The sequence below is a fragment of the Mycoplasma sp. 327 genome (assembly GCF_053851655.1).
In genome coordinates, this window is the sequence record NZ_JBSQBA010000001.1 from 1 (window position 1) to 57,671 (window position 57,671).

Consider the following 57,671-nt stretch of genomic DNA (forward strand, 5'->3'; position numbering starts at 1 on the left):
AATGTTAATAAAATTTTGTTAGATTTTTTCATAAATTTCCCCTTAAAATGTTTATCAATTTACTAAATTACACCATAGTTTTTTTTTTTTTTTTGTGAAATTTATTAACAAAATATCAAAAAATTCTGTTTTTATAAATAAAAGTTATCCTTAGTTTTATCAATTGAGTCTACTGGTTTAAGTCATTAATATAAAAAATAAGATGACTCTAAAATCGAAACTGTAGAAAATTTTGTGTAAATTAATTTCTGGCTTATTTTTTTATAAGTAATTTGAGAATAGCAATTACACAAAACAAAATTTATTATACAAAACAAGCCCACAATTAGGAACAACTTTATTTCATTTTTCCAACTGATTTTGAATTGCAAAATAAACTATTTTTATTAATATGTAAACTGACTTTTCAACAAGTTTATTTTCTTCTTTAACTTAAATCTTATTTCATCAATAAAAACTATGGCATATGTTTTTTTCTAAAGGTCTATTTCTTCTACTCTGTAATTTGAGCTATTATCTTATTAGTTACTCTACTTACAAAACTTGGATCAACATCTATAGCATACATATCTTTTAATGTATTTGATATGTCCCTAGTTGATACACCTCTTGAATATAAGCTAATAATTTGGCTTTCAATTTTGGAAATATCGTATTGAAATTTAGAAACTACTTTTGGTACAAATCTTGAATTTCTATCTCTTGGAATTTAGTTCAATTTCTCAAAAATTAGATCTTACATTTTGGAATAACTACCATTTCGATAGTTGTCTTTTATAGCTCTTTCGTGTTCATATTTATCTCATTCAAGAAAGTTTTTTAATTTTTTTCTTGCATCATAATTTCTATAAGATCTTTTATATTTTTTTTAATAATTTCATAAACATCTTCTTTGGTTGTTGGTTTATATTTATCATGTAATTCTCTTGAACTTAGCATTTTAATATCTTTTTTGGCATATTAAAAAATCTCCTGTGTAAATATTTTAAATTTAAATATTTGCCATTGGGAGATTTTTAAACAAAATTATCTATGGTACCTAATTTCTAATTTAGGGTTTTTATATTCTTTGAATATTTTTAACTATTGCTTTATATTTGCAACAAAAGAATAAAAATCGTCAAAAAAAGAATCGATTTATTTTTTTTCTTTATTTTTTCAACTAAGGTAAAGAGTTTGCCCAGCCCTATTGTCAATTGTTATTTCAAACCCGTCTTTTTCTTTATTATCAAAATAAAATCTTCTTAATGTCTTAATTTTTCCGCTTTCTACAACGACTAAATATTCAACAAAATATAGTTCTGTTTTGTAAAATCTTTCTTTTTTATTATTTCTTTCAAATAATCGAGTTAGTACATTTACTTTATCAGTTTTATATGTAGCATAAAATGCTTCATTAAGTTTTTCAAATAATTCCTTATTATTTCTACCTTGAGAATTTATTGCATCTATAACTTGCGATTTTGTATATTTAGAAGAATCAAGTTTTGAAGTATCATGCATCAAAAGGTTTTGTGGTTGCCCTATTTTTAATTCATCAAGTGCATAAAACAATTGAGTTAAAGCGATATTGTAATTTTGCATACGATGAATATCCTTATTTGTTTGAAGGACATAGAAACCATCATTTAAATTTTCTAATCAATTTTTATATATGATTTTTTCTTCTAATTTTTTAATTGATTCTTTACGATATGTTTTTAATTTTTCAAAATCTCCAGTTTTGATAGCGTTATTTTTCTTTTTAATATCTTCCTTAGTAATAATTCTTGAATTTGAACCGAATAATACAAATTTATCTCCAAATTCTTTTAAATCTACATACCCGCCCAACAAAGGTTTTAGCATATTGAAATATCTATCAACATCTGCTTTGTCTTGCAATAGTTGTTTAATAGTTCTCTTTGTAGGATCAGCTGCTTTGTAATATTCACTTATGCTGTTTTTAAAACTTTCAACACTAAGATTATTAGAAGTAAATAATGTTTCATCATAAACAAAAGATTTTGTTATATCATTTCATTTATTTTTAATATGTTCTTCAAAGGTATTTAAAATTTCTTTTTGTTGTTCTTTTTCAAATAAAGATAATGTTATACTATTATTATTACCATTTAAAGAGGCTTGTGTGTTATTTTTTAAATCAGAAACAATGATTTTGGATAATTGTTTTAAATATTCTTGTTGTTTTTGCTTTTGTTTTTTACCATCGATAATGATGTCTTTATTAAAAATAATCTTATCAGTATTTAATGGATTTTTATTTTCTTCTTCTAATGAAAAAGAAAATCTAATTCCTTCTCCCTCTTTTGAGGGGTCGTATTTTTGATATAGATATTGATTATAATAATTATTAACTATCTTTTGAATTTGTTCATTTGAAGGCTCATTATAATCAAAAATAATATCTGGAGCAATGTTTTTGAAAGCATTCTCGTCTAACTTTATAGATGGTTTATGAGGTTTTTTATCATGATCTTGTTCTTTGCCTTCTTCTTTCTTTTTAGGATCTTCTGGTTTCTTTTCTTGTTCTTTGCCTTCTTCTTTCTTTTTAGGATCTTCTGGTTTCTTTTCTTGTTCTTCTTTCTTTTTAGGATCTTGTGGTTTCTTTTGATCATCTATTTTAGGATTACTAGGTTTATTATCATTATTTGAACTGCAAGAAATAACAGTTGCAGCCGTTATAAAAGGTATTGAGATACTTGCTAATGTTAATAAAATTTTGTTAGATTTTTTCATAAATTTCCCCTTAAAATGTTTATTAATTTACTAAATTACACCATAGTTTTTTTTTTTTTTTTTGTGAAATTTATTAACAAAATATCAAAAAATTCTGTTTTTTATAAATAAAAGTTATTCTTTGCTTTATCAATTGAGTATGCTGGTTTAAGCCATTAATATAAAAAATAAGATGACTACAAAATCATCTTATTAAATTTTTTTGTGCTACCTACAAATTTAGTTCAAGTTCTATTTCCTTTTGAAATACCTTTGCAATTAAATCTTCAATTTCTTCACTTAATTTATTTAAAGTTTTCATTTTATTATTTAATTGTGTTTTTAACTCTTCATCTTCAGGATCTTTATCAGTAGATTTTTCTAATTCCCCTATTTCCTTTTTGATATCTTCTGCTATGACATTAGCTATTGAAAGACGTTTATATATATTAATTCTTTTATCAATTTCTTGTTTATTTTTTTCAAAGACTTTGATTAAATCATTAATATTTTTACTATTGAAATCATTATCATTTAAATATTCCATAAGTTGCTTAATTTGAGTGTCCGCATCAGTCTTTTCTTGCTCTAATTCTGCTATTTGGATAGCAAACTCAGATTTATCTACCTTGTAGTTTAATAATTCTTCAACTTTTTGCTTTCTCTGTTGACTCTTTGTTTTTAAATCTTCATATTCTTTTTTTAATTCTTCGTAATCCTGAGCATTATCAGCATCGTCAACCTTGCTTTGAGTTAGATTATCAATTTGTTCATCTGCATTCTCAATAGCTGCTTTTAAATCATTCAATTCTGATTTAGAAATAGTTTCAAGAATAGTTTCAAGTTCAACGGTTTTTTTATCGATTTCATCTTCGTTAACCTTAATTTCATTTTGTATTTCTTGTGCTTTTAGACTAATTTTTGGTGTTATACCATCTTTTTCATCTGAGCCATTTTCCTTATTTTGATCATCTTTTTTATTGTCATCGCCAGGTTTATTTTTACCATCAATTTCTGGTTTCTTTTCTTGTTCTTCTTTCTTCCCTGATTCTGGTTTCTTTTCTTGTTCTTTGCCTTCTTCTTTCTTTTTAGGATCTTGTGGTTTCTTTTCTTGTTCTTCCTTCTTTTTGGGATCTTCTGGTTTCTTTTCTTGTTCTTTGCCTTCTTCCTTCTTTTTGGGATCCTCTGGTTTCTTTTGATCATCTATTTTAGGATTGCTAGGTTTATTATCATTATTTGAACTGCAAGAAATAACAGTTGCAGCTGTTATAAAAGGTATTGAAATGCTTGCTAATGTTAATAAAATTTTGTTAGATTTTTTCATAAATTTCTCCTTAAAATGTTTATCAATTTACTAAATTACACCATAGTTTTTTTTTTTTTTTTTGTGAAATTTATCAACAAAATATCAAAAAATTCTATTTTTATAAATAAAAGTTATTCTTTGCTTTATCAATTGAGTCTGCTGGTTTAAGCCATCAATATAAAAAATGGGATGACTCCAAAATCATCCTAATTCCTTTATTAATAATTCACATTTGCTATTACCTTTTTGTGGCACTCTTTTTTAGTTAAATTGCAATTTTATCTTACACATCTTCAATAATTTTAATTTAAAGTATTCGATTCAGGTTTAGAAAAGGTTTAAAGCTAATTGCTTTTTTGCATAATCATTTTTCATTTTCTTTGATTTTTTTTATTTTCGCAGCACATAAGTCAATACTCGATGTTGGGAGATCTTGCTTTTGTGATACGCTTTTTAATTCCGCTTAACTTTGTTATAAGTCCTGTCTACCATTACCTTTTTTGTGTTTTATCATCACCAACATTTTTATTTTTTAACCAATCATACTAGATTGAATATCCTTAAAATCGCCTTTTTCATTGCTATCATCAATAATTAAGTTATCTAAATCATTGCCTTTATTTTCAGGTTTTGAAGATTCTTTGCCGTGAGATTCTGTGAAATTTTGCGTATTATTAATTTCTCTTTCTTTTTTAATTAAATCATCTTCCTGCATTATTTGGCCTTCTTGGAATTTATTATTTGCTTTTTTTCTGGTTTTTAGAATTATGAGCAAATTTAGCATTTTAAACAAATTAAAACAGTTTTATTAACTTTTTTATAGTTCTATTTTTAATGGGCGAAACTATTTAAGGATTTTAATAATTTACTAGCTTAATTTCTATATTTGCTATAATTAATCTTAAAAATCATGATTAAGGGGGTATGTGCTTTCTTTATAAATTGAGTTCAAGATATACATAGAAATATCAAAACTAAAACCTATCGGTTTTCAATTTTTGAAATAGCACTTTTTGGTCTATTATTATCATTATATATGGTGTCCGCAGCCATAGAAAAATTTGTATTTATTGGTGCTTTTAACATTTCAATAACATATGCAGTTTTTATTATTTTTGGTCTTGCGCTTGGGCCTTGAAAAGGGGCAATTATTGGTTTATTATGTGATACGATTAATCAACTGATCTTTGGAATATCAACATGGATGCCTGAGTATGCGATTGTCCCTATTTTAATAGCTTTTCTTGCTGGATATTTTATGAGGGGATTAAATAAAAAAAACGAAACTGCAACATGAGCAATGGGTTTTATTTTTCTAACCATTATTACAACAATTTTTATTTTAATCCTACTAAAAGAATATAATTCCCTACCAATTAGTGAGGGGTCTCTAAAAAGAAAAAGAAAACTATCAATCAACGCTGTTATAGGCATATCTACATTTGGAATAGCATCTATATGAATAATATCGGAAGCATTCTTAATAACATATTTAGTAACAAGAAATGTCCACGTTAAATATGCAATGTTTCTATTATTCAATATTTTATTAACTGTATTTGGAATACTAATAATAACTAGATGATTATGAGGTCCGTATGCATACATTAACTATCATAACCGTTTCCGAAGTGGGACATGAAAACATAGTGAATATTATTTCTTCTTTATGGTACCTATCATATTTAAGAGTTTAGTTGAAATACCAATTTATACATTTGCTATATTTGCAGTTTATCCAATTATTAGAATAATTAGAAACAAAATCAATTATGTATCTAAAAAAATAAGTGTATTTTAACATATTGCAAAAAATAATTTCTAGTCTCTAATAAAATCAACACGGCTCAAAATTAAGACTTTTTTTACTTTTGTGTTTATAAACTATAAATAAAAATCTAGGTAGTAAAAACCTAGAATTTTATTTATATAAATTTTTAAATTACTTATTTCCAATAAAATTTATGCTAATTAACTTCAAATACAGTAACAAAAGCAAAGGATTCAATATTATTTTTTTTATATCGAACAATTACAGAAATTTTTGTCTTAGACTTTTTGGTCTTAACCTCGAATTTTGTAGGTTTAATTATTTCAAATCCTTCAGGTACATTTATTTCGTAAACTAAATTGTCAAGGTTAAAATTTTCCTCGGTAAAACTACCATTATATTTAAGTTTTTTATCAAAACCTCTTGCTTTTATTTCTTCAGTTAATTGAAGTCTCTTTATATCCTCTTCTGCTGTTTTTTCATCGTTAATTTTAACTCTTGTTGAGCTTATTCTTGCATAATCTTTATTCAGAACATCGGTTAAGCTACCCAAACTTACTTTTATTGATTTAATTTTTTTGTTTTCAATAATTGGTTTTGAGAATATTAGAACATTTTGTGTATCAATAAAGGTTTGGGTGTAATTGTAAAAGAATAATTCTGAATCAATTTGATAAGTATTTTTGTTAAATTCAAAATGTTGGGCTGCTATAAATTTTTCACCATCTTTTAAAATTTTTTCTTTAATTTCATTATTTATTAAAACTAATTCTTTTGATTTAAGATTCTTCAAAGCCTTATCATGAATTCTTTTAAAACCATTATCACTAGTTAGATATTCATCAGAAGGTGTTTCCTTAAAATCGGCTAATTTTATTTGTTTATATTGTTTATTTTCAATGGTATTAGTTGGAGCTTGAATATCTTCAAGGGGTTCTTGGCCTTTTTGCTTTCTTATATTATTTAATTCTTCAATGCCTAATTTATTCAAATCAAATTGCACGTCATATGAAATCATAGGGCTTTTGCTTCAATCAGCAAAGGAAACTTCGATAGTTATTTTTTTAATGCCTTTTTCTTCTTTTATATCTTTAAAAACATATTGTAATTGATGATTCTTTGTTGTTAATCAATAAGATTTATTAGTTAATTTTGCATAATCGCCCTTTTCGATAAATGTTTTATCTTTTGAATAATAAGGATAAACAAGAACATCCTTAAGTTGTGCAACTAAAAATTCTTTTTGCTTTTCTTGCGTTAAATTATGAGGATTAATAGAAGAAGGATGCGCATATCTTTCTTTATCAATTGTTTTGGTTATTTTTTTACTTATTTTTTTGTCTGTATTTGAATATAATAGAATATCAATTTTATATTCATTATCAGACACCTTAACTAGATTAGAAAGTTCAAAATTATACAAATTTTTATCATATTCCGAAACAACAAAGTTAGGCTTATTTTCAAAATTATTAATTGATACATTCGTAAGTACGTTTTGATAAGCCTTTTCATTATTAAATCTTATCTTTAACTTTGTAAGGTTCTCATCTAATTTTGTTTTTTCTTCTAATTCTTTGTTTATTTGATTCATACCTTTTTTTCATCCAGTTAGAATGAAAAATTTATTTTTTTCATGTCTTATATTGGTATTTTTCTTTTGTAGTCGATATATAAAGGTAATGTCATTAGTTTCTTCGTTTTTAACAGCCTTGTATTGACTAAATTCAAAAGTCTTAGGCAAAATCTTAATAATTTTGCTCAAATCAGCTTGTGCTAATGTAGTATTTTCTATACTTGGATAACTAAATCTTGTATACGATTCCGCTAATTTAAGCAACTCTTGATCAGATTTTTTTGACAAATTAGCAATTTTAGATTCCATTTCATTTTTTGCTATTTCCATATGATTAGTAGTAGATTCTATCATAATTAAATCACTACTGTTTTTTAGGATATCCATAGCTTTATCTATAGCCTTTTGATAAACTTCCTCTTCTTCGAAGCTAAAAGCTAGCGATGCCTTATTTGCACTAAAGATTGCGTTTGTTTCCTCAACAGAAGTTTTTAATAAATTCTTAATTTTTTTTAAATCTTTTTTTGCATCCTGACTGCATGAAATTGATATCACAGGAATGGTAATTAATGGTGAAATTAACCCTATTGATAATAAAATTCTCCTATTTTTAGACATAAAGTTCCTCCGTAAATTTAAAAGAAAAGGCCACAAAAAAGTGGCCTTTTTATCCCTTAGATTTTATTGATTTTAATTCTTAATCTGATTGATTTATTCATTTTATAGTGAAATTATAGCATAATTAACATAGGCATTATAAAAGCACTAAAAAAGTAATAAAAAAGTCCTAAAATGGACCTTTACTTGCAACTATGCGTATTTAATATATAACAACAAAAGATTTATTTTGTGCTTGGTTTAAATACATCTAATATTTTATAATATTTTGACTAACTAATTTAATATTAGATTTTTTATTTAAACAATTTTTATTCATTATTATTGGTCTTTTCTTCATTTTGAATATCAAGATCAACATCACTGGTAATATCTTTTAATTCAGTATCAGTCAATTGACGTGTTTCATTTTCCTCGCCTGTTTCGTTAATTACTTTTGCCACTGCAACAATAGAAGAATTTCTCTTCTTTAGATCGATTAATTTAACTCCTTTTGCATTTCTTCCAGTAATACTTACGGCTTTTAGTGAAAATCTAATTGTAACACCCTCGTCGGTTATAACAATTATATCCTCAGTTCCTTTTACAGTTGCTGAGTAAGCAAGTTCGCCAGCTTTTCCTTCATTTAAAGCTAAAACACCCTTTGAATTTCTTTTTGTTTTTCTAAATGAATCAACAAGGCTTAATTTTCCATATCCACTTGCACCAAGACTAAAAATATAATTCCCCTCGCTCGAGGTCGAAACAGAAACTACCTTTTCATTTTCTCCTATTTTTATTCCCACAACGCCAGCTGCTAATCTACCTTTTGAATTAATATCAGCCACCTCAAAACGTGATAATTTTGAATTATTGGCTGCTATAAAGATGTCCTCATTATCAGTCGCAACTAGTGCCTCAACAAGACTATCTCCATCCCGCAATCCAAATGCTAGTTTTCCGTTTCGATTAATTAATTTATATAATGATAAATGTGATTTTTTAATAATTCCCTTCTTAGTTACAGTTACTAAGAATTTATTTTTATCATAGTCGCTATCATCAACACTTAATATTTTTATAACACGTTCATCACTACTTAAAGCACCAATGATATTAATAATTGGTGTACCTTTTGATTGCTTAGTCCCCACTGGGATTTCATATCCTCTTACACGATAAACCTTAGCTCCAGTAGTAAATATCAATAAATCAGTATGTGTATTAGCTACCAGAATGTCTTGAATATCATCGTCTTGATAGGTTTTAGCAGTTGAAACACCAACGCCACCGCGGTTTTGTTCTTTGTACTCATCTAAATCTAAACGTTTTAAATAGCCATTTGTAGTAACAGTAATGACAACGTCCTTTCTAGGAATCAAATCCTCATTATTAATATCAGAGGCTTCGTCTCAATTAATTTGTGTTTTACGGCTATCTCCATATGCTTCTTTGATTTCGTTTAACTCTTTTATTATTAGATCAATTAAAGCAGTTTTATCGCCCAATATTCTTTGATATTCGCCAATTCTTTCGTGAACTAATGCCAGCTCTTCATTCATCTTAGTAATAGCTAATCCAGTTAGTCTGCCGAGTCTCATATCAACAATGGCCTTGGTTTGAATTTCACTTAAATTAAACTTATTACTTAATTCTGTTTGTGCTTCTACATCAGTTTTTGATTTCTTTATAATTTCAATTACACGGTCGATATTTTCAACGCAAATTTTAAGGCCTTCCAAAATATGAGCTCTTGCTAAATCTTTTTCTAAATCAAATTGCAATCTTCTTGTAAGAACATTAATTTGGTGTTTTAAATATACTTCTAAAGCAGTTTTTAAATTAAGTTTTTGCGGTTCATTATTAACTAGAGCTACCATATTAAATGAAAATCTAGTTTGAAATTCTGTTAATTTAAATAATTTATTCAAAATAACTTCTGGGACATATGCCTTCCTAATTTCGATTACAATTCTTATACCATCGCGGTTTGATTCATCACGAAAATCAGAAATTCCTTCAATTTTTTTATCCTTAATTAAATGATTTATACTTTCAATTAAGTTTGCTTTATTTTTACCGTATGGAATTTCTGTAATAATAATTTTAGATTTGCCGTTACTCAATTCCTGAATAGTTGCCTTTGAACGTATAGTAACACGGCCAACTCCTGTTTCATAGGCGCGTATTAAACCTTCTTTGTCAAAAATTATCCCCCCAGTTGGAAAATCTGGCCCTTGAATATATTCCATTAATTCACTTATTGTAATATCAGGGTTTTTTGCCAATGCACAAACACCATCAATAACCTCATTTAAATTATGAGGTGGGATACTTGTTGCCATACCAACAGCAATACCATATGAACCAGAAACTAATAAATTAGGAAATCTAGAAGGCAATACTACTGGTTCTTTTTCTGTCCCATCATAGTTATCAATAAAATCAACAGTATTCTTCTTAATACCATCAACCATAGCGCCTGCAATCCTTGACATCCTTGCTTCTGTATAACGCATAGCAGCAGCAGAATCGCCATCAATAGAACCAAAATTACCATGGCCATCAATTAAAGGATATCTCAAAGAAAAATCTTGAGCCATTCTAACCATTGCTTCATAAACTGAACTATCACCATGAGGGTGATATTTACCCAACACATCCCCAACAATACGAGCAGATTTTTTATGTTGCACATTATGAAACATCCCTAATTCGCTCATACCATATAATATTCTACGATGAACTGGCTTTAGTCCATCCCTTGCATCAGGTAAAGCCCTTGCAACAATAACACTCATTGCATATTCAAGAAACGAACTCTTCATAACCGTTGCAAGATCAGCTGGTCTTAGCCCGTTTACTTCACTATCTAGAATTTGACTTTGGACAACATAGCTTTCATTATTTTGGGGAATATATTCCTCTTCATCATCTATTGTTTCTTTTGGCTCGTCATCAAAAACTCTTTTAATTTCATCGCTAACCGCATAAAAATCATCTATTGTTTCCTCTTTGCTTTTTTCCTGGCTCATTTTTAGTTCATCTAGTTTTTTTTCTTCATCATTAAGCATATTTACTCCTATAATATATTACAAAGTAATATATTAATTATATCAAAAAAGATATAAAAATTAAAGGCATAAAAAAACCATAAACTTTTTATGGTTTAAAATTTAAAAGCAATAAAATAAATTTTTTTGCCTTCATTTCTGAATTTTTCTTCATAATCAGTCAATTTATTTTCAATTTGATAATTACAATTATGTAAATCCGACGTATGATAAATTATATCAGCGTTAAATTCCTTTAATTGTTCCAATGCAAATTCATATAACCCGTTATTATCAGTCTTAAAATAAACTTTGCCTTCCTTATCAAGAACAGATTTATATTGTTCTAAAAAAGTTTTATAAACTAGTCTCCTCTTAAAATGCCTTTTTTTAGGCCATGGATCAGAAAAAGTTAGCCAAATTGTTTTTACCTTATCGGCAATAATTTCATTAAGTTTAGCAGCATCGCCCACAATTATCTTCATATTTTTTAAAGACTTTTGTTCAATCTTCTTGAGCGCCGATAATGCTGGGGTCGAGTATTTCTCTATACCTATATATTCATTTTCCGGATGACATAGTGCTAATTCTGAAAGCATCTTACCCTTTCCCATACCAATCTCAACAACGGCATCCTTTTTAGGTGTATAAGGGAATTGGTTAATATAAAATTCGCTATTTTCGAGAGTGCTTAATGCGTTTTTATTATGTCTTAATCTCATAGATAAAATTGTATAAAACCTTCTTGCATATTTTTTAAAAAAGATGGTTTTTAGTAACTTTTGTTTATAATTTTTATGATAACTAACTAAGTAAAATTAGTTTCTTATACATATATTAATTATTTAAAAATGAGGATACATGAGCTCTAATAATGAGATTAAGAGTTTTCATGATTTAGCAAAACAAGAAAATATATCAAAATTAGAATCAAGAAAACCTAAGAAACTATATCAAATGGGCCAACTAGTTTCTGTTCAAGCTTTTAAGTATGATGGCACATTATATCGACAATATGAAGGGTGTAAAATCATAGCTAATCTTGATGATTTTGTTGTTGTTTTATTAATGAAAACAAAAGTGCAAGAATCAAATATCAACTGGCTAGTTTCAAAACCTATTTTGTTTTTCTTTGCAAAAAATAAATTTTATAATGCTTCGATAACTCTTAATGATGATAGACCAAACAATATTTATGTTAATTTAGCTAGCCCCTTTTTTATTGAGGATAATATCATTAAATACATTGACTTTGACCTTGATATTAAATGTTACAACGATGATGAGTTTAACGTTATTGACTGAATTGACTTTAAAGAATCGATAACTAAGTTAAATTATCCTTTAAAATTGATTTATCGCATCTATAATGAACTTGATTTTTTAGAAGAACAAAGTAGATTAAAAAGGGGTATTTTTTCTAAAAAACTTATTAACGATATTAAAAAACAATTAATAAATTCCGGCGATATTTAGAATATTTAAGACTAATAAAAATAGAGGAAATTCCCTCTATTTTCTTTTTATTTTAAGCAATTTCTATTTCGGAAGAAACAACTTCATTGCCAATAATAGGAACACCATTTTTAACAAATTCAGCACCTTTATATTTAATTATTAAAATAAATTTGCCGTCTTTTTCATTAACTTCGTAATCAAGCTTGCTACTGATTTTTGTTTTATTTTTACTAATGTATGTTGGATTAGAAGGGTTTGCAAGTTGATAGTTCTTTCCGTCTTTATTTCACTCAATACCACTTGATAATAAAACCTGGTCCAATTCAGTCAAATCTTTTCAATTAGGGTGTTGATTTCTTTCGGTCCAAACAATGGCATGCGAGGTGTATGAATATCATAGATCAATCTTCTTTTGTTTTAAATCTTCTTTTAAAGAATCTTTTTTAGAATATTTATCATTTAGTTTAAACTTACCTTGTGTAGTTTTAATAAAGGCATCAACATCGCTAATTTTTTCATTAGTTTTTGGTACCTTAATTGAAAATTCTAATTTAGAAGTATTAGAAATATCGGAAATTATGTGATTTCCATCTTTACTGTATGATGCACTTTTATATTCAACAATTACTCCAAAATCAACAGTCTTATTTTTTCCATCAGAATCATCTTTCTCACTCTTTTTGACTATTTTATAGTTAAGCTGCGATTGCAATTCTATTGAATTTCTTTTCTTATTTTCATAGGTTGATTTTTCAGAATTAACAAGTTGTGTATCTTCCAATAAACTAGTATTTTTTATTGTAAATATTACATCAACACTTTTTTTTCAATTAGGATTCTTACCTTGTTGTGTTACAACTATATTTTTATCTTTTCTGCCATATCATAATCAAACTTCTTTATTTAATAATTTGGCACCATATTTAGTTTTATTTTCTTCACTAACCTCAAAGATATCTTTTAATTTCTTAATTACTTTATTTTCTTTTTTTGTTTCATCAATAGGAGCACTTGGATTATCGCCTTGTTTGTCATCTGGTTTAGGTGTTGGTTGTTGTTTGTTTTTTAATTTAATCTCATTAATTTCATTAATAAATGCATCCTTTATTCGTTTAATTTCTGCATCTGACTTCGCTTGAGCTAATAATTTTCTTGTCTTTGTAACACTTTGCGCTAATAAAACTTTTGTTTCGGCAGTTAAACTTTTATCCTCTTTGATAGTTTTATTAACATTTTCAATTTCTTTTTCTAATAATTGTTTTTCAGAATTAGAACATGAAACTGCTAAAACAGGAACAATTCCGATACTTGTTAAGGGCAATAATATTTTTAATAAACTCTTCTTCATAATCTTTTCTTCCTTTGCGTGTTTAATTTACATTATCTATACAGTAATTTATAATTAACTAAATTATAATATATAACAATTACATAAACAAATTAAAGCTAAAAAAGACACTTAATATAACACATATGACAAATTATTAAATTAAAATCCCAAAAGACACCATGTTATTGTCTATTGGGATTTTAAATAAAAAGTTATTCAATTTTAATTATTATCATCATTTTCATCATTACCAGACAAATTATCATCCAATGGAACATCATGTTTTGCAAGTTCCTTTGCTAAGTCGTTTTTATATTTATCCTCAGTTATTTTTTTAGCTCCTGAAACTTCATTAAATAAATTATTAAAATCAACTTCTGAATAATCTACTTTTAATTGTTCTTTTGTTTTGCTTAGCCCTTCTGGTAATTTCATATTTTCAGCAATATATTCAATTTCCTCAGCAACGATTGTTTCTTTAATAATAAGAGCATCTTTAATTAACTCTAATAAATCGCGATTCTCTGAAATAATTTTATGTGCTTCGCGTTCTGCTGTAAGAATAATTTTGCGAATTTGTTCATCAATTTCTTGGCCGACCTTGTTTGAAAAGGAAGCGTTTTTCATATAATCACGCCCTAAAAATGGATTTGATGTATCTTCCTCATACTTAATAGGTCCTAAATCAGATAAACCTCATTCAGTAACCATTCTACGTGCAATAGATGTTGCCTTAGCAATATCATCACTAGCACCAGTTGACACATTTTCCTTTCCATAAATAATTGCCTCGGCGACACGGCCACCCATAAATGAAGTAATAATAGCAATTAACTCTGATTTTGAACGATTGTATTTTTCTTCCTCAGGCATCATTAAATTATATCCACCTGCCTGACCACGAGGGATAATGGTAATCTTTTGTACCTTATTGCCGCCTTTCATTTTAATTCCAACAACGGCATGTCCCGCTTCATGATACGCAACTGCTATATTTTCTTTTTCAGAAATTGTTCTTGATTTCTTAGCAGGACCCGACATAACTCTATCAATAGCTTCATCAATTTGTTCTAAAGTAATAAATAGAGTTCTTTCTCTAACACTCAATAATGAAGCCTCATTAATTACATTTTCGAGTTGGGCACCCGAAAATCCAGGAGTTCTTCTAGCCAATTGTGAGAAACTAATTTTAGGATCAACTCTTTTTCCTCTCGCATGTAATATTAGGATTTGTTCTCTTTCTTTAATATCAGGGAGTCCGACAGTAATAGTTCTATCAAAACGACCAGGTCTTAATAAGGCAGGATCAAGAACATCGGTTCTATTAGTTGCTGCCATAATTAAAATTCCACTATTTTCCTTAATGCCGTCCATTTCTACTAGCAATTGGTTAAGAGTTTGTTCTCTCTCATCATTTCCGCCACCAATTCCAGCGCCCCGCGATCTACCTACAGCATCTAATTCATCGATAAATATAATTGCAGGTGCATGTTTTCTTGCTTCTTCAAACATATCTCTAACACGTTTGGCTCCAAGACCAACAAACATTTCCACAAAATTCGAAGCAGAAATAAAGAAGAAAGGCACATTAGCTTCCCCTGCTGTAGCTTTTGCAATTAAGGTTTTGCCAGTTCCTGGAGGCCCTCCAAGTAAAATACCTTTAGGGATTCTAGCACCCGCAGCATCATATTTATTAGGATTTTTTAAATAATCAACTAATTCTTTAACTTCTTCCTTAACTTCCTCATTTCCTGCTATATCTGAGAATTTTTTATTTGAATATACTCTTTGTGCTAATGATTTATTACCTATACCAAAATCACCGCCCAATCCTCTTCTTGACATTGATTTTAAGCTAAATACAATAGCAATAATAATAATTCCAAAGAAGATTACATTAATCGCTGGACTTATGTATTTTTCGAAGATGCCGGCCTGTGGAATTGGTGCTGAACTAAATGAGCCAGAAATACCACCACTTGTTGAAGTTATGGCACTAAGAGCTTCATAATATGTTTTAGTATTTGTTCATGAAATTAATGAAGATGGTAATTCCCTTTCTAATAATCCACTTAAGTTAATCGTAAATGAATAAGATGAAAAGGGATAAAATTTTCGACCAAGCAAAAATTGCAATTCATTCTGGGTTCCATTAACTGTAATATTTAAAGTATCAGAATAAGTATTTTCTAATCATTGCGAAACATAAAGACCATCAGTTTTACTTTTTGCTGTTTCTCTTACGACTTTTTCTAAAAAACCTAGATTCTCGTATTTGATTGAAGCAGCACGAATTTGATCAACTGCAATTAAAACAAGAACTATAAAGGCAACAATAGCAATAAAAATCCCAACTATTCCAAATAATCCAATTTTTTTCTTTTCTTTCGGTTGTGGAGAGTTATTTTTATTTCCCATATAAAACTCCTTTCTATAGTAATTTAATATAATTTATTAGCAAAATTATAAAATAAAAATTAATTTTTACAAATTTTTAGAGACGCTTGCTTCTTATAGATAATTACTTCATCATTAATTTTAAAACCTTTAAAATTTTTTTGAGACATAATAAACTTTTTAAATGAATTTAATTTATTTAATGAAATTTTAATATCCTTAACATTAGCGTGCAAATATTCAAATAAAATTTCATTAATATAACAATGATCAAAATTTAGAATTTTATAATTGTAATTAGATTCCCTAAACTTTTTAAATTCATTATTTACAAGATTTTGTTTTTTCTCTAATTCTTTATTCAAGAATTTTAATTTTAAAAATAATTCATCTTTTTGTAAGGAAGAACATTTTTTTAGTCCAATTCTAATTTTATTTCTAGTATATATAGGCAAATTATTTGTATAATCAATAGCATATGGTATCGCAAATTGATTACAGAATGCTAAAATTTCATCTTTATATCACAAATTAATCATCGGTCTAAAAATATTCATGTTATTAATTTTATTTAATGGCATTATTCCATATTGTTTGGGGTGCCTAAAGGTTTGCTTCTGAAATAAGAATGTTTCAAGACAATCATCCTTGTGATGCGCAAGAACTAAATAATTAGCCTTATATTTATCATAAATTTTTTTATAAAATGTATATCTTTGATCACGTGCTATTTTTTGAAAATTACCAACATGATCATTTGATTTTTCTATTGAAAAAATTTCGCATACGATGTTATTTTTATAGCAAAAATCTCGAACTATTTTTTCATCTTTTCACGAGTCCTCACGCTTATTATAATTAACACAAGCAACAATAATTTTTTGATTTTTCATAAGATTGAGCAGTCACATTGAATCAGGACCACCACTAATGCCAAGGATAAAGGTTTCATCCAATGAAACAAGGTTATTAATAAATTCATTAAAAAATTTTTGTCTTAATTCAATTAACTTATTTTCCATAAATTTTACCTGAATAGTTATTCATAACATAACGAATATCATTACTAATAAATTGAATTAAGGCATCAGATGCTGCATCAATAACTTTTTCAATTACCAATGAATCACTATAACTAAATTTTCCTAAAACAAAGTTAATAGCGTTTTCCTTTCTACCAATCCCCACTTTTAAACGTTTAAAATCTTGGGTGCCTAGATGGTTTATAATGCTCTTAATGCCATTATGGCCTCCTGAAGAGCCTGATTGTCTAATAGTAACTTTACCAAGTTCGGTATCCATATCATCATAAACGACAATGATATCATCGATCATTATTTCAAAATAATCGCAAATTGCTTTAATAAATTCGCCACTATTATTCATATATGTCAAGGGTTTAGCTAAAATTATTTCACTATCCTTATAAAAAATTCCATTAAACTTTTTTTCCTTTAGGGGACATTCTAATTTCTCGGCAAGTTTGTCAATAACCATGAAACCTACATTATGTCTTGTTCTCTCGTACTCAACACCTGGGTTTCCCAATCCAACAATTAATTTCATAATTTCTCCTTAAATAATTAAAAATTAAAACAAAATATTTGTTATTTATGATTTTTCATTCATAGATATTGAATATTAGTAATTCTTTTGGAATCATCATCATTTGCAATACCAAATTCTAGCGCACTTTTTTCACCTATAATAACACTATATTGCTTTGCTCTTGTTATTGCTGTATATATTAATTTTTTACTTAATAATTTTTTGGCTTCTGAGAATAAAATTACAATTACAGCCTTGCACTCACTACCTTGATATTTGTGAACACTTGTACAATAGGCTGAATAGGTATTTTCAAAGAAATAGGCTCTTGGTAAGGTAACCACTTTGTCATCACTATCAAATTCAATGGAAATGTGTGATAAAATAGGTTCCTTTTTTGTTGTTGATTTAGCATATATAAATTTCGAAATATAACCTATTTCACCATTAAAAACTTTCAATTTAGAATCATTAACTAGGTTGATAATTTTATCATTAATTGCTAATGTTCTTTCACGATATTTAGCGACTTCAGGTTTTTCTTTATTTCTAAAATAACTAATAAGAGCCTCATTAACTTCATCAATACCAGTTTCATAACGATATATTGGGCTAAGAATAGCTATGTCTTTTTTTGTATAGCCTTGAGCTAATAATTCTTCAATCTTCTTAATTAATTTATTTTTAAGTTCAAGGCGATTTGTTGGATAAAATTCAGAATTTTTTGATTCAAAATCCGGAAATACCCCTTCATTTATTTTTAAAGCATCTTTAACAATATCAAAGTTTCCAGATTGACGATATATATTAGTTAAAATAATAGTTTTAAAAATATTATTCTCAATAAAATCCTTAATTAAGTAGCCACTGCCAATGGCCGGCAATTGATCCTTGTCGCCAACCAAGATAATTTTAGCTAATGTATATTTTGATATACCTTTTAAAAGATTATAAAATAAATCCAATGACACCATTGAAAACTCATCAATAATTAAAATACTAATATCAGAGGTTGAATCTTCATTAGTAAAAAATCTGTTACTTTCTTGATCTCAACGCAAAAAACTATGAATAGTTTGGGCCTTCATATTTTCTTGCTTTATATTAATATTAATTGTTGCTCGACCAGTCGGAGTTAAAATTGCTATATCGTTATGATCATATTTTTTAGCTAATTGGTCAATAATTTCATTAGTTATTAATGTTTTACCAGTCCCGGGATTGCCAGTAATTAATACTAAATTCTCAGTTAAAGCCGATTTAATAGCTGTGACTTGTTGTGCATCAAAAATCGATGGAATATTTAAAATATTAGGCTCTTCGTAATTTGATTTCTTTAATATATATGAAAGACGCTTTACAACATATTCTTCTTTATAGATTGTATCGCGAGTAGTATAGTACTCACCATCAATGTATTTTAAAGAAATAAGCAATCTTTTTTCTAATAATTGGGCAACTGTCTCATCAAAATGTTTCTTAATACTATTAAAAATTTCATTATTAAAAATATTACATAGGGTTTTATAAAATTTATCTACTTTAATTCGCGTATTACCAGAATTAAAAAAATATTCTTCCACAAATGCATATAAATAAGTTGCGTTTTTTTGAACTAGCGATGTAGGATTAAATTCAATTGCAATCTTATCAATATCAGATATCTTAATATTTTCATATTCTTCAAGGTCAAAATAAAAATCGTATAAATTATCAAAATACTCATCTAAAAAACTTTTAAGGCTACTAAATTTCTTTAAAATTAACCTGCTTGTTGCCTTTGAAACATTAATCTTAAAAAGGTGTGATATATCAATTAAATATTGAAAGTTATTTTTTATTATTTCCACAAGTCTTTTTCAATCTTCCGCAGTGATACCAAATGTTTGTCCATAAAGCTTTTTATCGTCATAAATTTTTTGAAAAACATCTTCTCCTAAATCTCTTATTAATGTATTAAACTTAACATTTTTTAATTCATTAAATAGCTCTAATTTAAAAACTTGACTTAAATATTCATTTTTTTCCTCAATTAGAAGCTCAGATGTAACTTTTTTAAAAGGGATTTGGGAATCGATCAAATAACTATCATTATATTTTGAAAGGTTATTTTTAATTACGCTTATTTCATATTTTTTTTCGTGAATTTCAATTTTTAATTCGTCAAATAAATGATCATAAAAAGTTATGGTTATTGAATTATAGGAATTTAAGATTATTGGATTTTTTTTATCATTTTCTAAAACTTTAAAAGCCACAATTGCTGTACGCTGATCTCTTGATCTCCATAACACTTTTTCAAATGTTCCAGTTACTATAAAATTCTGTTTAAGCATATCTTTTTAATTGTAGCACAATCATACTTTTTTATGACCTATTTAAGGATATGCAAATTAAAGTTAATAACAACCATACTTTATTAAAAAAGTATAAAATTATTGATAGTTTAATTCAGGGAGTTTAAAATATGATTGATCTAAAATATCTTTTAAAAAATAAGGAAGAAGTAATTAAAAAACTTGCTAACAGAAATTTTGACCATTTAGCACTTGATAAAATTTATGAACTTGGTGACAAAAGAAATTCATTGATTCATAATTTAGAAGGTCTTCAGGCCAAAAGAAATAAACTAAGCGAAGAAATAGGAATCAAAAAAAGAAATAACCAAGATTATAACTTGCTAATGCTAGAAGTAAATGAAGCCAAAAAACAAATTGAATCAATCGAATCTGAAACAAATCAAATTGTCAAAGAAGTAAATGAGTTATTATTACAAATACCTAATATCCCGTATGATGACGTGCCAATAGGTTTAAGCGATGAGGATAATGTTTGCATTGGCGAATATGCTAACCTTGGACGTGGATTAGTTAAAAATGTCTTGCCGCATTATGAAATCGCAACTAAGCTTGATATTGTGGATTTCCAAAGAGCCGTTAAACTTTCAAAATCACGCTTTGCACTTTATAAAAACGATGGGGCTAGATTAATTAGGGCGCTTGAAAATTTCATGTTAGATACACATATAAAAAATGGATATAAAGAAATTATGCCAATGCACCTAGTTAATTCAAATATGCTTTATGGCACAGGACAACTCCCAAAATTTGGCGAAGATCTTTTTAAGGTCGAAAATAGTGACTTATGGCTGATACCAACTGCTGAAGTTCCAGTCACCAATTTGCATTACGATGAAATATTAAATCTTGAAAATCCTATCAAATATGTCGCATATACTAAATGCTTTAGATCTGAAGCTGGGAGTGGTGGTAAAGATACAAAAGGCTTAATTAGACAACACGAATTTCACAAAGTTGAACTAGTTAAATTTGTTAAACAAGAAGACGGTTTATTGGAATGACAAAAAACGGTCAATGATGCAAAAAGCATTTTAGAATTACTAGAAATACCTTTTAGAGAGCTTATATTATCAACAGGTGATACGGGATTTGGGTCAGCTAAAACAATTGACCTTGAGTTGTGAATTCCTTCTGAGCAGAGATATCGCGAAACTAGTTCAATTTCAATTTATAAGGATTTTCAAGCGATTAGAGCAAAAATTAGATATAGAACTAAAGAGGGAAAAACTAAATATGCATACACAATAAACGGTTCTGGTTTAGCCATTGATAGAGTTGTTGCTGCTATCTTAGAGAATTATCAAAATGAAGACGGTTCGATAACTGTTCCAAAAGTTTTAGTTCCATATATGAATAAAGAAATAATAAGATAAATAACGTTTAATATTTTAAACAACTAAATGTTATTAAGAAATCAAATTATAAATTCTTTATTATCCTAAAAATGGGGAAGAATAAATATGCAACCAGAGAAAAACGAAAATATTCAAAATGAAAATGTGTTATATGAGGAATCAAAAAATTTGTTAAAAAAACTTAATGAGCCGTTAAATTCCTATGAAGATTTCACTAAAATTTTCTCGATTGAGGAAATAAGTAAGAAACAACATGATGATTTTTGCAAACTATATGACGGGGAAGAAGAATATAACCAAGAATGAGGCCACACATTTTTCTGTTATTACTACTATCTTAGTAAACATAAAATTATTGACTCAATAAAAAGAGATTTCTTCCTAACAAAGTCAGAATCAGAAGAAAAATTATATAGTTTAACTACCTTAGAAATTCTTGACAAATTGCCAAATATGATTCTTTTTTTGGATAGAAAAATTCTTGCTAATAAATATATTTGGCTAGACAGCAAAATAGGTGAAATTCTATACTCAATGTATGGTGAAACAACATTTGGTTTTTTAGATAAATATTTTGAAACAAATGAAAGAATTACATTTAACCCTTTTTCATACATCATAAATCAAAAAATTTCTAAGCAACTAAAAAAGTTGAGAAATACATATAAACTCGACAAAAAAATATGATCTAAATAAATAAATTAAAATTGTTTAAATTAAAACCGCATGCCTAACGCTGCGGTTTTTTATTAATAAAAATAACTTTTAGAACTCATGTGAAGTAATATTTAAACTATCCACAACAATAAATTTATCACCTTTTTTAGCACCATATTCCTCTAAAACTTGACGTCCAGCATCGTGATTATATTTTATTAAAGATCTTACAGCTTCTGAATGCTTTTCACAAAATACGCCCGCAGTTACTCCATAACTCCATACAAGTTTGTCGTCACTTACAACACCAATAATATGAGCATTAGGACGATACTTAGCTACCTCTTTTAATAATTTACCACTATGTGATAAAACAATAGCAAACTTATAATCGCCAGGTTGCAATATTGATGCTACTTCATAAGCAATTAGCATTCTTGAATTTTGATCATTAGCAACCTTTTGAATTTGTTTCTCATAGAATAATTCAGTAAAATATTCTTTTTCAGCTCTCTTCGCTATTTTGGCCATTGTTTTAACAGCTTCAACTGGATATTTTCCAGATGCGGATTCACCAGAAAGCATAGTTGCATCAGCACCTAATTCAACAGCGTAATAAACATCAGTAACTTCTGCTCTTGTTGGTAAAGGATTATTTTCCATTGAGTCAAGCATTTGTGTTGCAACGATAACATTCTTTCCTTGAATTCTTGCTGCACGAATAATTTTCTTTTCTCAATATGGAACGTCATAATAAGGTATTTCTAAACCTAAATCACCTCTAGCAATCATAATTCCATCAGATGCTCTAATTATTTCGTCAATATTGTTAATTGCCATTTGAGATTCAATCTTTGAAATTATTTGAATATGTTGTCCGTTATGCTCATCAAGAATTTTTCTTATTTGATTAACCTGCGCTGCATTATTAACAAATGATGCTGCTATATAGTCAACTTTATATTGAGTTCCTCAAATAATATCATTAATATCTTTTTCTGATAAAAATGGTAGAGAGAAATTAACGCCCGGAATATTAACTCTTTTATTTGTTTTTAATTTATGAGAATTTATAGTTTCAACAATAACTTCATTAGGTTTTACTTCTTTAACAATAGTTACCAATTTACCATCATCAATCAATACCTTATTACCTTCATTAACATCTAGGTCCATACGATATGAAACGGTAATAGTATTCTCATCTCCAATTAAATTTTCATATGATTTTTTATCTGTTCTAATAGTTAATTTATGTTTAGCAGGAATTAAGCAAACGCCATCTTGCATCTTACCAATTCTGATTTCTGGCCCTTTTGTATCCAACATCAATGAAATTGGTCTATCTATTTCTTTTGATATTTGTCTAGCAATGTCAAACTTTCTTTTATGATCGTCAATTGTACCATGTGAAAAATTTGCTCTAATGGTTGTAACACCAGCTTCAATTAAAGCTTTCATTGTTTCATAACTTTCACTTGAAGGTCCGACTGTAGCGACTATCTTAGTTCTTAGTTCATTAAATTTCATGTTATGCCTTTCGAAATTTTTTATATAATAAAATTTTACTCTTTATTTAAAACTTGTTTTTTTAAATAATGATAAAAATACCAAAATTACTTTCCTTTAAAGATTTTTTAATTTTACATTAGTTAAGATTTGACTGCAATAATAAATTAGCAAGATAAAAAATTATTTTTCTACTAATTTTAAGGGGCAAAATATATAAGGTAGATAAAAATCTACACAAGGATGGGAACAAACAAATAAGATTCAATTATTAACTTTTTGAAACACCAAAAAACTTATATTCTAAAATCAATTTTGTTTCTATATCTAAAGAATCTTTCTTTGCCAAAAACATATTTTTACAATAAAAATTGCACTAAAAAAACAATATATTTTAATTCTATAAATACAACTATAGTTTGAAAAAATATTTAAAAAACGAAATTTAAAAAATTAGTAATAACATATTAGGTTCTTTTTACTTCATATTATTTAAAAATTAAAATAAATAAATCTTTCTTTAAGAAGCATCAAAAAATTTTTTGCACTATAAATAGTAACGTCTATCATTTGATCTTAGTAGTTTCACTGATGATGTAGCATTCTTTAAAAGTTTATTTACTACCTAAAAATCAAAAATGTATGAGGATTTATAGTCTTCGCGCCTTTGATAATGCAATTAAAAATAAGCATTCAACACGGTTAATTGAAAAATAAAAATCGTTTTTATATAACAAAGTTCAATGTAAAGAGAAGCAATTTAATTGTCAAAATTCCCCTTTATTAATTTTTTGTAATCATAATTTTTAAAAACTCATCTAAACTTTAAAAACTAATTATCATTATATAGTTTATGAAGCGTTGCGTTGTTTTCCTTTTAAAAGATGACTATTTGTAATTTCTTAATATCATAATATTAAATTGTTATAAAATTATTTAAGAATTAAAATAAATTTATATTTTAGGAAAAATTTATGGAAATTGGTTTTGATAATAACAAATATATTAATCTTCAATCTGATGAAATTAGGAAGAGAATTGATAAGTTTGGCAATAAATTATATGTTGAATTTGGTGGAAAACTATTCAATGACTTTCATGCCACAAGAGTTTTGCCTGGATTTAAACATGATGCAAAATTACAAATGCTGTTAAAACTTAAAGACGAAGTTGAAATAATGTTAGTAATTGCTGCCCAGGATATAAAAAACAGAAAAATAAGGTCTGACATTAATATTACATATGAAGAGGATATTTTTAGAATTATTAATAAATTTAAAAAATATGACCTTGATGTTAAAAATGTTGTAATAACACAATATGAAGATTCTATTCAAATCAAGTCCTTTATTCATAGGCTAACTAAACGAAGGATTAATGTTGTTAAGCAATATCATATAAAAAACTATCCCCACGACATTGAACATATTGTATCTGAAAGCGGTTTTGGCAAAAATGATTACGCTATTACTAAAAAAAGAATCATTGTCGTAACGGCGCCAGGACCAGGATCTGGAAAATTAAGTGCAATACTTTCACAACTATATCACGACAATAAGAATAATATAAAATCTGGCTATGCTAAGTTTGAAACTTTTCCCATTTGAAATCTGCAAGTAAATCATCCTACCAACCTAGCATATGAAGCAGCTACAGTTGATTTAAATGATATAAATATGATCGACTCATTTCATTGGAACGCATATAAAATCAAGGCAACAAATTACAATCGAGATCTTGAAGCATTCCCAATATTAAATAATTTATTAACAAAAATATACAATACATCACTGTACAAATCGCCAACAGATATGGGTGTTAATATGGCAGGATTTTGTATTACCAACGATCAAGCAGTTACCATAGCCTCTCAAAAAGAAATAGTATGTAGGTATTATCAAACCAAAGTAAATTACCAACAAGATAAATGTCCAAAAGTCTATCTAAATAGATTAAATAAAATAATTAAAAATAACAATATTGACCCTAATATTATAGGATCAATAAAATTTGCAAATGAATACACCAACAAAAATAATTTAGTTTGCTCAGCTATTGAAATAAATTCTGGTCATGTTTTGTTAGGAAAAGAATCTAAGTTATTAAATTCTAATAGTGCTGTAGTTCTAAATGCCTTAAAGTATTTTGCAAAAATTGATTCAACAATTGACGTTCTAAATCCTGATGTCATAGAATTAGTTAAGGATTTAAAACAAAACTTACATTACAATCATCTATCACTTGATGTTAAAGAAACACTTATGGCCCTTTCAATTAGTGCGCTAACATCTAAAATAGCTAAAAAAGCATATGATCAAATTAATAAACTTGCTGGTTTATATTTACATAGGACCACAATATCAAGCGAATCTGATAAAGAAATTTTAAAAAGTATGGATATATATTTAACCGAACAAGTTGAAGTAATAAAACATTAAGGAGAAATTATGAAATTTAATCGTATATTTTTTATTGTAACAGATGGTTTAGGAATTGGACCTGAGCCTCGTCAAGAAGAATTTGGTGACAAAGGTGCAAATAGCTTATTGCATGCCTCTGAAGCCTTACCACTAGAAATTCCAACATGAAAATCATTAGGTGTTACCGAAGTAGCCAAAATTGCAGGACATAATCAAAAAGTAAAAAAACCGCTTGCATATGTTGCAAAAATACATGAAATATCAAATGGAAAAGATACTCTAACCGGGCACTGAGAAATGATGGGAATTTATACAGAAGTTCCAAACCCTCAATTTACTCAAAAAGGCTTCCCTGATGATTTGGTAGCTGAACTATCAAAAGCATTTGATGGAAGAAAAATTATTGGTAATAGAAACGCTTCTGGTACAGTTATTTTAGCTGAACTTGGTCATCAACATATGGAAAAAGGAGATATGATTATTTATACTTCTCCTGACTCGACTTTGCAAATCATTGGCGATGAAAAAACATTAGGTGTTGAAAAACTCACTGAATATGCAAAAAGAGCAAGAAAAATTTGTTCCTCAAAACCAGAATGGAATGTAGCAAGAGTTATATCGAGACCCTTCGTTTATGAAAACGGAAAATTTACAAGAACATTCAACAGACACGACTTTGCAAACAAACCAACAGGACACATTATTCTTGAGGACTTACAAAAAAAGGGTATTGAGGTTATTGCAATCGGAAAAATTAACGACATTTTTAGTGGTGTTGGTATTGATAAAGTGTACGGCCCTGCTTCTGATGATGAAAATATGGACATTGCTATCAATATCGCTGCATCTTCATCAAAGAATCAATTTATATTTGTGAACTTAGTCCAATTTGATAGCCACTATGGGCACCGAGAAGATCCAATTGGATATAGTCAAAATGTTTCAAGATTAGATATTAAACTAGCAAAACTAATTAATGCTATGAAAAAAGATGACTTATTAATTATGACTTCTGATCATGGCAATGACCCAACCTTTGGACCAGACCATACTAGAGAAGCTCTACCTTTAACAGTTTATTCAAAATCATTCATGCATCCGAAAGTTTTAGGGTCGCTAAGAGGATTAGGAACAGCTGGTAATATTGTTGCTAGAAATTTTGATATTCCTACCGTAGCAACCGGCGATGATATTTTTGATGATTTAATATAACGGCCTATCTGGCTGTTTTTATTTATAAATAAAAATACAAAAACAAAAAAAACTATAAAATTATAAATTGTGAAAAAACTAGAAAAAATTACAACTCAAAAAGAGAATTTTGCAAAGTGGTATACCGATGTCATACAAAATGGTGACTTAATGACCTATGGCTCTTCGAAAGGTTCGATTATATTCAAACCATTATCATTTGGAATTTGAGATAATATTCGCCTTATCCTTGACAAAAAATTTAAGACCTTGGGTGTTCAAAATGTCAATCTACCTCTTTTGATTCCAGAAAGTTTATTAGCGAAGGAAAAAAATCATATTGCAGGTTTCAATCCAGAATTAGCAACAATCACTGAAGTCGGTGGAAAGAAACTTAATGAAAAATTCTATATAAGACCAACAAGTGAAGTTTTATTCGGCGATTTCTTTAAAAACGAGGTTGAATCATACAATGATTTACCTTTAATTTACAATCAATGAGTCAATGTCCTTAGATGGGAAAAAACAACAAATCCTTTTTTGAGAACAAGAGAATTTTTATGACAGGAAGGTCATACACTACACTCTAATTCACAAGAAGCACAGGAACTAACTAAGAAAATGTTAGATGTATACACCAACTTTATTGAAGAATATCTAGCAATACCTGTTGTTAAGGGACAAAAAACCGAACATGAAAAATTTGCCGGCGCCAATTATACTTTTACTGTTGAAGCAATGATGAAGGATGGCAAAGCATTGCAAGCTGGAACAAGTCATTATTTGGGCCAAAATTTCACAAAAGCATTTGATATCACATTCAAAAATAAGGAAAACAAACTCGAAAATGCTTATGGAACATCATGAGGTGTTTCGACAAGATTGCTAGGCGCGTTAATAATGACTCATGGCGATGATAGAGGAATTATTATTCCACCTAAAATTGCTCAAATAAAAGTCGACATTCTTGAATTATTTGCCTCGAAAGATCCAAGAGTGGCACGTGTTGCTGAACAAATTCATGAAAAACTAAATGAATTAAATATAGAATCAAAAATAGATAAAACTAATAAAAGTGCAGGGTATAAGGCTGCCAATTCCGAAATTCATGGTACACCTTTAAGAATTGAAATAGGTCCTCGAGATCTAAACGAAAATAAGGTTACACTTGTCAGAAGAGATACACTCGAAAAGATTAGTGTCTTTATTGATGAGGCAATAAATAAAACTCAAATGTTATTGGTTGATATACAAAATAACCTATTAAGTGAAGCGAAAAAGAGATTAACTAACAATATAAGAGTAGCTTCAAACTATACAGAATTCAAGAAACTGATTGAAGATGGGTATTGAGTTATAACTAAATTTAATGGCAACGGCGATGATGAAGATAAAATCAAGGAAGAAACCGGAGCTTCAACACGTTGCATACCTTTTAATGTCAATATATTGCCAGAGTATGAAAATTGTTTCTATACAAACAAAAAAACTGATAAAGTTGTTATTTTTGCTAGAGCATACTAAATGAACGGAGATTAAATATGTACAAGAAATTACTACAAAACGAATTAAACGACGATCACTTGACAGGCAAAGCGATTTTGGCTTTTAGAGCGGTTTGATGTCCACCATGCCAAATGATAGGCCCAGAAATCCAACGTTTAGGCACAGAAAATGAAGGAATTAATGTTTTTGACTTTGATATTGATCAAAATCGTGATTTTGCACGTGAAATGAACGTATCAAGCATACCTTCATTGTTCTTCTATGTTGATGGAAAATTAATTAATACTTCACAAGGATATATGCCTGCTGAAGAATTAATTAAAAAATTTAACAACTAAATAAAATATGATTAATTTTAAACCAAAAGCCTATTTTACAGACTTAGATGGTACATTATTAGATTTACCTAAAACAAAAGAAGGACTAAGTAAAGAAAATTTTGAAATAGTTAAAAGCAAAAACGACTCAGGAATACCTTTCATCATTGCCACTGGACGTTACGCATCAGATTTTGTTCTTAATTTAGCTAAACAAACAAATTCGCCATATGTAATATGTCAAAATGGTGGTTTGATTGTTGATTCAAATGGTGAAACCATATTAAAAAACGAAATTCAAAAAGACACTGTAATGTCTATTGTTGAAATTCTAAAAGAAAAAAAATTATTTTTCATTTTCAATAGTGGTAACACAATCTACGGTACATCCTCTAAACTAAAGTTATTCAGACCTTGAATTAAAAATTTAATTCAAAAAACTTATGATGATATTCCTCATATTACTAATGCCACAAAAATCATTACCTTTGGCGGAAGCAGGAAATATATAAGAATGTTAGCGGAAGAATTGGCCAAGAAATTCAGAAACCTTTCACTTCATATTGTTTCAAAGGGTTATGCGATTGAAATTAATGACATAAACGCAGGAAAGGGAAAAGCAATAGATTATGTCTGCAGACTTCTTGATATTAATCCAATTGAAACTGTACATTTTGGAGACTCGGGTAATGACACTTCAACAATCCCTTATGTAGGGGCATTTATCGCTATGAATAATGCGTTAAAAAACATTAAAATTCAAGCCAAATGAGTAGCTGGCTCTTATAAAAAATCTGGGGTTGCTAAGGCTGTAAAAAAGATCGAAGGTAATAATAACTAATTTTATATTTATTAATAGAAATAAAAATAAGGCACAACCTTTTTTAATGGGTTGTGCCTTATTTTTTGATTGTTTCTAGCAAACTAATACAATGGTGATATTAAATCCCATAATTTTAAGCAATATTTTTAATAAAATCCTCAAAATCTAAATTGTAATGATTTGTTAAATCTAAAATTTTATCTTCAAAATAAATTTCAAGACTGTTTTGTGATTCAAGAAGAGTTTTATCTGTATCGATATCTTTTATAAATGTTTGAAGATAATAATTTGTTATTTCTTTTGTTTTAGTTTCAATATTTAAATCCTTAAATGCATTAGCCAAATCATTTTTAAAATTATTCACTAATTCATCAATTTTTCCAAGCAAATCAATTCTAGTTTTTACGGTTTGATAATTAGCATCAGTCGAAAGGAATTTATCTAATAAAATATTAACAACATCATGATATGAATTTATTTCGATTGGATATAATAAAAACTTTTCATAATATTCTTTACCAAGGCTACCCTTTTGAACCTTGTCATTATAAACGTCTATTAATTTATTGGCAGATAATAAAAAGTCGATCAATTGTTTGTTAAATGTTTCCTTTTTTTCCCATCACAAATCATGTAAATCATAAAATTTTTGCAATTTAGGCATATCAATATTTAAATTATCATCATATAAACCATATCTTTGTATTCTTAACTCTAGTTGTAAATCTGAAAACGCTTTTTCTAGTTCGCCAAAAAACATTGTTTGAGATGTATAAGGTTTTTGATATTTTTCTTCGATATTTTCTTGAGAAGTTAAAGGATCAGTAAAGTCATAAACATAATTGTTTCTATTAAAATGGGTATATAAAAGTGTTAAAAATCTTTTTAATAAAGGTGTATCAAGATTTTTAACTAATTGTCTATTAATAATAAATTTTTCATAATTTCAATAAAGCCCTTTGTCGTTATAATCCTTTTCTAGAACTTTTTTTAATTTATCATTAAAAACAAAAACATTTTTAAGTTCGTTAGGATAAAGTGGGGATGGGTCATATGGATTATAATAATGCTGGCTGATTTGTTGTCTGACACCTTGCTCATATCTTTCTATAAATGCTTCGGTATTATAATAATGTCTCAATCCTGCTTTTTTAACTTCTTCAACATCTTTTAGATAAATTGGCAGTATTTTATTCTTAAAAATATTATTTAAGTATTCTGCCTTATAATAGCCGTCTGAGATTTTGAATTTTTCATCATTAAATTCTTGATTATCATTAAGAAACTTGCTAAATCTATAGTCACTTTGGTAGTAATCTTTATATTTTTCTTTAAAGTAATTATATTGTTCATTAAGTTCCTTAACATCGTAATTAAGAGCAAAAAATTTTAAGGTTGGTTTATCCTCGCCTTTGTACTTATATTTTAGTAGAATGTATAATTCAGCACTAGGATCGTTAATAATATATTTTTCGTCTTTTAATTGTTTAATGAAATTTTTATCAACAACCTTGATCTCGTTATATTCTAACTCATCCTTATTTGTTATTTTTAAAACCTTAGTATTATCTTTTAAATCTTTAAATAATTCTGGTTGAAATGGAACTTCTTCTTTTAAAACCACACTATTTTGTCTATCCATTGAAGGTTTAGTTTCTTTCGCTGGTAGCACAGTTTCTTTCTTCATTTGATAGGATTGACCTATCCTAATTCCACCTAGCAAAGCGCCAACAACAACACCCGTTCCAAAAATAAGCGGAAGTGCAATAGCTAATGCTTTCCTTTTTCTATTTTTTCTTTCTTCTTGCGAAACATTTCCATCTTGCATATATATTCTCCTTTTCATTTTTATTAGCAATTTATATTAATATTTGATATTCGAAAATAAAATAACGCTTATTTTTTAAACGAATCTACAAACTTATTCTTTTATTTACTAATAGATTTTTCTATCTAGTTTTTACCGATAGATACGCGAAAATTTTAAATTATTTTTTATGCTTTTTGAAAAAAAAAAAAAAGCGAAAATATAAAAAATAAAATTTTTAAACCTTAAAACTATGCTTTTAAACTTTTTTTAAAAATTTAATTCTTGTTTTTTGCATTTTTATAATTTTTCTCTTGTGTAAAATTCTTTTAAATTTTTAAAAAATTCGATTTTTTCATAATTAATTCCTTTTAATAACAAAAATCTAGACATTAATTTGCCTAGATTTTTAAACTTTATATATCAATATAGGTTTATTTTTTATAAAAAAATTAATATCAAAGTTATTGCAAAAAACATTTTTGCTAAAAAAACTATTTAAACCAGCAAGATTTATAATGTCTTGCTAAAAATCCGTGTTCATACTACACATCATTATTTTCTTCTACATTTTTTGCACTAGCATTTTTTTATACCAATATTTCTTTTTATACCAATAGTAATGTTCTATCACAAATAAAAGAATCCTAGCAATTGTAAAAAGCGGTAATATAAATAAAGGTAGCATAAAAGCGTCTCATTAGGTAATCACAACCCAAATATAATATTTTTTTCATTAAAACAATTGTTTATGCCATTTTTTAAAATTATTTTAAGCAATAACAAATTCTTTATTTTGCTCAATATTTATCATTAACCCCCACTAATATATTGATTATCTATAAAGATAAATCAATGATAAGGCTAAAAACTTCTTGATTTTTTAGTTTTTGAATTTGCTTGCACTACTAAAATAACTTACAAACTTATTAATATTTTGAATTATTCTTATTCTTTTTTAAAAAAACATAAATCATTTTTTTATATTTTCCAACCTAAATCGTAATGCGTCAATAAATTACTATTTTTATTTTGCCTACGGAAATAATCGTATGTTGTTGCTCCACCTACAAAAGCGTCTACAAGGTATTCATTTCCTTTAACTTCTTGATGAGTTCTTGCATTATCTAATAAAGCAGCAACGGAAAAAATTCCATCTTTACTTGGATTTTCCTTAAATTTTGCAAAGCCAAATCCTGCAATGGTATCTACAGTTGCATATAAATCCTCTATACTCGTAAGTTTTTTATCTTTTTTAGCTAAACTAATTGCCTGATCAATTAAATTATAGTAATTGTCTAGCGGAAATTGATTTCATTTATGATTTTGAACATAACTGTCATTATATAAATTTGGTTTTCATTGCGTAGCGGCGCTGAATATATCTTTAGTGTCCTGCTGATTAAAATATCCAGTTTGATCGTTGCTAATTTGCACTCACATATGTGCAAATTGCGCTAGTGTTCTATCCGAACTATTTGATTCTGTATATGTATAATTATTTTGATACTTTGTTTCGCCGTTATTTTTAAATCCTTTAATAAAATCCTTTTCTTTAAATTTATTAATTAAATTAATATATTTAGGATTTAAAGATTTTTTTGCTTTACTAATAAGAATTTCGCCTATGAACTCAAGTGAATTGAGCACACTGTAAAGACGCTTTGATTCATAGTATCTGCTAAAAATAAATTCACGTTCAATTTGTTCTTCTTGTTGTACGTTAGAAGCTCTTTCGATCTTTTGTTTAAATTCCTTTATATATTGTTCTTCAGGAGCATTAAGAATTTGCTTCTTATTTTTTTCTGGATCAGAATTGCTTGTTTTTAACTGTTTTAATCTAGTTTCAACCCTTTGTACAATTAATTCTTTTCTAGCATTTGATATAATATTTTCTAATTTAGTTAAGGAATCAGCATCATCTAACATACCGTTATATTTTGATTTTGAATCATTACTTTTTAGTTTACTAATCATTGTTTTTAAATCACTTAGTTTTCTTTGATATGATCTTAGCTCAGGAATAATAACATTTTCAATTGTATTTTTATCAGGAGCTAATTGAACTCTTTGGTTAAAGATATTTAATACTGATTTAGGTATTCCGCTTTTATCAATTATTAAATAATCAATATATCCATGATATAAAGGAATTGTATAATCATTAAATTTCTTTAACTCCGCTGCACTATTAAATGTTCTTGCATCATTAACTAACTCTTCATATCGTTTAATTCCATTAAGAACATTTTTGCTTAGTAAGCTCTTGTTGTCTCTTATATATTTTTCAAGATTCTCAGAACTACTTCAAAATCTCGTCAACTCTCTTTTGTACTCTCGAAGATCATTTCTAATTTCTTCTAGCTGTGCTGCATCGCCTGCAGATGCAATCTTTTTAATATAAGCTTTTTCTACTAATAAATCGGTTTTAAATGAATCTTTTAGCAATCTAACCACTTCATTTGCCTTTTCTACAAATTGATTTAATTTATCAATATCATTTTCTTTTGTTATACCCAACTTATCCTTATAAGATTCACGAAGCTTAGACAATTCTTCATTAACTTGTTGACTATGAACTAATTCATTACCGCTTCCAACATCAGATGATTGTAAATCCGTAATTCTATTAATCTTTTCTAAAACCTGGTCAAATTTATTTATTTTAGCAAGTAATAATCTTAATTTTTCTGATGTATCAGATTTTGAAAATTCTTCATTTCAAACGGATGTTTTGGTTTCTACATCAATATTTTGAATTTTAGTCTTAATATTATTAACCAATTCATTGAGATTATTTAGTTCGCTTTCCAATGCTTGCACTTCTTGATGATTATTAATTTTAGTACTTATTTTTGTAAAACTATTAACCAAAATATTTTTTAAGTTATTCTTTGAATTCAAGGAGTTTGCTTGATTATGGTTATCATTAGGTAAAGCTAATTTATCAATGAAATTATTGTAATTTGCCTTAACTGCTTCAATATAAATTAAAGCAACTTGTTGCATCCTATTTTCGTCTGGAAAGCCATTTATAGCATCGATTCTTTCTATAAACACTTTTTTAGAATCACCTAAATGTTTGAAAGTGTTGATATGATTTTTAGCTAATACTTTCATTGTTAGCAATAATTGTTTTTCCAATTCACTAACCGTATGGTCAGAAGATTTTGGGTGAGTTCTATTAAATCTTGCTGCAAGATTCGTTTTATTTTGTGCTTCAAAATATTTTTCTAACACTTGCTTATAATAAGCAACTTTTTGACTTCAATCATCTGGAAAAGCAGTCTTTACTTGGAGTATAGTTGTTGCTTTATTTAATTCAGTTTTGATTGCTTGTTTTGCAAATGCATTATTTTCACTATATTGCAGTAAATCAACTTGCGGAGCCTTTTTGCTAATCTCATCATTAAGTTCGCTTAATTCAATTGCTTTATTTATAAATTGATCAATTGTATTTAAATTATCAACACCTACACTTAATACATTAATTGAATGTTGCGCCTCACTACTATTCTTATTTGGATAAGGAATATTATTAATAATTAATTTTAATTTACTCTTAAATTCAGATTTAATTTCATTTATCAAAGAGTTAGCTTCATCACCATCTTGGATAGCGTCAAGTTTTTTATTATATTGATCAAACCTTGTAGCATCTTTGTTATTAAGATTTTTATAGGCTTCAACCAACTTCCTAGATTCATCATACTTAATTTTAAAATCATTAATTTGAACTATTATGTTTTGCATTGTTTGGATATCTAAAGCATTTGAAATTGTTTTATTAAATGTCGTTTTGTTACTATCCTTAGCAAATAAAGAAAGAATATCTTTGGCAGTTTTCACTTTTTCATTAAATTGCTTAGCCTCATTTGTTATCCTAGTTATTTCACCATGATAATTTAAATAATTTATTCCTGCTTGTCTAAGTAAGATTATATATTTATTTTGTTGATTGATATTTAGAAAAATCAATTGCTTTACTTGTGCAATTGCTTTTGCTCTTGCAATTTCAACTTCAATTTCATTTGCCAGTTGCGACGAAGTATCTGCTTCTTGCAATTTATCTAATCTCGTTTCAAAATCTCTAAGCTTAATTTCTTCTTTCTCATTTAGTGACTTATATTCGTTAAGTTTTAAAGTAGCATTGCTAAATTGATTTCTAAATTGTTCTATCTTATTCAACACATTTTGAATATTGCTTGCATTATTTGCATTTTCAATTTCCATCATTAATTTAGCTCTATTCCCAACCTTTCCAATTTGGGCTAGTTTATTTCTTGATTCAAGTACTTTTTCATTAAATATTTTAGCATCATTAACTTGGAGCTCAATTTGTTGCTTCGTAGTTGCTTTAAGAATTTCATCCCTATAATACTTATGAGCAGCCTGAGTTAGATTATCTTTGGCAATCAATAAATAATCAATAACACCATGATATAAAGGAACCACCTGTTCAATTATGCTCTGCAACTCATTTGGATTAGTTTGAGTTCTTATATGTTTAATGAATTCATCAAATGTTTTGAATTTTGTGCCGTCAATTATTCTTTCATTATCGGGCTTGACAGCGTTTTCTAAAAGTTTGTCTCTATGATCAAAAATATAAAAACCGATATATGGGGATGTCTTTTTTCAAAATACATCCATTTTATTTTTAACTTCAGTTGCATTATTCATTATGGTCTCAATTGAACCTACGCCAATAGCCTCTTTGATTTGCTTTAAAAACACTGACATCATTAATGTATCTCTTTTTACAAATAACATTTTTAGCTTATCATATGCGGCCTTTACTTCACTAACAATAGATTTTAACTGCATTATTTCAGATTGATTATTAGCGCTAAAGGTGTAGTTTAATAATTTTTCTCTTAAACCTACTATGTTTTGATTTACATCTAAAACATCTTCCGCCTTGCTACCGTAACTAATGTCAAATTCATTTTTTTCGAGATCAATAATGGATAAAATATCCCTTTGTAGTTCAACATACCACTTGATCTTATTTTTAAGTTCCTTTAGTTTTTCTAAGTTATCTGCTCTTGAAAACAAATCATTGTAGAACATTTTTTTAGTAATATCTGTTATCAAATTTATCAGGCTATTTAAGTCATCGACCTGCTCTTTATATTTCTTTAATTTATCATGCAAAATTGTGACTTCTTCATTGACCAAAATAACTTGATTGATCTTAAACGAATCAACTAATTGAGTTTTAATTGTTGCTTTTGATTGGGCGGAATTACTATCTTGTGGATAAGCAAGATTTTGAATAAATTCAATCGCATCATCAGCAATAGCTTTATTAATAATTTGATGCGGTTTTTCAAAAATATCTTGATCTATAGCAAAAATTATACCATCAACTAAGATATCATTAATTTGCTTATGCAATTGTTGTTTTTTACCTTCATCAGCTACTAATAAACTGTCAATTTTAATCTTTGCTTGTTTTTTAAATTCGGTTATTAATAGTTGACAAAATTCTTGCAAACTCAAACCTTCGCTATCACTTGCGTTCTTTTGAGGATATGTATGACTTAATTTATTGGTTACAAAATAAGAATTAATACCAAAGTACTTCTCAGCCAATTTCTTGAGTGTTTTAATATGCTGAGGTCAACTTTTAGGAAGAATTTGTTCTAATTCGGCAACTGAGGTTGCAGAATCAAAACCTTCCAAAATTTTAACTAGTGCATGCGAATTGCTTTCGCTATATTCAATGGTTTTTGCTAATTCTATCAATTCTTTGAGCTTAGTATCAAATATTTGTATCTCTTGCTTCTTTATTGTAACTTCACTATTGTTATTTAAAGCTTGAACTTCATCCTTATTTTTTTTAATTGACTTAGCAACAAAATCATTATTTTTCTTAGGATAAGAAACCCGATCAATTAACTTAAATGTTTCTTCTTTTTTATTTTGCAACTTTGCAGATTCAACTACTAAATTAATGCCAATATCATTAGTTTTTTTATCTATTTCGCTTTTATAGTCTTCTTTTTGTTTGGTAGATAAATCAACTAAATTATCAATTACATCAGCTGCTTTGGCTCTAAGTAATTCTAATCTAATATTCTCAAGATTTTTTATGTCAGTAACACCATTAATTAACTTATTTATTTTATCTTTCCGAAAAGCATCTACAATCAATGAAACCTCATTATTTATTGTGGTTATTTCATTTTTTAATAAATCCAAAATATTGTTAATAGGATACAAGCCCTCTTCGCTCTGAACAGAATCAATTTTTGTATTAAATAAATTTCTTGAATTCTGTGAAGTCACATCATTAATAGGATAAGGTATTTTTTGAATCTTTTGCTTGGAATTTTGTTTTTGAGCTTCAAATATTTTTTCATTAATATCAGTTAACTCTTGTTGTAAATCCAAACTATTTCCAGATATCTTTTGGGTTATTTCTTGTTTTTTATTTTCTTTAACTAGATTATCTAAATCGGTTAATCCATCAATTAATTTATGAGCGGTTTCACGTTTTGCATTATATATATTTAGTTTTAAAAACTCTTCTTCTTGCTCATTGGTTAGAGAACTCAATTCATCAAGTAATTTTGCCTGATTTTCAACTGAAATAGGATACTTAATGCCTTCAATTAATTCCTTATATTTTTCTATCTTGCTTTTTAAATCGTTATTAGCTAATTTATTTATTTGGTCTTTATTAATTGACTCATCTAATTTATCATTTAATTTCTTCTTAGCCAAACTAGGTTCCATTGGATAAGAAAGAGAATTTATTCTATTTTTAGCGTTATTAATGGCTACTTCTAGTTCGCTAAGTTCCTTTAATTTTAAGTAATAACTATTTTCATTTATTATATTGTTTAGTTGTGATTTTAAAATAATTTTAGCTTTGGCGTTACTTAAAGGATAAGGTAATTTGTCAATCTTAGCAATAAGATCAATTTTGTAGGCTTCATTCAAAACCGCAACCATTTCATTGTATGATTTGTTATCTAATTTTTTGATTAATTCAGAAGATTTTGTTGTCTTGTCAAGATTAGATAAAGCTTTGATTTTTTGTATTATTTCTTGTTTATCTTCTTGTAATGCTTGATTAATTTTTTTGTTAAATATTTCAAATTTATTTGATTCATCAGCCTTATTGAATTCTATATTTAAATTATCTAAATGCTTAGGGTTTATTTTTTCCAAAATTCCTTTAGAATTAAAAATATTTTTCTCAATTTCTTCCAGTTCTCGTGCTCATTTATTACTTAATAAATTTGTATCATTAGACATAGTACTAAAATCAACTTCAATCTTCTTAATAATTGAAGTAATTGCTTCAGATTGTTCTGATTTAACTGATGGGTATTCTAATCCTTTAGCTTTTTCAATTAAATTTTGTTTCCGAGATTGACGATATTGAGACTCATTTTCATTTTTTGCTGCATTAATGTTTTTCAACAAAAGATCAAAGTTATTTCCATCAACAGATCTATTTAATTCCTCCTTTAAAGCTTGTTTTCTTTGCGCTATATTATTTTTTAATGGGCTTTTATCTAAACTATCAATTGCTTCCTTTGCCTTTTTAATTTTTTCTGGAATTGATTTAATTAGATTTTCTAGTACTTCAATTTCATTACTATTTTTAGCTAAATCAATCTTCGAATTCAATATGATAGTTGCAGGGGCTGGCTGAGGAGTATCCTTATAATAATCAAGTTCTAAAATTTGTTTTTTTAACTTATATTTAGCAATCTCGACCTCAACTTTTTCAAGATCACTTTTATTAATTATTGTGGTAATTAACTTTTTAAGTTCAAATTTAACATTATTTACATCAATAACATCTTGCAAACTTAAAGAATCAATTAAGTCTCTAGCCTTATGAAGTTCGGCAACAAAATCTTTAGTTTGCTCCTTAATTTGATTATAAGAATTATCATCAATAACTATTTGATCAATAACATTATCGAATTGAGCTTTTGTTGTATTAAAATTATTTTTAATCGATACATCTGAATTACTATCATTAACATAGTCGCTCATTGAAATTAGTTTCTTAATTTCCTCTTTTTTATCTTTTAACCTTGCCTCATTGACTATCTTTTTTATATTTTCATAGTCGTCATTAGCCTCTATTCTAGCATTAAATGCACTAACTAATTCTTGGCTTAAATTGGTTAACTTAGTTATTTCTGCCTTCGCCTCGACCACATCGCTAGCATGTGCATTAGCAATCTTTTTAATTAATTCATTAAATTCTTGATCGGTGTAAGAATCTCTTAATTTGCTCCAAAGTTCTAATTGATTCTTTTTTGATATTTTATTAATAGCTTGTTTACTTGATTCAATGTTAATTGTTATATTAATGATTTTGTTATCTATTTCAGTAATTTTTTCAGAAATTCCAACACCATTCGAATCAGTATAATAACTTTTAATCTTGGAAATAGCTGGGGCATCATTGCTTCCAATGTTAAAAACGCCATCGCTTTTTGGATATGGGAGAGATTCTACCTTATTATCAAGCGCTAATTTATTTGATTGGTTATCAAGTGCATTTTGAACCAAAGTATTTAAATTGTCAAATTCTTCATCTGTATTTGCTTCATCAAATTTTTCTTTTATTTCATTAGAAATTACTAGCAAATTAGATAGTTTTGTATTAACAATAGCAATATTTCTTTTTATTTTTTCGATTATAGATTGGTAATTGATTACTTGTTGCAAATCTTGTAAGGCTTCAATTTGAGAAATTATTTCAAGAACTGCTGGGGCTTTATCCTTATGCGGATATTCAAATTTCTTGACCTCGTTAATTAATTTATTTTTTTGATTTTGCAACTTAGCGTTTATTACTACTTTTTGAATTTCATCATATGTTTTAAAAGTACTATCATTTATTTTTTCTTTAAACTCTTTGGATTGATCAGATGTCAATAAATTAAGTTTTTCTATTTCGGCAATTGCCTCATTTTTATCCTCATTTTTAGCGTCTTGAATTATTCTTTTAAGTTCATCAAATTCATTATTATTTGGAGGTAAAAAATTAGAGTTATCAAGTTTATTGTTTAAACGTGCCTGTTTTTGCGGATTTACTTTTTTAATATCATCCTTATAGCGATTTATTTTATCAGCTAAACTATTAATTATTGAAGCTATATTTTTAATTTTTTCTAATTTTTGATTTTGACCTAATGTAGAATCATTTTCAATATTATTTATCTCATTAATCATTTCTTTTATTGCAGGAGCATCTTTACCAGAAGGATAAGGAAGCCTATTAATCTCAGATTTAATAATTTCAATCTCATCCCCAGCTTCCAAGGCAATAATAAGCTCTGAGTCAACAATAATTTTCTTTATTTCATCCAATGCGATATCTAAGGCTTTATTAATTTTCTTAACTAAATCATTTTGTTTTTCGCGTTGGCCAACATCTTTAATTTTATTGTTAATCAAATATGCTTTGATTTTTTCTAGTATAACATTTAGCTGATAAATATTCGCAGCTTCATTTATTTCATCATTTATCAAATCGCTTAATTGCATACTAAAACTTAATGAGCCAAGTTCATTTATTAGATGCTTTTTCATATCATTAAATAATTTCAATGCTTCAATTTCGATATTTTTATACTCATCCTGCGTAGTATTTTCAGCATTAATTTTCTCTTTAAAAACATGATATTGTGAAGAATTATATGATTTTGAAACATTCATTAATGCTTCATTCTTTGCCTTTTCTAATATAGATTGGGCCTCGGTTATAATGTTATGTAGGTCATTTTCAGTGCTTGATTTATTAGCGATTATGGATTCGAAATTAGACTTTTTGTCACTTTGTGCAAGACGCATAACTATTTCTGAAGCAACTTTTCTCAAATCTTCTGTATTTGCTAATAATGCATCAATATCTTTTTCTATCTTTTTGATTTCATTCTCTGTTTCTGCTTTAATTAATTCACTATTAAACTTATCCCTTGTTGTTGAATTTTCTATTTTATCGGCCTTATGTTGAACACGATCCTTAAAATCCTTAATATAAGTATTTATTTGATTAATAACATCAAAAATTTGTGAAGGATTATGAATTTCGGTATTTAATTTTTGTTCTATAGCAGTCTTGAAATTTGAAATATTTAGTTTTTTAATCAAATCCTTAGCTTCTGCTTGCAAAATAGAAAGAGCTATTGTATCGTTTACTTCAACCATAACTTCATCTAAATTTTTATTATCTAAATTGTTTACCTTATTAACTAATTCTTCGATCATAGGAGATAAAATTGAACTATCATTAATTTTCTGTATCAAGGAACTATTAATTATTTTGATAAAATCAGCTTTATTTTCAAACTCTAAAGCCTGAAAGAATTTATCTTTAATATCAGTTATTTGTTTAAGATCAAAATTATCACTTTTTAACAAGGCTCCATACATTTTTTTTATATATTGATCGGATACTCTTGATAACAAAAATTGAGCTTCATTTTTATTAATTTTCTTTGCTCTATCAAATGTATTAAACACTTTTTCAAAAAATATTTCATTTTCTACGGTCTTAATTAATGCTTCAATTTCATTTTGATTTATTGCCTTATTTTGCTTGTTATAAAAATAGTTTTTCGTTCTTGTGACAATCAATTTTGATACAAGGTCCAAAAGTTTTTTCTTTTTATCATTAAATATTTTTTCAATCTTTTTATTGATATCGTTAAGCTGTTCAATTGTCGTTGAATCCTTTGCTTTTTTAACCAAATTATTTCTTTCTAATCCGTAAGATAGTGCTGAAAGAGTATCCAGTGTGGCTATTTTTTGTTTAATAAGTTCGATGTAATTTAATGATTTTGTATCCTTGATTTTATTAATTAAGTCTGCCTTTTCTTCACTACTAAAATTAGAATTTTTCGTTATTTCTTTAATTAAATCTTCCTTAATTTTTTCAAACGTTCCCCGCTCACCACGTTTAGCAAGATATAACAAAATATTAGATTTTAGTCTAGCTAAATCTTCATTATTTGCTACTTTATCTAATTCTATATAAAATTCTTTAGCTTTATTTTTATCGATTAGAACAACCTTCTTAATTAACAAAATAATTTCATTTTCATATTTTATAAAGTCCACAACTTCTTTCTTTGTGTAGATTTTTTGTTCTAATGAATTAATTTCATCTGCTTTATTTTTTTCAATATTTTTAAGAGATTTTGAAACTATGTTATCAGCAAGATTTTTTATTTCTTCTATATCCTTTTTGTTTTCTGCTATTACCTTATTAATCAGTAAAGCAATCTTTTCTTGATTTTGTTTTGTATACTTATTGAAATAAGCATTTTTTAGAAATGCTTGCACTTCAATTTTAAGAGAGCTATCATTATATAAAGAATCGGATTGTTTTTTTAATATATCCTTTAAGTAAAAATAGTTTTGTTTTAAATCCAATTGATTTTTTAAATGCGAATCCAAAAGAATATATGTTCACGTCCCAGCAGTCATTAATGTTGCCGATCCAGCCATTGTATATAATACATTACGTCTTTTTTTATTCAAATTTTTAGCCATATATCACCTCTATAATATACTAAGTATTATATATATATATATATATATTGCTTAGATAAAAACTTTTTTATGATAAAAATCAGCAAAAACAACAAAAAACATATTTTTTGGTTTTTATTCTTTTTATGAACATTTTATTATTTATATAGCATAGACATCAAAAAAATAAGCACTATATTTTCATTTATAAAAAAATAAAATTTTAGAAATGAAAAACAAAAAACCATCTTAATTAAGAGGTTTTTGTTTACATGCTAAGATTGTTTTGATATATTTACCTTGCTTTTTAATTCTTTTTTTCTTGCTTCGAATCGTTTTTAGATTCTATTGTTTCAAATGAAAATTTCACTAAAAATTTCACCTTATCTATTATTCCGTTTTTATTGATAACATTTATTTTGAAAATAAGGTCTTCATTCTTAATTTCTTTTTTTGCCACAACATTTCTAAAGTATTCGTGTATTTTAGAAAATAATGTCTTTATTTCAAAACCAGTAACATTCTTCTTATTTTCAATAAAAAATGTTTTATTGTTCATAGTAAAATAATATGAAATAGCTAGCTTTAAACTAGTTAATTGTTGAATAAAATATTTAAAATCAATGTCATATTTATTTTTATCTTTAAATTTTTTAAACTCATCTTGCAACTTCACCACTGCAATTTCCTTATCGGAATTTTTATCTAAAGCAAACACAAATTTCTTATTATCAAAATAACTATCTAAATTATAGCCAGTCTTATAAAACGAGTAGTTTGTCAAAAGATGAACTCCATATTCTCCATTTTGATTCGATATTTCAACTTTCTTGTCCAAATCAAACAATTCGCTTGCTGGTATTTCCTTTTCAAGCACAAATGTTGAAATTGTGTTGTTTTCAGATCTTTCGCTCTTTTCGAATTTAACATCACGTTCGCTATCATATAAGTAATTTACACTTCTCGACTGATTTGTTGAATAAAATATCGAAACACCAGAAATTACACCAATTGATGCAATTATTCCAGAATACATAAAAATAGTTGTCAATAGTTTTTTAATATTCTTTTTAGGTTTTGCTGATAAAGAATTATTCATATCACCTTTAGACTCGATTTTTTTGTTATTCTTTCTCATTAACTACTCCTATATATGTTTTAGCTCTTATCTTCAATTAAAATTTCTTTAATTCTATTAGCTATATTTCTAACTAATTTATCATCATTATTTAAAACCTTATTTTGCAAATAATGAACAAATAATGCCATAATACGATATCTATAAAAATCTAGTGGTTTATGTTTATTATATGATCGTCAAAATTGTTCCTCGATATTTTTATTAACTTTTAAATTTTCAAACATAAATGCAATATCTAAATATCTAGAACTGCGATAAGCAATTGATCAGTCAATCACATAAATACCTTGATTATCATCTCATAAAATATTTTCAAAATTAAGATTATTATGACAATTTGCATCAATCTCAATTTCTTTTATTCAATTTACAATTTGAGAGATGAGATCATTACTACCAATTTCAATAACTAAATCTTTTTTATTTACATTATCCAAATATCACTTTATTTTTTCATACAATATGTAGTTAGGGAATTGAACATTTGAATCGTGATAGGTTCTCATAATTTTAGCCAATATCTTAATAGTTCTATGAGTTAATTGAAATTTATCCTTTCTAGTTAGCCATCTTCAAATAATTTTATTCTCATCTTCATAAATAAAAGTTGGAACAAAATAAAAATCTTCAATTGTCTTAATTTTAAGACGGTTATCAAATTGATTGTGGTGCTTATGCACAATAAATTTGTTGTTAATTATTGAGGTTCTAGTTTTATATACATTTAGGGACTCAGGAATTATATCCTTATTAATTGTTAAATAACGATAATCACTCTTATATTCTGCCTCGCGGTATGTATTAACCAAATATATGTAATCATCAAAAACATCCTTGTCTAAATTAAAATAGTCAATAATCATTTTTTTATCAATTCCAATGTTAATGTGCAGTAGTACAAAATCAAAATATGGGGAGTTAAGAGATACGCTATCCATATCCACCAACTTAACAAAGTTATACTTGTTAACTATAATATTATGTTTTTGGATATTATTGTGACTCAAAACTTGTTCTTCATCTTTGTACTTATGAAGCAATTCATGATATTTTTTGTCTTGAATAATAAACTTATTTCAATTAAATTTTTGCACCTCAATATTACACTCATGAAAACTCTTTACACAATTAAATATTGAATAAATAGTGACCTTTTTAAATTTTATATGAAATAAATCTTCGCCCGGAAATCATTTTTTTATATATATTCCGTCTTTAGCAAAAATATAATCCTTAAAATGTTTAATAACAATAAATTCATTCTCACATTCAGCATCAAATTTATGTTTAGGTATTCTTATTTGTACTCAAAGATTATTATACTTAGCAATAAAATATGTCTTATTTAATTCATGACGATAAAAACGGACATGAGAAATTCTCTTTGCAACTTCTTCATCAAAAGTAGTTCTAATCATTTCAAACATTCTTTCAATTTCAAACAAATGCGAGTTATCAATAATATGATTGTTTTTTTCTTCTAAATACATAGATCTTCTTTATAAATTTGCCTTATATTCTTTATCATATTCAACTATTAGCTTATCAACCCTATCTAGATAAAGTTTGTCATCAAATGGTTTTATTGCATGTTTATTTATTCATAAAACAATTAATGCATTAACTATAATTTTATGAGCAAGTAAATATTTATGTTCAAAATCATCTCCATAAGCATCCAAAAATATTTTTTCCTGTTCCTTGCTAAGATTTGATGATTCAATAAAATATGCTAAATCAAAATGTACATCGCCCATTGTTGCATACTCTCAATCTGTTATAAATATCCCTTTTTCATTGTCGATAAAGTTAAATAATCATAAATCATTATGAACAGGAGCTGAATTATCAATATTTTTTAAAAATAAGTTAATTTTTTTGTAATGTTTGTCTAAAATTGGAATTTTACGACCTAACTTAGATATTGTTTCGCGATAAACCTTAAACCTTCTAGCTATTTGATTTTCCTTATAAAACTTTAATTTCGAATTATGAAGAGTAATCAATTTATTACCTATCTCTTTTAATTGTTCATTTGTTAATGTATTTGGATTTAGGATATCTCCTGGAATTCATTCATTAATAACCATGGTTTCATCTTCGGATATTGTTTTAGGAACAAAACTAAAACAATTTAAAATACTATTAGGTGTCTTATGGTTGAAAGAATCAAACTTTTTTATTTTAATGAATTGTTTATTTTCTTCATCAAAATATGTGGTGTTGGTATATCCTTGATTTTTAACTAACTTCATTCTTATTCCTTAAAAATCAATATTAGATACATATTTAGCATTTTCTTCAATAAAGTCATGTCTTGGTTCAACTTCTTCACCCATTAGTGTTGTAAATACGCGGTCGCAAACAGCTACATCATTAATTTGTACCTGAAGCATTTTTCTAGCATCAGGATTCATGGTGGTTTCTCACAACTGTTCAGCGTCCATTTCTCCAAGCCCTTTATAGCGTTGTATAGAGATAGCTTTTCTATCATCAAATTTGCTTAATATTTCTTCTTTTTGAGCATCGTTGTAGGCGTATTCAACTCTCTTTCCTGCAACTATTTTATATAGTGGAGGTAAGGCTATATATACAAAACCATATTCAATCAGCGGTTTTAAATAACGATAAAAGAAGGTTAAAAGCAATGTTGAAATATGAGCACCATCAACGTCAGCGTCAGTCATAATAATAATTTTGTGATATTTTAGTTTATTAATATTAAAATCATGTCCAATACCAGTACCTAAAGCATGAATAATGGTCTGAATTTCTTGATTTGATAAAAATTTAACCTTATCATTTTTTTCAGCATTTATTACCTTTCCTCTTAAAGGCAGTATAGCTTGAATAGATCTATCCCTTCCGCCTTTCGCTGAGCCACCGGCAGAATTCCCTTCGACAATAAATAATTCTCTTATTTCCGCATTCTTAGATGAACAGTCGGCAAGTTTTCCAGGAAGACCGCTAAATTCCAACCCATCTTTTTTTCTTGAAGCTTCCTTGGCAGCATTAGCAGCTAATCTAGCACGTTGTGATTGCAAACATTTGTTAATAATATTTTTAGCAATATTAGGATTTTCAGCTAAATATCTTTCTAAAGACTCTGAAACAACTTTGTTCGTTGCATAACGTGCATTTGCTGAGCCAAATTTTGATTTTGTTTGACCATCAAAAACAGGATCACTATGCTTAATAGAAATAACTGCAATAAGTCCTTCTTTAGAATCCTCTTTGCTTATTTTTTCATTTCCCTTAAACAATCTATTTTCCTCAGCATATTTATTAAAGATTCTTACTATAGAATCATAGAACCCATTCTCATGTGTCCCGCCCTCAGTAGTTTGAATATTATTAGCATATGAAATAACTGTTGATTGATAGGCTTCATTATATTGAAAAGCAACCTCTACTAAAATTTCAACTTGCTTAGGCGGTTTGTTATTAGCAATCTGCTCCTCAGTTGGTTTGTCAACATCACTAAATGTGCCTAAGGCATAAATAACTTCTGGGTTTATAGTCTTTTTACCTTTATTAAGTTCTTTGACGTAGTCAACAATACCCCCATCAAAACAAAAAGTTTTTTTAGTATCTTTTGTTAAATCAATTAGGTTAAACATAAGGCTCTTATTCAAATAAGCCACCTGCTTAATATGATCGCTAATAGTACTAAAATCAAAATCTATTTTATCCATAACTGTATAATCAGGATGGAATTTAATTCTTGTGCCAGTTTCACCGATAGGTACTTCACCAATAACTCTTAAATCATCAATAGGTTTTCCACCATTTTCATATTTTTGATAATGTAATTTACCTGCTCTTTTTACTCAAACTTCAAAAGAATCACTTAAGGCATTAACCACAGAGGCTCCAACACCGTGTAACCCACCACTAACTTTATAGTTGCTTGAGTCAAACTTTCCGCCAGCATGCAAAACTGTTAAGATTGTTTCAACAGCAGATTTTTGTGTTGAAGGATGGATGCCGACAGGCATGCCACGTCCATTATCCTCAATCTCAATAAAATTATCCTTATGCAAGGTAACGCTTATCTCAGTAGCATAACCAGCCATTGCCTCATCAACCGAGTTATCTAAAATTTCTCAAATAAGATGATGAATTCCTCTATAGCCGGTTGAGCCAATATACATTCCTGGTCTAACACGTACAGGATCTAATCCTTCAAGAACTTGAATATCACTAGCAACATATTTTTTTTCCTCAGGCATTTTTTCTCCTTACAATATAATTGCTTTGCAATTATAATAAATAAATTATATCAAAAAGTCATGAAAAAATGGTTTTATGTAAGCATGGTTAATATTAATAAATGTAAAATTTTCTAATTAATATGTTGTTCTGCCTAACAAGTGATATTTTTCTTTTCATTTTAAGGAATAAAATGCAAATAAACACAACTTTATTAATATATTTTTTAGTATTCTAATATACAAAAACATCAGTAACTACAATTTTTAACATATCTCTATCTTTACATAATCAACAAGTGCAAAATTTAAATCCTTTTCTTCTCCTACTTTTCGTAAATTGTTATTATTTTTTAGTTCTTGGCCTTTTTGAAACCAGTTCCTTTTTTAGGACTTTTCCACTTTTTATATTAAATTACCTTTTGCTAAAATATATATTTTTTACATATTTTTTTATATTTTAAAGCTGCTAGCTTCTTTTAAATACCGCTTTTAAATGCGATGGGCGCAATCCCTTATTTGTTTAAAAAGATCTAATCTGTTCTTTTATATTTGGCTATCGCACATGATTAAATTTAATTTTAAAAAATCCGGGCACAAGTGTGTCTGGATTTTTTGACCGTGTTTGATTTGTTTTGATATTTTTATTATTTAAATGCGCCTGCTAAACTGCTAGTATCAACATCTTGTCTTTCTACTTCACTGGCTTGAAATAGTGGTTGGTTATAAATATTGTTCTTATTAGCAACAATGTTTGTTCAAAATTTATAAATCTCAGCATTAAAACTTCTTGCTTGAGCATTATAGTTTCTAATAGTTGCATAAATTTCATCTTCTTGAATAGCAATTTCGGTTTGAAATTGAAGATATGATCTATCAGCTTTTAGATTTGGATATTGTTCAATTTGAATATTAATTGCTCTTTGAACTGAATTTAACGTATCTGATACTTTTGCAACGTCTTTTTCTCCCTCTATGTCAACTAATTGTGAACGTAGTTTAATTATTTCTTTCTGAGTTGATTGTTCATATTCGGCATATCCTTTAACAACATCAAGTTGTTTAATCAATGTTGCTCTTCTTTTCTTTTCAGCCGCTTGAATAAGAGAAGATGCCTCTTGAATTCTATTCATTCTTTCAAGTAGTTCATTTCTTTTGCGAATGGCAACTAATAGTATTATTCCGATTGTTATAATACATAAAATTATAAATAACGTTCTTTCACCTTTAGTTGGTTGTGGAATTTTGATTGAATTATCAACATTAGGCTTAAACCCTTCATTTGATTGAGGTGTTCTTGAATCAAATAGCATATTGCCTCCTTTATGATTAAATAATTATACTATCTAAACATAGCAAAAATTTTATTTATCTCATCTTCACTAATTTTTTCATTTATATAAATATATGTACCGTTGCTATCAATTGATATTTTATAATCTTTATTAGCAATAAGCGATTTTTTTATTCTGTTAACAAACAAAAGGCAATCATCTAGTTCATTACTTCTATTATTATGCAAGCTCTTATTAAAGGCTAAATATTTATCTGTATATTTCGCTGCATCCATAAATGAATTTGAAATTGAATTTTCTCGAAACAAATCACCATATGATACAAAATCATTATCTTCATTTAAGGAAACAGAAGGAATTCAAATAATAAATTTTTCTTCTGTAAATAAATGAAACCTTTCAAATGGCACCTTAATAATAATCCCGCTTTTATATACTTCATCAATAAGTTGCTCTTTTCAATATGAATCAATACTAATCTTTAAAATAAGGGCATTTGAGCGCTTTATTCCAGTATCTTTCTTATATTCTCTATCAATAATTTGTTCTACATATTTAACATATAATTCACGAGCATTATCTTTTGTTTTCATTGAAAACTTATTTCCAGTAATTGCTTTATTAATTACATCAAAATAATTAAAAAAGTCTGTTTTATCCTCACCAACACTAGCATCTTCATAAACATAATCGGATAAATATCTCTCGCCCCGTTTTTCATATTTTTCTGATGCAATATTTGGATTTAAGTATGCCTTAGTTATTGCCTTAAATACAGGTATTAAATTATTTGCAATGATTAAAAGCATTCTTGAATATATGTCGCCAATAGTAATCAAATTATTTAAATCAAATAAGAATCCCATCCAATTATGCAATGAGGAATAACCGATTTTTTCCTCATTATAAACTCTTGAAAGCAATATATTATTTTTATACTTACTAAATAGTGGCCCTGGATAACCAAAATATTGCGCATAGTTAATAAAATTTTCTTGCGTTTTAACCTTAAAATAGTCTATAAAACCAATTTGATTATCATAATTAAAATTGTAATTTTGATAAAATTCCGGTCTTTCGAGTAAAAATTCTCCTTTTCTAAAAAGCTTATTATATTCTTTCTCGTTTAAATATTCTCGAGTTTCAATAAAGCTTAGATCAGAACGATAATTTGTTGGAATATTTAAGACATGCATGGGCACTATAAATGGTGTAGGCTCTGTATGATAGGCATAAACAGCTTCTTCTACTCACGAGTCCTTAGTCCTAACAGTAATATATCCAACGCCTCGTGTTACAACATCTCTTCATTCTTCAATGTTATATAAAACATCATAAAAATAAGAATTTCTAACTTTATATTTTTCTATCGCACTAAAACCGTAAAAGTCATCTCTATTAAAAATTGGACTAAATTCCTTTTCACAAATTCCATATATTTTTTTAATATCCATTAGTGCTAAAACTTTATTTTTTCATTCCAACATTGAATACTTATTAAAAATTGTTGCTAGTATGCTATTATTTTCATTTATTTTCGTTTGAATAATAGATAGCTTTTTACTTTTAAATTCTTTGAAATCTTTAATAGTTTTTTTATTATTAATAAAGATACGGATAAAAAATAAACCTATTATTAAAAAGAAAAGAAAAATTATCAAACCATTAACGAATTTCCTAGAATTAATTTTGTTTTCCTTCTTGTTCTTGATAATTTCTTGCTCTAGTTCTTTTATTTTATTAATATTTTCATCAACAATTTTAACTTCGTTTTCATTATTTTTATAGACTTCTTCCTCAAAAATTTTATCAAGAGCTGGCTTAATATTAAATGCTAATGGTTCGTATAAAGTATTAATCTGGTTGGAAAAAATTTTATTTCAGTCTATTTTCTTGAATTTGTTTTGTTCCAAAGTACTTGCATTCATATCTTAATTATTCCTTAAAATAGATCTTCTTTATCTTTTATCAAAGTAAAGTTTTGTTTTGGCTTTTCATATTGCTTCTTATTATTAATAGCACTATTAATTTTAAAATCTTTCTTTTTTTCAATGCCTAGATCATCCTGATCAAAAATATTTTCTTTTTTATTAACTTCCTCATTTTTTAAAACAACAGATTCTTCTTGTTTATCAATCAATATTTTTTGTTGCTCATCAATTTTTTTTAGGCCCGCCGGATTAATATCCAAATCGCCAGAATTTAGAGTACTAATGTTTTGCTCATCAATTAAGCCATTAGTAATATTTTCTCGATTTTGATCATCATACATTGATGCTTCAAATTCCTGCGTGCTAAAATCAGGTTCATCTGGAATTATACATATACTATCAGCAGTTACCTCTCTCGAATCACTTAAGGCGCTATCATCAAGAATGTATACTTCTTGACTTTGCACTATTGATGTATCATCAATCAGTATTGTCTCCCTGGTGGCATTATCTTCAGAAAAAATATCTTTCTTATCTAAGTTAACATTAAGATTATTTACTTCCATATCTCTTTTTAGCTTTTTATTTCTTAGTGATATTTTCTTCAATTTTAAATCACTAATAAAAAAGAAACATAAGCTAATTACCAAAATAATGATAGGAATGATAAACGATAAAACGATTCCAATCTTATTACCAGGAAAAGCCATCGCCACATATATAAATGAATTAATTAAACCTGCATTTCATTTATTTGGCAATCATAAATTTTGTTCATTCTTAAAATCAGAATACCATTTATCAAATATTGCTAAAAAAGCATTTTTAGAGTTATATGGTGCCGGCTTCAATTTAGCATAATAAATTGATGTGCCCAATAAAATTAGCGCAATAAAAATAAACAAAAGCCGCCATAAGCTAAAATGGAAAACACCAACAGAATATGTGTTTTTCATTTTAAAGATATTCTTAATTGCTAAAAAAAACAAATATAGAAAAAAAATAGGAGAAAATAAACCAAAAAACATTCCAAAAGTGTATGTATGTATTGTCGTCAAACCCTTAACATTTAAAAAAGATACAACAGTAAAAAACACAACTATAAAACATATCATAGTCCAAATAAAAGGTTTGTCTTTGGATCAAAAATATGTCTTTTTTCTTTTTATTTTTTTAGGAATTTGCTCTTGTTTTGTATCATTTTCAATATTTGCTTCTGATGCCATATTATCCTCTAAATTTCATATAAAGTTATAACAATCATTGGTTCTTTTGATAGCACCTTAAATATTTTTCTTTTTATACTTTTCCGTAATTTTTCCTGTATTTCTTTTAAATCAATATCATTAGCCTTTTTATCCTTAAATTCTTTAGAAACCATGTCATTAACAATTAAAGTAATAGTTTCTTTATTGTCTTTAGTGATTATACCATAAGAAGAAATATGAAGTTGGCCAATTGGTTGTTTGGTTTTATAATCAACTAAAGTGCTTATTGCAATAACTCCGTCTCTCGAAAGATTTTCGCGTTCATTAATTACTTCCTGAGAAATATCGCCAACGCCAAAACCGTCGATAATTGTATCCCCAACAGATTTAATAGAATGTTTTTGGGATATAAGCTCATTGTTTAAAAATTCTGCCACTTTACCATTTTGTAAAATTATACAATTGCCAAAATTCATCCCTGCATCACGCGCTACATGAGATGCAACCACTAAATAACGATAAAGTCCTTGTATAGGAATAAAATATTTTGGTTTTAATGTTTTGATTATATTATATATATCTTCTTTAGCAGGATTACATGAATAATATTGATCTGAGCTTAATTCAATTAAATTTGGTGTGTTTCTTGCTATTTCATCTAATGTCAATGCATAATTAACTTCAAGGCCATTTACAGGAGGCGCAATTATTATTACTGCATCATCAGATCTAAGTTTTAAATAAACGTCATTATTTGATGCGATTCTAATGAATCTTAAATATAGCCTTTCAATAGCGCCAGTAACAAGAATTACCGCATTCTTTGTTTCATTAGCAACACGATAATCAATGAATTCTGGTAATTGAAGATCTGGATTAATTTTTGATACTAAATTAATAAATTGTGAATAATTTCTTCCATATGTAACAACAGGACGATTATATCTTTTGGCTAGAACTAAAACTTCGTGTGCTGTTATCATATCTTCATCATACAAACCAACTATTATTCTTTTGTTATTAGGGGTTTCCTTGAATTTATATTCAATTTTTTTTGAAATTCAAAGTTTATCTATACTTCTTCCAGGGTAATTCGAATGCCCGGAATCTAAGATTAGTAACTGTAATTTCTTTCCATTATTGATAATTTGTCTAATTTTAGGAACATCAGTTTTTCCATAAGGACCCAAGTCTCCATCAACAAAATTTGCCATAAAGAGAATATTTCCATCCTTATATTCGAAGTTAAAACCTATTTGTCCAATCAATCCACCAGCTAGATCAAAAGGAGTAACAACTACATCATTAAATTCAATAGGCATGCTAATTGTTTTTACATCATAACTATGATTATTGATATTGTATTTTGAAATTCTATCCATAATAACAATACGATTAAATGGACTTGTATAAATTTTTAGGTTGGAAATTCTCATTAATAATCAAGGAATAGCAGAAAATGATTCATTTTTAACGTCGGTTATAAACACTCCAACAATATCTTTTTCTCTCTTCACAAGGTAATCATAATTGCAAATTAAAGTATCAATCCCGTTATGCGAATTTATTGGCACCTTAGTTCCTGAATTAATAATAAAAAGTTTTTCATTAATCTCCAAAACATAAGAGTTTTTACCATTTTCATCCAATCCACCTAGTGCAAAAAAATTTATTTTGTTCATATTCCCCCATATCAAAATTATTCATTGAAATCTTATAAGAATTTAATTAAAATAATTTTAGCAACTTTTTTTATTTCTATAAGAAATTAAAAAAAATAAAGCGGTCTACGCTTTATTTAATTAGGAACTCAGCCCACACATAAGTATGATCCGAAAGCACAGAACCGTTTCGAATTTTTTCATCTTGACCAATTTCAATTCCCAATTTTGTTAATTCTTCAACAAGTTTGCTATCCTCTTTTGTTTTATAAATATCAAAGATGCCAGATTCTTCAAGTTTATAATCGGTTTTATAAAAAAGTTTATCATATGGTTCTGAGAATCTTTTGCTTGTACCAAGTGATGTGCTGAATTTTTCAGTGTCACCAAACACAGACTTATATTTTCCTTCAAGTGTACTAAAAACGAATGATTGTTTTCCGTGTTTTATATTAGTGTCTCCGCCAAAGAAAATATTGCTTTGAGGTCCATCTATTGAATCAAAATAATCTAATACATTAACTAGTTGTTGGCCCTCTCTATATTCGAATGTTCCAACCCCTTTATTTGTTTTTTCACCGATTGCTCTATTTGACTTAGAAGCTCCTGGAGCGTCAAAATGATCGAATACAAAAGTTAGTTTAACATCTGGTTTTAATTTATATTTAAATTTTATACCATAGGGAGGTCTTGCATATTGAGCCTTTTCACTGCTAGAACTAATAGTAAATTCTTGTGTATAACTATAACCAATTTCACCATTTGAGAATGCTTCTGGTTCCATTTCTTTTGTGTTATATATAACTGCTACATGCTCTGCAACTTTAGCCCCAAATTTATCGCCTTTCAATTTTTTTGAAGCTATGTATGCATACATATTTGAACTTGATAATTTATTCATTTCATCAACAATATTTTTAACACCATCGGCATTATCAACCTCAGTTAGGCCCAAAACATCAAAATTTTCTTGTTTTGCTAGATAAGCAATTCTTTTGGTTTTCTTTTCTTGTTTTGTTAAATCACCTGTGAAATTTAAAATATTTCAATGCCCATATTTAACTTTATTGTCGCCACTTGGATCAGGTTGCAAAGGTTCTTTGTCCTTCTTTTCATCATCTTTATTATGCTCAGTTTCACCAGGATTCTTTGGTAGTGGAGTAGATGAAGAATCACTTGATCCATTATTTTGTTCTTTATTATCGTCGCCCTTATCTTGGCCAGGGTCCTTTGTATCCTTATTTCCTTCTTCTTTTTTTTCTTTTTCAGGATTTTGTTTTAAGTCCTGGTCATTATTTCCATTATCTTTTTCTTGGCTTTCCTTTTCTTCTGGCTTTTTGCTATGATCAACATCATTATTATTTTTATTACCGCAACTTGCAGCAATCAATGGCAACAACACAAGTGGTGATGCACATAGTGATAATAATATTTTCATCTTTTTGCTTTTATTTTTCATAATATAAATTTTACTACTTTATAAAAAATATCATCTAGGAGATATATAGTTTAGGTTTGCCCTCTTTTAAATTTGCAATATTTACTATAAAATTTTAAAAAAATAAAATTATAAATTTTTGTTTTTAATTTAAGCTATTTTTTATCAAAATCATAACCTAATTCAAATAACAAATCCTTTATTTCCTGAGCTTTTGCAAAATCTCATTTCTTTGAAGCTAGCTGCATCTCTCTAATTAATTCATTAATGTATGACTTTTTAGCCTTTAATTTATAATCATTACCAAATTTAGAATTTAAAATAAGATCAACATTAATTTTGGGAATCGGTTTAATAACTGTTTTTGGAATAATATTGTGTTCTTTGTTAAACTTTATTTGAATTTCTCTCTTTTTTAAATTATCATCTATAGTTTCTTTCATTGCTTCAGAAACTTTATCAGCAAAGAAAACTACTTTTCCATGGTCGTTTCTTGCGGCTCTACCAACAATTTGAATAAGTGAGGATGTATCTCTTGAAAATCCGTTTAAATCGGCATCCAAAACAATAATTAAACTAACTTCAGGTAAATCAATGCCCTCTTTCAATAAATTAATTCCTATTACAACGTCGAACTTTCCCATGCGAAGACCCGCTAGAATAGCATTTCTTTCAAAAATTTCTAATTCATGATGAATGTAAGCTGATTTAAATTTTTTTTCTTTTAAAAAATCCGAAAATTCTTCTGCGCTTTCTTTTGTCAAGGTTAATATTAATGTTCTTTCGTTTCTTTGAATCTGTGATTTTAGTAAATCATATATTTTGGCTTGTTGATTCTCTTTAAGCATAATCTCAATTTCTGGATCCAACAGCCCAGTTGGCCTAATAATCTGTGTAATAACCTCACCATTAGCATATTCAATTTCTCTTTTTTTGCTTGGTGTTGCAGACATATAAATGCGAGGAAAATCATACTCAAAAAATTCTTCATATTTTAATGGCCTATTATCAAGAGCAGATGGTAAACGGTAACCATATTCAACAAGAGTATCTTTTCTCGATTTATCACCGAGATACATTCCTTCCAATTGCGGTAATAATAAGTGACTTTCATCGATGTAAATCACAGCATCCTTTGGCAAATAATCAAACATTGTATAAGGTTTTTGGCCCGGCAGTCTACGATCAAGATATCTTGCATAATTTTCCATGCCTTTTGTATAACCAAAATCTTCAATAGAAGCAATGTCAGCATTAATACGCTCATTTAGCCTTTCATACTCAAGGAGTTTATTATTCGATTTGAAAAAATCTAGCTGGCTAGATAATTCATCTTTAATCTCTGCAGATATCATTTGAATTCAATCTTTATTCATGATATAAGTGGTACATGGAAAAATGGTAGTACTGCTAATAATTTCAATAACATCCTTAGTTATAGAATTAATTATTTTAATACTCTCAATTATATTATTTTCATTAACTTCTATTCTTATTTGGCCATTATGCTTATAACCAGGGCATATTGTTAAGACAGAACCATATGCAGAAAATTCACCAAATTCAATAT

Annotated in this window: 34 protein-coding genes (1 of these 34 running past the window's edge); 8 read left to right on the plus strand and 26 right to left on the minus strand. The window is 27.5% G+C overall.

Going from position 1 to position 57,671, the window contains the following annotated elements; translation table 4 throughout:
• Positions 1-493: 493 nt before the first annotated feature.
• The 8 genes from ACWXVS_RS00005 to trmB form a co-directional block, all read right to left on the minus strand.
• Entirely contained in the window at positions 494-709 is a 216-nt protein-coding gene (locus ACWXVS_RS00005) for a transposase (protein WP_455994521.1), read from the minus strand.
• A gap of 428 nt (positions 710-1,137) precedes the next feature.
• Positions 1,138-2,739, minus strand: coding sequence for a hypothetical protein (locus tag ACWXVS_RS00010; RefSeq protein ID WP_455994388.1), 1,602 nt, complete (start codon positions 2,737-2,739; stop codon positions 1,138-1,140).
• A 211-nt stretch (positions 2,740-2,950) separates the two neighbouring features.
• A complete protein-coding gene (locus ACWXVS_RS00015; protein WP_455994390.1) occupies positions 2,951-4,042 on the minus strand; it encodes a hypothetical protein in 1,092 nt (363 codons plus the stop codon).
• A 514-nt stretch (positions 4,043-4,556) separates the two neighbouring features.
• Positions 4,557-4,739, minus strand: coding sequence for a hypothetical protein (locus ACWXVS_RS00020; protein WP_455994392.1), 183 nt, complete (start codon positions 4,737-4,739; stop codon positions 4,557-4,559).
• A 266-nt stretch (positions 4,740-5,005) separates the two neighbouring features.
• Complete coding sequence (locus ACWXVS_RS00025; protein WP_455994394.1) at positions 5,006-5,632, minus strand: hypothetical protein; 627 nt, start codon at positions 5,630-5,632, stop codon at positions 5,006-5,008.
• A 359-nt stretch (positions 5,633-5,991) separates the two neighbouring features.
• Positions 5,992-7,989, minus strand: coding sequence for a variable surface lipoprotein (locus ACWXVS_RS00030; RefSeq protein WP_455994396.1), 1,998 nt, complete (start codon positions 7,987-7,989; stop codon positions 5,992-5,994).
• A 311-nt stretch (positions 7,990-8,300) separates the two neighbouring features.
• The gene (gene gyrA, locus ACWXVS_RS00035) at positions 8,301-11,042 is read right to left on the minus strand and encodes a DNA gyrase subunit A (RefSeq protein ID WP_455994398.1); all 2,742 of its coding nucleotides are present in this window, start codon (positions 11,040-11,042) and stop codon (positions 8,301-8,303) included.
• A gap of 95 nt (positions 11,043-11,137) precedes the next feature.
• On the minus strand, positions 11,138-11,743 hold the full coding sequence (trmB, locus tag ACWXVS_RS00040; protein WP_455966003.1) for a tRNA (guanosine(46)-N7)-methyltransferase TrmB: 606 nt from the start codon (positions 11,741-11,743) through the stop codon (positions 11,138-11,140).
• A gap of 139 nt (positions 11,744-11,882) precedes the next feature.
• Here trmB and ACWXVS_RS00045 point away from each other — a divergent pair, with 139 nt between their 5' ends.
• Positions 11,883-12,497, plus strand: a complete 615-nt coding sequence (locus tag ACWXVS_RS00045; protein WP_438340542.1) for a DUF402 domain-containing protein — start codon at positions 11,883-11,885, stop codon at positions 12,495-12,497.
• A gap of 52 nt (positions 12,498-12,549) precedes the next feature.
• Here ACWXVS_RS00045 and ACWXVS_RS00050 read toward each other — a convergent pair whose 3' ends face one another.
• The 5 genes from ACWXVS_RS00050 to ACWXVS_RS00070 form a co-directional block, all read right to left on the minus strand.
• A complete protein-coding gene (locus ACWXVS_RS00050) occupies positions 12,550-13,827 on the minus strand; it encodes a hypothetical protein (RefSeq protein ID WP_455994400.1) in 1,278 nt (425 codons plus the stop codon).
• Between the two features lie 204 nt (positions 13,828-14,031).
• The gene (gene ftsH / locus ACWXVS_RS00055; protein WP_455994402.1) at positions 14,032-16,227 is read right to left on the minus strand and encodes an ATP-dependent zinc metalloprotease FtsH; all 2,196 of its coding nucleotides are present in this window, start codon (positions 16,225-16,227) and stop codon (positions 14,032-14,034) included.
• 59 nt (positions 16,228-16,286) lie between these two features.
• Positions 16,287-17,228 (minus strand): tRNA lysidine(34) synthetase TilS, encoded by a 942-nt coding sequence (gene tilS / locus ACWXVS_RS00060; protein WP_455994026.1) that lies wholly within the window; start codon positions 17,226-17,228, stop codon positions 16,287-16,289.
• Positions 17,218-17,772, minus strand: a complete 555-nt coding sequence (pth, locus tag ACWXVS_RS00065) for an aminoacyl-tRNA hydrolase (RefSeq protein WP_444704941.1) — start codon at positions 17,770-17,772, stop codon at positions 17,218-17,220. The genes tilS and pth overlap by 11 nt, the downstream gene beginning before the upstream one ends.
• 41 nt (positions 17,773-17,813) lie before the next feature.
• Positions 17,814-20,090, minus strand: a complete 2,277-nt coding sequence (locus ACWXVS_RS00070) for an ATP-dependent DNA helicase (RefSeq protein WP_455994404.1) — start codon at positions 20,088-20,090, stop codon at positions 17,814-17,816.
• A gap of 131 nt (positions 20,091-20,221) precedes the next feature.
• Between ACWXVS_RS00070 and serS the strand changes: the two genes are divergently transcribed.
• Together serS and ACWXVS_RS00080 are read left to right on the plus strand one after the other, a co-directional pair.
• Complete coding sequence (gene serS, locus ACWXVS_RS00075; protein ID WP_444704939.1) at positions 20,222-21,487, plus strand: serine--tRNA ligase; 1,266 nt, start codon at positions 20,222-20,224, stop codon at positions 21,485-21,487.
• A gap of 87 nt (positions 21,488-21,574) precedes the next feature.
• Positions 21,575-22,165, plus strand: coding sequence for a hypothetical protein (locus ACWXVS_RS00080; RefSeq protein ID WP_455994406.1), 591 nt, complete (start codon positions 21,575-21,577; stop codon positions 22,163-22,165).
• 69 nt (positions 22,166-22,234) lie between these two features.
• Here the strand turns inward: ACWXVS_RS00080 and pyk are convergent, their stop codons facing one another.
• Positions 22,235-23,656, minus strand: coding sequence for a pyruvate kinase (pyk, locus tag ACWXVS_RS00085; protein WP_438340534.1), 1,422 nt, complete (start codon positions 23,654-23,656; stop codon positions 22,235-22,237).
• A 953-nt stretch (positions 23,657-24,609) separates the two neighbouring features.
• Here pyk and ACWXVS_RS00090 point away from each other — a divergent pair.
• The 5 genes from ACWXVS_RS00090 to ACWXVS_RS00110 all read left to right on the plus strand — a co-directional run bounded on the left by ACWXVS_RS00090 (position 24,610) and on the right by ACWXVS_RS00110 (position 29,910).
• Complete coding sequence (locus tag ACWXVS_RS00090; RefSeq protein WP_455994408.1) at positions 24,610-26,073, plus strand: DUF1846 domain-containing protein; 1,464 nt, start codon at positions 24,610-24,612, stop codon at positions 26,071-26,073.
• Between the two features lie 9 nt (positions 26,074-26,082).
• Positions 26,083-27,267, plus strand: a complete 1,185-nt coding sequence (locus ACWXVS_RS00095; RefSeq protein ID WP_444704936.1) for a phosphopentomutase — start codon at positions 26,083-26,085, stop codon at positions 27,265-27,267.
• Positions 27,268-27,336: 69 nt separating this feature from the next.
• Positions 27,337-28,770 (plus strand): proline--tRNA ligase, encoded by a 1,434-nt coding sequence (gene proS / locus ACWXVS_RS00100; RefSeq protein WP_455994410.1) that lies wholly within the window; start codon positions 27,337-27,339, stop codon positions 28,768-28,770.
• 17 nt (positions 28,771-28,787) lie between these two features.
• Positions 28,788-29,090 (plus strand): thioredoxin domain-containing protein, encoded by a 303-nt coding sequence (locus ACWXVS_RS00105; protein ID WP_438340530.1) that lies wholly within the window; start codon positions 28,788-28,790, stop codon positions 29,088-29,090.
• Positions 29,091-29,097: 7 nt separating this feature from the next.
• Positions 29,098-29,910, plus strand: coding sequence for an HAD family hydrolase (locus tag ACWXVS_RS00110; RefSeq protein WP_444704933.1), 813 nt, complete (start codon positions 29,098-29,100; stop codon positions 29,908-29,910).
• 115 nt (positions 29,911-30,025) lie between these two features.
• Here the strand turns inward: ACWXVS_RS00110 and ACWXVS_RS00115 are convergent, their stop codons facing one another.
• From ACWXVS_RS00115 to uvrB, 12 genes are all read right to left on the minus strand, one after another.
• Positions 30,026-31,720 carry a hypothetical protein gene (locus ACWXVS_RS00115; protein ID WP_455994412.1) on the minus strand — a complete coding sequence of 565 codons (1,695 nt, stop codon included), beginning with the start codon at positions 31,718-31,720 and terminating at the stop codon, positions 30,026-30,028.
• 960 nt (positions 31,721-32,680) lie between these two features.
• Positions 32,681-43,237 carry a hypothetical protein gene (locus ACWXVS_RS00120; RefSeq protein WP_455994414.1) on the minus strand — a complete coding sequence of 3,519 codons (10,557 nt, stop codon included), beginning with the start codon at positions 43,235-43,237 and terminating at the stop codon, positions 32,681-32,683.
• 286 nt (positions 43,238-43,523) lie between these two features.
• Positions 43,524-44,354 carry a hypothetical protein gene (locus tag ACWXVS_RS00125; RefSeq protein WP_455994416.1) on the minus strand — a complete coding sequence of 277 codons (831 nt, stop codon included), beginning with the start codon at positions 44,352-44,354 and terminating at the stop codon, positions 43,524-43,526.
• A gap of 20 nt (positions 44,355-44,374) precedes the next feature.
• Positions 44,375-45,847 carry a hypothetical protein gene (locus ACWXVS_RS00130; RefSeq protein ID WP_455994418.1) on the minus strand — a complete coding sequence of 491 codons (1,473 nt, stop codon included), beginning with the start codon at positions 45,845-45,847 and terminating at the stop codon, positions 44,375-44,377.
• A 9-nt stretch (positions 45,848-45,856) separates the two neighbouring features.
• A complete protein-coding gene (locus ACWXVS_RS00135) occupies positions 45,857-46,612 on the minus strand; it encodes a phosphotransferase family protein (protein ID WP_444704915.1) in 756 nt (251 codons plus the stop codon).
• 9 nt (positions 46,613-46,621) lie between these two features.
• Entirely contained in the window at positions 46,622-48,589 is a 1,968-nt protein-coding gene (locus tag ACWXVS_RS00140; protein ID WP_455994420.1) for a DNA topoisomerase subunit B, read from the minus strand.
• A 626-nt stretch (positions 48,590-49,215) separates the two neighbouring features.
• On the minus strand, positions 49,216-49,881 hold the full coding sequence (locus tag ACWXVS_RS00145; protein ID WP_455994422.1) for a LemA family protein: 666 nt from the start codon (positions 49,879-49,881) through the stop codon (positions 49,216-49,218).
• A 29-nt stretch (positions 49,882-49,910) separates the two neighbouring features.
• Positions 49,911-51,791 carry a hypothetical protein gene (locus ACWXVS_RS00150; RefSeq protein WP_455994424.1) on the minus strand — a complete coding sequence of 627 codons (1,881 nt, stop codon included), beginning with the start codon at positions 51,789-51,791 and terminating at the stop codon, positions 49,911-49,913.
• 14 nt (positions 51,792-51,805) lie between these two features.
• Positions 51,806-52,750, minus strand: coding sequence for a hypothetical protein (locus ACWXVS_RS00155; RefSeq protein ID WP_455965966.1), 945 nt, complete (start codon positions 52,748-52,750; stop codon positions 51,806-51,808).
• Between the two features lie 278 nt (positions 52,751-53,028).
• Positions 53,029-54,684 (minus strand): ribonuclease J, encoded by a 1,656-nt coding sequence (locus tag ACWXVS_RS00160; protein ID WP_455994426.1) that lies wholly within the window; start codon positions 54,682-54,684, stop codon positions 53,029-53,031.
• Between the two features lie 112 nt (positions 54,685-54,796).
• Complete coding sequence (locus tag ACWXVS_RS00165) at positions 54,797-56,122, minus strand: MnuA family membrane nuclease (protein ID WP_455994428.1); 1,326 nt, start codon at positions 56,120-56,122, stop codon at positions 54,797-54,799.
• Positions 56,123-56,256: 134 nt separating this feature from the next.
• Positions 56,257-57,671, minus strand: the 3' portion of a protein-coding gene (gene uvrB / locus ACWXVS_RS00170; RefSeq protein ID WP_455994430.1) for an excinuclease ABC subunit UvrB. Its footprint extends 562 nt past the window's final position; 1,415 of the gene's 1,977 nt are visible here — the last part of the coding sequence; its start codon lies off the right edge, out of view; it ends in the stop codon at positions 56,257-56,259.